The 50,981-nt window shown below is 64.2% G+C and carries 52 protein-coding genes and 2 tRNA genes; 35 read left to right on the forward strand and 19 right to left on the reverse strand.

All coding sequences use genetic code 11. The features are described 5' to 3' along the window. Window positions 1-118: 118 nt before the first annotated feature. Window positions 119-1,033 carry a ketopantoate reductase family protein gene (locus AC1DXS_RS21115; RefSeq protein ID WP_477739423.1) on the reverse strand — a complete coding sequence of 305 codons (915 nt, stop codon included), beginning with the start codon at window positions 1,031-1,033 and terminating at the stop codon, window positions 119-121. An 86-nt stretch (window positions 1,034-1,119) separates the two neighbouring features. Continuing rightward, window positions 1,120-2,049: a LysR substrate-binding domain-containing protein gene (locus AC1DXS_RS21120; RefSeq protein ID WP_477739424.1), complete on the reverse strand. Its 930-nt coding sequence runs from the start codon at window positions 2,047-2,049 to the stop codon at window positions 1,120-1,122. 132 nt (window positions 2,050-2,181) lie between these two features. On the opposite strand from AC1DXS_RS21120, the gene AC1DXS_RS21125 reads away from it, so the two are divergent. Continuing rightward, complete coding sequence (locus tag AC1DXS_RS21125) at window positions 2,182-2,817, forward strand: NADPH-dependent F420 reductase (protein ID WP_477739425.1); 636 nt, start codon at window positions 2,182-2,184, stop codon at window positions 2,815-2,817. Window positions 2,818-3,045: 228 nt separating this feature from the next. Further along, a complete protein-coding gene (locus AC1DXS_RS21130; RefSeq protein WP_477739426.1) occupies window positions 3,046-3,720 on the forward strand; it encodes an outer membrane beta-barrel protein in 675 nt (224 codons plus the stop codon). A gap of 93 nt (window positions 3,721-3,813) precedes the next feature. Here AC1DXS_RS21130 and AC1DXS_RS21135 read toward each other — a convergent pair whose 3' ends face one another. Both AC1DXS_RS21135 and ompR read right to left on the reverse strand, forming a co-directional pair. Then, a complete protein-coding gene (locus AC1DXS_RS21135) occupies window positions 3,814-5,130 on the reverse strand; it encodes an ATP-binding protein (RefSeq protein ID WP_477739427.1) in 1,317 nt (438 codons plus the stop codon). Between the two features lie 10 nt (window positions 5,131-5,140). Then, entirely contained in the window at window positions 5,141-5,890 is a 750-nt protein-coding gene (gene ompR / locus AC1DXS_RS21140) for an osmolarity response regulator transcription factor OmpR (RefSeq protein ID WP_074575082.1), read from the reverse strand. A gap of 291 nt (window positions 5,891-6,181) precedes the next feature. On the opposite strand from ompR, the gene AC1DXS_RS21145 reads away from it, so the two are divergent. The 3 genes from AC1DXS_RS21145 (at window position 6,182) to AC1DXS_RS21155 (ending at window position 8,033) form a co-directional block, all read left to right on the forward strand. After that, a complete protein-coding gene (locus tag AC1DXS_RS21145) occupies window positions 6,182-6,715 on the forward strand; it encodes a hypothetical protein (RefSeq protein WP_477739428.1) in 534 nt (177 codons plus the stop codon). A gap of 65 nt (window positions 6,716-6,780) precedes the next feature. Further along, on the forward strand, window positions 6,781-7,092 hold the full coding sequence (locus AC1DXS_RS21150; protein ID WP_477739429.1) for an EF-hand domain-containing protein: 312 nt from the start codon (window positions 6,781-6,783) through the stop codon (window positions 7,090-7,092). 62 nt (window positions 7,093-7,154) lie between these two features. Continuing rightward, window positions 7,155-8,033 (forward strand): alpha/beta hydrolase, encoded by an 879-nt coding sequence (locus AC1DXS_RS21155; RefSeq protein WP_477739430.1) that lies wholly within the window; start codon window positions 7,155-7,157, stop codon window positions 8,031-8,033. Here the strand turns inward: AC1DXS_RS21155 and AC1DXS_RS21160 are convergent. After that, on the reverse strand, window positions 8,005-9,216 hold the full coding sequence (locus AC1DXS_RS21160; RefSeq protein ID WP_477739431.1) for an extracellular catalytic domain type 1 short-chain-length polyhydroxyalkanoate depolymerase: 1,212 nt from the start codon (window positions 9,214-9,216) through the stop codon (window positions 8,005-8,007). The genes AC1DXS_RS21155 and AC1DXS_RS21160 overlap by 29 nt on opposite strands. Before the next feature lie 275 nt (window positions 9,217-9,491). Here AC1DXS_RS21160 and trhO point away from each other — a divergent pair, with 275 nt between their 5' ends. The 6 genes from trhO (at window position 9,492) to AC1DXS_RS21190 (ending at window position 13,680) form a co-directional block, all read left to right on the forward strand. After that, window positions 9,492-10,439 (forward strand): oxygen-dependent tRNA uridine(34) hydroxylase TrhO, encoded by a 948-nt coding sequence (trhO, locus tag AC1DXS_RS21165; RefSeq protein ID WP_477739432.1) that lies wholly within the window; start codon window positions 9,492-9,494, stop codon window positions 10,437-10,439. Window positions 10,440-10,447: 8 nt separating this feature from the next. Further along, the gene (locus AC1DXS_RS21170) at window positions 10,448-11,113 is read left to right on the forward strand and encodes a glutathione S-transferase (RefSeq protein WP_477739433.1); all 666 of its coding nucleotides are present in this window, start codon (window positions 10,448-10,450) and stop codon (window positions 11,111-11,113) included. A gap of 80 nt (window positions 11,114-11,193) precedes the next feature. Then, window positions 11,194-11,640, forward strand: a complete 447-nt coding sequence (locus AC1DXS_RS21175) for a DUF2628 domain-containing protein (RefSeq protein WP_477739434.1) — start codon at window positions 11,194-11,196, stop codon at window positions 11,638-11,640. Between the two features lie 41 nt (window positions 11,641-11,681). After that, complete coding sequence (locus tag AC1DXS_RS21180) at window positions 11,682-12,350, forward strand: hypothetical protein (protein ID WP_477739435.1); 669 nt, start codon at window positions 11,682-11,684, stop codon at window positions 12,348-12,350. Between the two features lie 46 nt (window positions 12,351-12,396). Further along, entirely contained in the window at window positions 12,397-12,753 is a 357-nt protein-coding gene (locus AC1DXS_RS21185) for a hypothetical protein (RefSeq protein ID WP_477739436.1), read from the forward strand. Between the two features lie 105 nt (window positions 12,754-12,858). Next, the gene (locus AC1DXS_RS21190) at window positions 12,859-13,680 is read left to right on the forward strand and encodes an alpha/beta fold hydrolase (RefSeq protein WP_477739437.1); all 822 of its coding nucleotides are present in this window, start codon (window positions 12,859-12,861) and stop codon (window positions 13,678-13,680) included. 29 nt (window positions 13,681-13,709) lie between these two features. Here the strand turns inward: AC1DXS_RS21190 and AC1DXS_RS21195 are convergent, their stop codons facing one another. Further along, a complete protein-coding gene (locus tag AC1DXS_RS21195; RefSeq protein WP_477664842.1) occupies window positions 13,710-14,141 on the reverse strand; it encodes an Lrp/AsnC family transcriptional regulator in 432 nt (143 codons plus the stop codon). A gap of 150 nt (window positions 14,142-14,291) precedes the next feature. Here AC1DXS_RS21195 and AC1DXS_RS21200 point away from each other — a divergent pair, with 150 nt between their 5' ends. Continuing rightward, a complete protein-coding gene (locus tag AC1DXS_RS21200) occupies window positions 14,292-15,395 on the forward strand; it encodes a saccharopine dehydrogenase family protein (RefSeq protein ID WP_477739438.1) in 1,104 nt (367 codons plus the stop codon). Window positions 15,396-16,104: 709 nt separating this feature from the next. Here AC1DXS_RS21200 and sbcB read toward each other — a convergent pair. The 5 genes from sbcB to icd all read right to left on the reverse strand — a co-directional run bounded on the left by sbcB (window position 16,105) and on the right by icd (window position 23,374). After that, the gene (gene sbcB / locus AC1DXS_RS21205; RefSeq protein ID WP_477739439.1) at window positions 16,105-17,574 is read right to left on the reverse strand and encodes an exodeoxyribonuclease I; all 1,470 of its coding nucleotides are present in this window, start codon (window positions 17,572-17,574) and stop codon (window positions 16,105-16,107) included. A 19-nt stretch (window positions 17,575-17,593) separates the two neighbouring features. Then, window positions 17,594-19,051, reverse strand: a complete 1,458-nt coding sequence (cls, locus tag AC1DXS_RS21210) for a cardiolipin synthase (protein ID WP_477739440.1) — start codon at window positions 19,049-19,051, stop codon at window positions 17,594-17,596. 122 nt (window positions 19,052-19,173) lie between these two features. Next, the gene (gene clpA / locus AC1DXS_RS21215) at window positions 19,174-21,510 is read right to left on the reverse strand and encodes an ATP-dependent Clp protease ATP-binding subunit ClpA (RefSeq protein WP_477739441.1); all 2,337 of its coding nucleotides are present in this window, start codon (window positions 21,508-21,510) and stop codon (window positions 19,174-19,176) included. 69 nt (window positions 21,511-21,579) lie between these two features. Further along, window positions 21,580-21,957, reverse strand: a complete 378-nt coding sequence (clpS, locus tag AC1DXS_RS21220) for an ATP-dependent Clp protease adapter ClpS (RefSeq protein WP_477739442.1) — start codon at window positions 21,955-21,957, stop codon at window positions 21,580-21,582. Window positions 21,958-22,120: 163 nt separating this feature from the next. Next, window positions 22,121-23,374, reverse strand: a complete 1,254-nt coding sequence (gene icd, locus AC1DXS_RS21225; protein ID WP_477739443.1) for an NADP-dependent isocitrate dehydrogenase — start codon at window positions 23,372-23,374, stop codon at window positions 22,121-22,123. 204 nt (window positions 23,375-23,578) lie between these two features. On the opposite strand from icd, the gene AC1DXS_RS21230 reads away from it, so the two are divergent. Together AC1DXS_RS21230 and AC1DXS_RS21235 are read left to right on the forward strand one after the other, a co-directional pair. Beyond that, window positions 23,579-23,896, forward strand: coding sequence for a cell envelope biogenesis protein TolA (locus tag AC1DXS_RS21230; RefSeq protein ID WP_477739444.1), 318 nt, complete (start codon window positions 23,579-23,581; stop codon window positions 23,894-23,896). A gap of 95 nt (window positions 23,897-23,991) precedes the next feature. Continuing rightward, window positions 23,992-24,486 (forward strand): DUF192 domain-containing protein, encoded by a 495-nt coding sequence (locus tag AC1DXS_RS21235; protein WP_477739445.1) that lies wholly within the window; start codon window positions 23,992-23,994, stop codon window positions 24,484-24,486. A gap of 78 nt (window positions 24,487-24,564) precedes the next feature. Here the strand turns inward: AC1DXS_RS21235 and AC1DXS_RS21240 are convergent, their stop codons facing one another. Continuing rightward, on the reverse strand, window positions 24,565-25,146 hold the full coding sequence (locus AC1DXS_RS21240; protein ID WP_074574173.1) for a Fe-Mn family superoxide dismutase: 582 nt from the start codon (window positions 25,144-25,146) through the stop codon (window positions 24,565-24,567). A gap of 81 nt (window positions 25,147-25,227) precedes the next feature. Further along, window positions 25,228-26,547 carry an exodeoxyribonuclease VII large subunit gene (xseA, locus tag AC1DXS_RS21245; protein ID WP_477739446.1) on the reverse strand — a complete coding sequence of 440 codons (1,320 nt, stop codon included), beginning with the start codon at window positions 26,545-26,547 and terminating at the stop codon, window positions 25,228-25,230. Window positions 26,548-26,891: 344 nt separating this feature from the next. Here xseA and AC1DXS_RS21250 point away from each other — a divergent pair, with 344 nt between their 5' ends. From AC1DXS_RS21250 to adk, 6 genes are all read left to right on the forward strand, one after another. Next, the gene (locus AC1DXS_RS21250) at window positions 26,892-27,521 is read left to right on the forward strand and encodes a MotA/TolQ/ExbB proton channel family protein (protein WP_477739447.1); all 630 of its coding nucleotides are present in this window, start codon (window positions 26,892-26,894) and stop codon (window positions 27,519-27,521) included. Beyond that, a complete protein-coding gene (locus AC1DXS_RS21255) occupies window positions 27,518-27,946 on the forward strand; it encodes an ExbD/TolR family protein (RefSeq protein WP_411882331.1) in 429 nt (142 codons plus the stop codon). Before AC1DXS_RS21250 ends, AC1DXS_RS21255 begins: the two co-directional genes overlap by 4 nt. Window positions 27,947-27,994: 48 nt before the next feature. After that, window positions 27,995-29,026 (forward strand): tetraacyldisaccharide 4'-kinase, encoded by a 1,032-nt coding sequence (gene lpxK, locus AC1DXS_RS21260; protein ID WP_477739448.1) that lies wholly within the window; start codon window positions 27,995-27,997, stop codon window positions 29,024-29,026. After that, a complete protein-coding gene (locus AC1DXS_RS21265) occupies window positions 29,007-29,189 on the forward strand; it encodes a Trm112 family protein (RefSeq protein WP_007872480.1) in 183 nt (60 codons plus the stop codon). Before lpxK ends, AC1DXS_RS21265 begins: the two co-directional genes overlap by 20 nt. After that, complete coding sequence (gene kdsB, locus AC1DXS_RS21270; protein WP_477739449.1) at window positions 29,186-29,944, forward strand: 3-deoxy-manno-octulosonate cytidylyltransferase; 759 nt, start codon at window positions 29,186-29,188, stop codon at window positions 29,942-29,944. The genes AC1DXS_RS21265 and kdsB overlap by 4 nt, the downstream gene beginning before the upstream one ends. A gap of 194 nt (window positions 29,945-30,138) precedes the next feature. Further along, a complete protein-coding gene (gene adk, locus AC1DXS_RS21275) occupies window positions 30,139-30,795 on the forward strand; it encodes an adenylate kinase (protein ID WP_477739450.1) in 657 nt (218 codons plus the stop codon). Window positions 30,796-30,850: 55 nt separating this feature from the next. Here the strand turns inward: adk and AC1DXS_RS21280 are convergent, their stop codons facing one another. Further along, window positions 30,851-32,527: a M14 family zinc carboxypeptidase gene (locus AC1DXS_RS21280; RefSeq protein ID WP_477739451.1), complete on the reverse strand. Its 1,677-nt coding sequence runs from the start codon at window positions 32,525-32,527 to the stop codon at window positions 30,851-30,853. A 69-nt stretch (window positions 32,528-32,596) separates the two neighbouring features. After that, window positions 32,597-33,547 (reverse strand): asparaginase, encoded by a 951-nt coding sequence (locus AC1DXS_RS21285; RefSeq protein ID WP_477739452.1) that lies wholly within the window; start codon window positions 33,545-33,547, stop codon window positions 32,597-32,599. Between the two features lie 121 nt (window positions 33,548-33,668). Between AC1DXS_RS21285 and lexA the strand changes: the two genes are divergently transcribed. The 3 genes from lexA (at window position 33,669) to AC1DXS_RS21300 (ending at window position 36,053) form a co-directional block, all read left to right on the forward strand. Further along, window positions 33,669-34,373 carry a transcriptional repressor LexA gene (gene lexA, locus AC1DXS_RS21290; protein WP_477739453.1) on the forward strand — a complete coding sequence of 235 codons (705 nt, stop codon included), beginning with the start codon at window positions 33,669-33,671 and terminating at the stop codon, window positions 34,371-34,373. 138 nt (window positions 34,374-34,511) lie between these two features. Continuing rightward, window positions 34,512-34,877 (forward strand): hypothetical protein, encoded by a 366-nt coding sequence (locus tag AC1DXS_RS21295; RefSeq protein WP_477739454.1) that lies wholly within the window; start codon window positions 34,512-34,514, stop codon window positions 34,875-34,877. 168 nt (window positions 34,878-35,045) lie between these two features. Beyond that, a complete protein-coding gene (locus AC1DXS_RS21300; protein ID WP_477739455.1) occupies window positions 35,046-36,053 on the forward strand; it encodes a D-2-hydroxyacid dehydrogenase family protein in 1,008 nt (335 codons plus the stop codon). A gap of 30 nt (window positions 36,054-36,083) precedes the next feature. On the opposite strand, the gene AC1DXS_RS21305 is transcribed toward AC1DXS_RS21300, so the two are convergent. Beyond that, window positions 36,084-38,171, reverse strand: coding sequence for a hypothetical protein (locus AC1DXS_RS21305; RefSeq protein ID WP_477739456.1), 2,088 nt, complete (start codon window positions 38,169-38,171; stop codon window positions 36,084-36,086). Between the two features lie 37 nt (window positions 38,172-38,208). Between AC1DXS_RS21305 and AC1DXS_RS21310 the strand changes: the two genes are divergently transcribed. The 5 genes from AC1DXS_RS21310 (at window position 38,209) to AC1DXS_RS21330 (ending at window position 44,001) form a co-directional block, all read left to right on the forward strand. Beyond that, complete coding sequence (locus tag AC1DXS_RS21310; RefSeq protein ID WP_477739457.1) at window positions 38,209-39,729, forward strand: 3-hydroxyacyl-CoA dehydrogenase; 1,521 nt, start codon at window positions 38,209-38,211, stop codon at window positions 39,727-39,729. Window positions 39,730-39,876: 147 nt separating this feature from the next. After that, window positions 39,877-40,656 (forward strand): oxepin-CoA hydrolase, alternative type, encoded by a 780-nt coding sequence (locus AC1DXS_RS21315; RefSeq protein WP_477739458.1) that lies wholly within the window; start codon window positions 39,877-39,879, stop codon window positions 40,654-40,656. 168 nt (window positions 40,657-40,824) lie between these two features. Continuing rightward, window positions 40,825-41,550 (forward strand): Crp/Fnr family transcriptional regulator, encoded by a 726-nt coding sequence (locus AC1DXS_RS21320; protein WP_477739459.1) that lies wholly within the window; start codon window positions 40,825-40,827, stop codon window positions 41,548-41,550. A 25-nt stretch (window positions 41,551-41,575) separates the two neighbouring features. Continuing rightward, on the forward strand, window positions 41,576-42,667 hold the full coding sequence (locus AC1DXS_RS21325; RefSeq protein WP_477739460.1) for a phosphotransferase: 1,092 nt from the start codon (window positions 41,576-41,578) through the stop codon (window positions 42,665-42,667). 74 nt (window positions 42,668-42,741) lie between these two features. Further along, a complete protein-coding gene (locus AC1DXS_RS21330) occupies window positions 42,742-44,001 on the forward strand; it encodes an acyl-CoA dehydrogenase family protein (RefSeq protein WP_477739461.1) in 1,260 nt (419 codons plus the stop codon). Window positions 44,002-44,005: 4 nt separating this feature from the next. Here the strand turns inward: AC1DXS_RS21330 and AC1DXS_RS21335 are convergent, their stop codons facing one another. Continuing rightward, entirely contained in the window at window positions 44,006-44,692 is a 687-nt protein-coding gene (locus AC1DXS_RS21335; protein ID WP_477739462.1) for a hypothetical protein, read from the reverse strand. 56 nt (window positions 44,693-44,748) lie between these two features. Between AC1DXS_RS21335 and AC1DXS_RS21340 the strand changes: the two genes are divergently transcribed. The 3 genes from AC1DXS_RS21340 (at window position 44,749) to AC1DXS_RS21350 (ending at window position 46,210) form a co-directional block, all read left to right on the forward strand. Then, window positions 44,749-45,453: a glutathione binding-like protein gene (locus AC1DXS_RS21340; protein ID WP_477739463.1), complete on the forward strand. Its 705-nt coding sequence runs from the start codon at window positions 44,749-44,751 to the stop codon at window positions 45,451-45,453. Between the two features lie 108 nt (window positions 45,454-45,561). Beyond that, window positions 45,562-45,638, forward strand: a tRNA-Arg gene (locus tag AC1DXS_RS21345). Between the two features lie 131 nt (window positions 45,639-45,769). Then, on the forward strand, window positions 45,770-46,210 hold the full coding sequence (locus tag AC1DXS_RS21350; protein WP_477739464.1) for a response regulator: 441 nt from the start codon (window positions 45,770-45,772) through the stop codon (window positions 46,208-46,210). A gap of 81 nt (window positions 46,211-46,291) precedes the next feature. On the opposite strand, the gene AC1DXS_RS21355 is transcribed toward AC1DXS_RS21350, so the two are convergent. Continuing rightward, window positions 46,292-46,368: transfer RNA gene (locus tag AC1DXS_RS21355), tRNA-Pro, on the reverse strand. Window positions 46,369-46,523: 155 nt separating this feature from the next. Between AC1DXS_RS21355 and AC1DXS_RS21360 the strand changes: the two genes are divergently transcribed. The 4 genes from AC1DXS_RS21360 to AC1DXS_RS21375 are packed head-to-tail and all read left to right on the forward strand — an operon-like array spanning window position 46,524 to window position 49,471. After that, window positions 46,524-47,027, forward strand: coding sequence for a C4-dicarboxylate ABC transporter substrate-binding protein (locus AC1DXS_RS21360; protein ID WP_477739465.1), 504 nt, complete (start codon window positions 46,524-46,526; stop codon window positions 47,025-47,027). After that, window positions 47,024-48,505 carry a TRAP transporter large permease subunit gene (locus AC1DXS_RS21365; RefSeq protein ID WP_477739466.1) on the forward strand — a complete coding sequence of 494 codons (1,482 nt, stop codon included), beginning with the start codon at window positions 47,024-47,026 and terminating at the stop codon, window positions 48,503-48,505. Before AC1DXS_RS21360 ends, AC1DXS_RS21365 begins: the two co-directional genes overlap by 4 nt. 53 nt (window positions 48,506-48,558) lie before the next feature. Continuing rightward, entirely contained in the window at window positions 48,559-48,945 is a 387-nt protein-coding gene (locus AC1DXS_RS21370) for a DUF488 domain-containing protein (RefSeq protein WP_477739467.1), read from the forward strand. 46 nt (window positions 48,946-48,991) lie between these two features. Then, window positions 48,992-49,471 (forward strand): DUF4188 domain-containing protein, encoded by a 480-nt coding sequence (locus AC1DXS_RS21375; RefSeq protein WP_477739468.1) that lies wholly within the window; start codon window positions 48,992-48,994, stop codon window positions 49,469-49,471. A gap of 19 nt (window positions 49,472-49,490) precedes the next feature. Here AC1DXS_RS21375 and boxB read toward each other — a convergent pair whose 3' ends face one another. Further along, window positions 49,491-50,915: a benzoyl-CoA 2,3-epoxidase subunit BoxB gene (gene boxB / locus AC1DXS_RS21380; RefSeq protein WP_477739469.1), complete on the reverse strand. Its 1,425-nt coding sequence runs from the start codon at window positions 50,913-50,915 to the stop codon at window positions 49,491-49,493. Window positions 50,916-50,981 lie beyond the last annotated feature (66 nt).

The following is a 50,981-nucleotide window of genomic DNA, read 5'->3' on the forward strand; positions in this document are numbered from 1 at the left end:
AAAGAGTGGAGCAGCGATGGCGCTGGTGGTTTGCTCCTTCCCCCGCTGGGGGAAGGTAGGGATGGGGGCCCCGCGGCGATCGATTGACTGGCTGGCGTAGTCGCGGCAAGCGCAGAACTCAACCCGCTGCAGCTTTTCCTTCGAGCAGCCTGACCATGGCCCAGAGCACCCGGTTCGCGGGCACAGCCACGCCGAGCGCCTCGCCGCGTTTGACGATCAGGCCGTTGAGGTAGTCGATTTCGGTGGGCTTGCCGCGCGCCAGGTCCTGTGCGGTGGAAGCGTACTGATTGGGCATGCTGCCGGCCAACTTGTCGACGGCGGTGTGCACGTCGCCGGCCACCTGCACGCCTTCGGCCTTGGCGACCGCCAGGCATTCGGCGACCACGTCGCGCATCACATCGATCACACCCTCGCCCTGCACCGTCTTGCCGTAAGGCAGCTGGGCAATGGCCGAGACGGCGTTGTAGGCACAGTTGAGGATGAGCTTGGCCCAGAGCGCGCCACGCACATTGGCGGAGATTTCGGTGGGCACGCCGGCGGCGATGAGCGCTTGCGCCACGCTATCGCTGAGGGCCGAAGGCTCAATCACCAGGTCGCCGCGGCCATGGTGCTTGAGGTGGCCGGGGCCGGCCATTTCGGTGGCGACATAGACCACGGCGGCGGCCACGGCAGTTTTGGGCAGCACCGCGCGCAGGCGGTCGGCATTGTCCACGCCGTTTTGCAGGCACAGCACCAGGGTGTCGGGCTTGAGATGCGGCCGCATCAGCGCACCGGCCGATTCGGTGTCAGTGGACTTGACGCAGAACAGCACCAGGTCGGCGCCCTTGACGGCGGCCGGGTCGCTGCTGGCGGCCAGGCGCACGTGCTCGTCGAACATGCGGGTTTCCATGCGCAGGCCGTCGCGCTCAATGGCCGCCACATGCTGGGGCCGCGCGATCAGCACAACCTGATGCCCGGCGCGCGCGAGCATGCCGCCGAAATAACAACCGACGGCGCCTGCGCCCATCACGGCGACTTTGAGGGATTGGGTCATGGAGAGCTGCCTTCCGCTTGGCGGGAGATGTGAAGACAGCGATTGTGTTTCAAGTCCGCCCTGTCTGCTGGCGGTGGGAGGCAAACCTAACCCAGGCTGCCGGCAAAGCGCCGGGCCAGCTGATGGCGTTCGAAGGCTTCGGCCACAAAATCGATGAAGACGCGGGTCTTGGCGGGCATCTGGCTGCGCGTGGCGTAATAAATCGAGATGGCACCCGCATCCACATACCAGCGCGGGAGCAGCCTGACGAGTTCGCCGCGTTCCAACTGCGGCAGCACGTCGGGCACGGCAAGCAAGGTCACGCCCAGGCCCATCAAGGCTGCGGCCCGCATGGCTGTCGGGTCGTTGACCAACACGGACTCGAGTTGAGCAGCCGGCATTGCGGCGCCAGCCGCGTCGCGCATCACCCACTGGCGCAGCCGCCCCGTGGCGCTGGATCGCATAAGGATGCCGCTGAGCGCGGCCAGGCCTGCGGGGTCGGTGGGCGGCTGGCGGCCGGCCATAAAGGCGGGCGAGGCAACAGCGACCAGATGGATGGGCGCCAGGGGGCGCGACACCACACCGGGCGAGAGTTCAAAACCACCGCCTATGGCCGCGTCATAGCCCTCGGCGATCAGGTCGACCGGGCGGTTTTCAAAATACCAGTCGGGGCGCACCAGGGGATAGCGCTCAAGAAAGGCCGGCAGCAGCGGCAGAATGTGTTCGACGCCAAAGGTCGGTGACATGCTGACTTTGAGCGGGCCGGCGGGCGCGCCGCTGTCATCGGCCAGGGCAGCGATGGCGGACTGCAGCGCGTCGAGGTTGCCGCCAATCGATGCCAGGAAGCGCTCGCCGGCTTCGGTCAGAGTCAGCTTGCGGGTAGAGCGCTGGAACAGGCGCACGCCGAGGTTGCGCTCCAGCATGGCGACATTGCGGCTGACCGCGGCGGGCGTCAGCGCCAGGCGCCGCGCAGCCTCGGAGAAGCTGCGGCTCTCGGCGCTGCGCACAAAGGACTCAAGGTTGGCCAGGGTTTCCATGGCCACATCTTAAACAAATGCTTGAAGATGATTCAAGCCATTGCCGCCTTATCAAAACKCAATCGAAATCCCATCATTCATTCCATCAACAACCCGATGAGCAAGCTCATCAACGACCCCAGGAGTGAATTCATGTCTACCCCCGTTAACAACAGCAACGCCAACATCCCCAGCATAGGCATCCTCGGCGCCGGCGCTATAGGCTCGGCCATCGCCACCGTCCTGGCCCGCCACGGCATCCCCGCCACACTGTCCAACAGCCGCGGCCCGGACTCGCTCAAGGACAAGGTGCGCGAACTGGGCCCGACCATCCAGGCCGGCACACGCGAAGAAGCGGCCGCCAAGGACATCGTGTTTGTCGCCGTCAACTGGGGCCGCCTGCCGGCCGCGCTGGCAGGCCTGCCGGATTTCGGCGGCCGCATCGTCATCGACACCAACAACCCGATTGAAGCGCCGCTGTTCAAGCCTGCCGAATTGAACGGCCGTCTTTCGAGCGAGGTGCTGGCCGACCTTGTGCCCGGTGCACGCGTGGTGAAGGCCTTCAACCATCTGGCGGCGAAATTGCTGGCCAGCGACCCGGGCACAGAAGGCGGCAAGCGTGTGCTGTTTTTCTCGGGCGACGATGCGGCAGCCAAAGCCACCGTGGCCGCGCTGATCGCGCGGCTCGGGTTCTCGGGAATCGACCTGGGTGCCCTGGCCGTGGGCGCGCGCCTGGCGCAGTTTCCGGGTGGCCCGCTGCCTCTGCTGAATCTGGTGCACTTCGCCTGAGGCCAAGCGGGCGGCCTGACCCGTCGCTGACGAGTCACGCGGCGCGCTGCGTAAAGTCACAATTTTTTTACCGTTGGTTTACCGGCGCTAGACCGCCGCTATACCGGGCCATCGCTCAATGGCGATGCGCAGGGTCCTGCGCGGCCTGGGCTGAACAAGGGCACTTGTTGCCCGCCCAGGCAGGTCAGAAGCTGCCGGCGCCATGCGCCGGCTTTTTCCGGAGAAAACATGAAGTTCACCTATTCATCCAAATTGTTGTGGCTGTCCACCGCTGCACTGTCCCTGGGCGCCGCGCTGGCGCAACCGGCACAGGCGGCGCCGCTGGCGGCAAACTCACAGGATGTTTACATCGGCGGCAATATCGCCGCCAGCCGTGCGCCCGGCCTGGGCGGCAGCATTGACGGCGCCCTGGCCAACCAGGGGCTGGGCAGCAGCACCTCGACCGGCACGCCGGGCACCTCGGGCGGCCTGCGGCTGGGCTACCGCCTCAACCCCAACCTGGCTTTTGAGGCCAGCTATGACCGCATAGGCTCGACGGACCTGCAGTCGGCCATCGCCTCGCCGGCGGCGGACAGCGCCTCGGGCACCTGGAAGGCGCACGGCTTTGGCCTGCATGTGCTGGGCATCGCGCCGCTGGACAACCAGTGGTCGGTCTACGGACGCGCGGGTGTCGAGCAGTGGCACACCTCGCTCGACACGGCATCCAGCACCGGCGCCACCGCCAATGTGTCGACCACGGGCTCCAACACCTCGCTGGCGTTGGGCGCCGGCGTGGCCTACGCCATCTCGCCGAATGTGGATGCCACGGCGGAGCTGGTGCGCTACAACCGCGTCGGCACGTCCTCTACGGGCAGCAGCGCGGTGAACCAGGTCAACTTCGGCCTGCGCTACCACTTCCTCTGAGCGTATTTTTGAAAACACCCTGAAGGCAGGGTGATCCCAAGGCCGGCGCCTGCGTGCCGGCCTTTTTTGTTTTTATCGTTGGCAAGCGCGGCCTCAGGCCCGCGGCAGGCTGATCCGGGCGCACAGGCCGCCGCTGGCGGCCGGCAGCAATTCAAACCTGCCGCCATGCGCGCGCACGATGCGGTCCACGATGGCCAGGCCCAGCCCGGCACCAGGCGGGCCGCCGCGCGTGCTTTCAGCACGGCGAAAAGGCTGCTTCAAGGCTTCGGCCTGCGCGGCGGCAATGCCGGCGCCGTGGTCCGTCACCTCTATCCAGACCGAATCGCCCGAGCTGCCGGTGGCGATCGCGACCGGCGGCAGGCCGTGGCGCCAGGCGTTTTCGACGAGGTTGGTGAGCACGCGGCGCATCGCGCGCGGGCGCAGGGGCACGGGCGGCGGGTTGCCGGCTTCCAACGCCACCGGCATGCCCTGGCCGGCCGAGGCGGCCGCCACTTCGGCCGCCAGCGCATCCAGCGACACGGGCGCCGGCGCTTCGCTTTCGGTGCTGCGGGCAAAGTCCAGGAACTGGCCGATGATGGCGTCCATTTCTTCCACGCCGCGTGTCATGCGGGCCATGAGTTCTTCGTCGGCCTTGTCCCGCAAGATCTCTATGCCCAGGCGCAGCTTGGTCAGCGGCGTGCGCAGGTCGTGCGACACCCCCGCCAGCATCAGCGTGCGCTCGTCGTCGGCTTGCGCGAGGCTACGTACCATCTGGTTGAAGCTGCGGCTCAGGTCGGCGATTTCCGTGGGGCCGTCTTCGGGCAGCGGCTGGGGGCTGCCGCCGCCGGCCAGCGTGTGCGCCGAAGCCACCACGCGGCGCAGGGGCCGGTTCAGGTGGCGGTGGATCAGCAGAGCGCCCAGCAAGGCCAGCAAGGCGCTGGTGAGCGAGGCCGCGATCCATGCGCCGGTGAATTCGCGCGCCGGCAGCACGCCGGGCAAGGTCACCCAATGGTCGGCGCCGTCCAGGCGCAGCCGCACCGCCAGGCTGCCGCCGGCTTCGCGGCGCCAGATGATTTCGGAGCCCTCGCCTTCCAGCGCAATGCCGCGTGAGGCTTCATTGACGAAGCGCCGCTCAAGCCGGCTCAGGAGCGGGCGCTGGCCGCGACCGCCGCCCTCCTCGTCCTCCGCAATACCCTGCATGGCACGGCGGTTGAATTGCGYCACAAAAGCCTCGCGCTGGGCCGGCGGCATGGCGGCCAGGCCGGCGCGGATGGCGCCGACATTGCGCGCCACCGCCACCGACAGCTGCGCCAGCCGCGGCTTGACGATCAGCTGGCGCACCAGCAGCGCGCTGGCCAGCTGGCCCACCACCACGAGCACCACGATCAGCAGCACGTTGCGCCCGAACAGGCTGCGCGGGAACAGCGTCATACAACGAGCCTCATGGCTTGCCCGCCTTGCCGTGCCTGGCCGCGCCGCCTTCGGGCACAAACACATAACCCACACCCCACACCGTCTGGATGTGCGCCGGCTGCGACGGATCGGCTTCGATCAGCTTGCGCAGGCGCATGACCTGCACGTCAATGCTGCGGTCGGTGGCTTCGTGGTCGCGGCCGTAGGCCAGCTCGATCAGCCTGTCGCGGCCCAGCGGACGATTGGGGTGCAGCGCCAGCGCCTGCAACAGGCTGAACTCGCCGGTGGTGAGCGGCACGTCCTCGCCGTTTTTGTCCAGCCGGCGCGCATCGAGCGCCAGGGTGAAGTCGCCAAAGCGCACCGTGCCCCGGCCGGGCAGCGGACCGCTGTGCGCGCCCAGCATGCGCTGGCGGCGTACCAACGCCTGGATGCGGGCCAGCAGTTCGCGCGGGTTGAAAGGCTTGGGGAGGTAGTCGTCGGCGCCCATTTCCAGCCCGACGATGCGGTCCACCGGGTCGCCTCGGGCGGTGAGCATGACGATGGGAATGGTTTCGCCCTGCGCGCGCAGGCGCCGGCACACCGCCAGGCCGTCTTCGCCCGGCATCATCACGTCGAGCACCAGCACGTCAAAGCGCTCGCGCGCCAGCAACGTGTCCAGGGTTTTGGCGTCTTCCAGCGTGCGCACGGCATAGCCCTGGTCGCCCAGGTAGCGCTGCAGCAGGCTGCGCAGGTCGGCCTCGTCGTCGACCACCAGGACCCGGGCCAGTGGCTCGCTCATGGTGATGGACCTGTCTGCACGAAAAAGGAAACCGCGTTGAAAACAACCATCGGAAAACGCCCGCAGCAAGAAAGATGCCCCCATGGTAGCGGCCCGCGCGAAGCCGGCCGCCCGGCAAATCATGACAAACGATGACAAAGCCGGGGTTTGTTCATGCCTTGTCATCAAGAGGCCGATTGCCGCCATGCGCGGTTCACATCTGGCGGCCACAGTGGCGTCACGGCGCTGCAATACAGGTTTGCGCGGCGCCGAAAGACCTCAAACCTCACTTCAATCTCACAGGAGCCCGCGATGAAAACCACGCTTTCCGCCACCGCCCTCGCCTTTACCCTGCTGGCCGCAGGTTTTGCCGCCACCGATGCCGAAGCGGCCGGCCACCGCACGGTGCGAGCCAATGCCGACGGCGGCGTCACAGCCACCACCGCGGTCAACCGCCAGGGCCCGAACGGCGGCACATGGGTACGTAACCGCAGCACCAGCACCGACGGGCAAGGCAATGCCAGTACTGCGGGCAGCGCCTCCAGCACAGGCCCCAACGGTGCCACCGCCGTGCGTACCGGCCAGGCGAGCCGCAGCGCGGACGGCTCGGCACAGCGCAGTGGCAGCTTTGCCGCCACCGGCGCCAAAGGCAGCGTGGAAAGCAGCGGCAGCAGCAGCAAGACCGCCGACGGCAGCGTGAACGCCAGCCGCAACACCACGGCCACCAGCGCCGCTACCGGCAACAGCGTGCAAAGCACGGCTTCCTACAACCAGGCCACCGGCGTCACGCGCAGCACGACCTGCTATGACGCCACCGGCACGGCCATGAGCTGCCCCTCGCGCTGAGCGAGGCTCGCCTTCCACCGAAGCGGATTCTTCCAAACCTTCCAACCTTTATCTGGAGCACTTTCATGACCCCCACCTTCAACCTCCGCGCTCTTTCAATCATGGGCCTGCTGGCGCTGGGCGCCGCGGCCCATGCCCAGACACAGTCGCCCAACGCCGGCCGCCTGGAAAAAGCCCGCACCGAACTGCAAAAGCGCTTTGACGCGGCCGACACCAACAGGGACGGCAAGCTGACACGTGAAGAAGCGCAGGCCAAAATGCCCAAGGTGTACAAAAACTTTGATGCCATCGACACCCACCATACCGGCGCCATTTCGCTGGCCGACATCGAGACCTTTGTGGTGTCGAAAAAAGGCTCGCGCAAGCCGGCCGGCTGAGCCGCATGCAGGGTTTTGCGTTCTTCCCGTCCTACCGGACGCTGATTGACTGGAGATTTTTCATGACGCTTTTTGCCACCCGGGCGCGGCATGCCGGCCTTGTCGCGGCGCTGCTTTTTTCCGCCACCTTGAGCCTGGCCGCGCCGGCGGTACCCGAGGGCGTGCGCCGCATCGCCGACCTGCCCTACGGCCAGGACGAGCGGCAACGCATGGACGTCTACCTGCCGGCCCCGGCCACGGGCAGCACCGCGAAGGCGCCCGTCATCGTGATGGTGCACGGCGGCGCCTGGATGGTGGGCAACAAGGCCATGCCCAAGGTGGTGGAGAACAAGGTGGACTACTGGGTCAAACAGAAGGGCTATGTCTTTGTCTCGGTCGGCTACCGCCTGATGCCGCAGGCCGACCCCCTGCTGCAGGCGCGCGACGTGGCCACGGCGCTGGCCAAGGCGCAGGGCCTGGCGGCCTCCTGGGGCGGCGACCCGGCGAAGTTCATCCTCATGGGGCACTCGGCCGGCGCGCACCTGGTGGCGCTGCTGGCGGCCTCGCCGGCGCTGGCACGCGAGGCCGGCGCCCACCCCTGGCTGGGCACGGTCGCGCTCGACAGTGCGGCGCTGGACCTGGAGCGCATCATGCGGGCGCGCCACATGCGCTTTTACGACAAGGTGTTCGGTGCCGACCCGGCTTACTGGCGCAGCGTGTCGCCCAGCGCCGTGCTGGCGCCGGACGCCACGCCCATGCTGCTGGTGTGCTCGACGCAGCGCGGCGACGGCCCTTGCCCGCAGGCGCAAGATTTTGCCGCCAAGGCGATGGCCAAAGGCGTGCGTGCAAGCGTGCTGCCGCAGGACCTCACGCATGAGCAGGTCAACGCCACGCTGGGGCTACCAGGCGCGTACACCGAGGCCGTGGACGGCTTTATGGCAAGCCTGCTGCCTCGTCCTTAGGTTGCGGCGATACCGCGGCGCGGCGGTGGTAACTGAAGAAGGTCCACATCATCAGCGCGGCATCGGGCCCATGGGGTTCGTTGAACTCCAGGCTGGCGTCGCCGCCGCTCCAGGCGTGGCCCAGCATGTCGACATCGCACTTGACGAGCTGCGGCTTGCGGCCCGCGTACCAGGTGGCGGTCTGGTAGGCATGGCGCGGCCGCCGGCCGCCGCGGCGCTCGGGATGGCGGCGCACCACGGGCCCTTCGCGTGAGGCACTCTGCGTGATAACCGGGCCGTTGATGATTTCAAACTGCTCGGCCAGTTGGTCGGCATTGACCCGCCGCACCACGCTGTCGTGATTGCCATGGATCAGCAGGGCCGGCATGCCCGGGAACTCCGGCTGCTGGCTGGCAAAGGAACGCGCGGCCGCGCCGTAGGACGAACCCGAGCCGTGCTGCATGGCGCGGTAGGCGCTGAAGGGTGAATGCGTGGTGCCGAACACCGGCGCCGAGTGCATGCCCACGGCCGCAACCAGCTGCGGGTGGCGCAAGGCCACGATGGCGGCCAGCGCGGCGCCGGCCGACAGGCCTGCCACATAGGTGCGAGAGGCATCCAGTCCGTGTTTGTTTTGCACCTGAGCGATCATCGCGGCGATCACTTCGACGTCACCCTCGCCCCGCTGCGTGGCCTGCCTGTACCAGTGCCAGCAACGATGGGCATCGGCCGCGGCCGATTGTTGCGGATAGAGCACCGCAAAGCCCTTGCGTTCGGCCAGCTCGTTCATGCGGGTGCCCGCAGCGAAGTCGGCCGCGGTTTGCCGGCAGCCGTGCAGCATCACGACCAGCGGGCGCGGCGCAGCGGGCGTATCGGACACCCCGGCCGCGGAGGCGGGAAGGTAAAGCCAGTACATCATGCGCCGGGCATCGGTGTAGAGGCCGTCCCCCGGCAAGCTGAACCAGGCCTTGCGCCAGGTGCCGGGAAGGCCTGCGGCGGCGCGCGCCTGCGCCGCCGTAGGCCGGCGCGCTTTCCGGGCGGGCTGGGTCGCGGCAGGCTTGACCAGTTTGAGTTGGGGCTTGCGCGGCCTGCCGGCCGGCACGGCCTTGGGCAACAGGCTTTTGAACAGGCGCAATCCCTCCGCCTGCTGGACCTTGCTGACGCGGCGCATGCTTTTCAGCCAGAGGCTGCTCAGGCTTTTGGACATGAAGGGCGGTGGAGTTGAGGGGTCATGGAGGACGGCGCGGTATGGCCGGGCCGGCGTGCGATTTATAAGTACACGGTTATTTTGCTGCATTGCAGCAAAATGTCTATCGGTCAGGAGCTTAAAGCGATGCCGCCTGGCTTAAATGAAGTGCCTTTCGTCACAAAATCCAGCTGTTAAGGCACAAAAGCCCTCCCCGTTACCATTGGAGGCTTGGCTTAAGCCGCTGAAAATGCCTTTTTGGGGCACTCTTGACCTGTTTACCCGCCTTTTTCTTCATGTCCCGTTTCCTGACCGCCGCCCTGTACCAATTCGTTGAACTGCCCGACTTCGCCGCGCTGCAGGGGCCCCTGCTCGCGCAATGCGAGTCGCACGGCGTCAAAGGCACGCTTTTGCTGGCCGCTGAAGGTATTAACGGCACGATTGCGGGATTGCCTGAGGGTGTTCGTGCGGTGCTGGCCTATTTGCGCGCCGACCCGCGCCTGGCCAGGCTGGAGCACAAGGAGGCCTGGGCCGAACAGATGCCCTTCTACCGAATGAAGGTGCGCCTCAAGCGCGAGATCGTCACCATGGGCGTGCCCGAGGTCCATCCAGCGCTGATGGCGGGCGAATACGTCAAGCCGCAGGACTGGAATGCACTGATCCACGAGCCCGGCGTGGTGGTGGTGGATACGCGCAACGACTACGAGGTGTCCATCGGCAGCTTTGAAGGCGCGATCAATCCGCACACCGGCAGTTTTTCGGAGCTGCCCGGCTGGGTCGAGCGCGAGATGGCCGAGGGCGGCAAGCTCGCCGAGCGTGACGGCAAGAAGCCCAAGGTGGCGATGTTTTGCACCGGAGGCATACGCTGCGAAAAATCCACCGCGCTGCTGCGCTCCAAAGGCTTTGACGAGGTCTACCACCTCGAAGGCGGCATCCTCAAGTACCTGGAGACCGTGCCGCAGGCGCAAAGCAGCTGGCAAGGCGAGTGTTTTGTGTTTGACGAGCGCGTCTCGGTGGGCCACGGGCTCAAGCCCGGCGGCTTCACGCTGTGCCGCTCCTGCCGCGACCCGCTCAGCGAAGAAGATCGAAGGTCGCCCCTGTATGAACTCGGCGTGAGCTGCCCGCACTGCCACAGCAAGACGACCGACGAACAAAAAGCCGGCTACCGCGAACGCCAGCGCCAGGTCGAGCTGGCGGAAAAACGCCAGGCCGCGCACATAGGCGTGCGCCAGCCCGGCGCCTGACTGCGGTCATGACCAGCGCCCTGCCCGTCCTGTATTCCTTTCGCCGCTGCCCCTATGCAATGCGCGCCCGCCTCGCGCTGGCCGTGAGCGGCGAGCCTTACGAACTGCGCGAAGTCGTGCTGCGCGACAAGCCGGCCGAGCTGCTGGCCGCCTCGCCCAAGGGCACGGTGCCTGTGCTGGTGCTGCCTGATGGCACGGTCATAGACCAAAGCCTGGAGGTGATGCTGTGGGCGCTGCGGCGCAATGACCCGCATAGCTGGCTTGCGCCGCCCCAGGCTTCCTTGGACGAGATGCTCGCGCTGGTCGCCGGCAACGACGGCGACTTCAAGCGCCACCTGGACCGCTACAAATACCCCAATCGCTACCCCGATGAATCGGCCGGTGATACGCAGGCGTTTGCCCTGCTGCACAGGACGGAAGGCGCGGCATGGCTGGCGAAGCTGGACGGCATGCTGGAGGGCGGATGGCTGTTCGGCGCGCGCGCCAGCCTGGCCGACATGGCCTTGCTGCCCTTTGTGCGCCAGTTCGCCCACACCGATGCCGCCTGGTTCGCCACGCAAGCCTGGCCCAGGTTGCAGGCCTGGCTGGCGGGCTTTGAGGCCGGCGCGCTGTATGCCGGTGTGATGGGCAAACATGCGCCGTGGCGCGAGGCAAACACGCAAGTTCAATGCTGATATAAAGCAATCAACAGCACGAAGGCCGAGTCATACAGCCGGCAGCGCCGCACAAGTCCAATCACTCCCGGGAGGATTTCTTGAACCAGCCCACGCAACCCAACCCTTTTGCGCCGCCGCAGGCGCCTGTCAGCGATGTGCCCTCACCGTTGGCCACCGCGGCCATAGACGAGTTGCCGGTTTCCGACACCTGGAAAACCAAATTCATGCTGATGGAGAAAGCCGGCGGCGTCAAGATGCCACGGCACAAAGAGCTGAGCACCGGTGAGCGCATGAAGATCAGCTTCAACGTGCTGGCTTTCCTCTTCGGTCCCTTCTACTACCTTGCCAAGGGCATGTGGAAAAAGGCCATCACCCTGTTTGTGGTGAGCGTGGCAATCGTGGTGATCCTCGAAATCGCACTGGAAGTGGCCGGTCTCGGCCGGTTCGGCAAAGCGCTCACCTATGGTGTCGCCGCCGTTTACGCTGTGCGCGCGAACATTGACTACTACAAGAAGATGGTGCTCGGGCAAAACGGCTGGTGGTAGGTGCGGGTGCTGCAGACAACGCATTGATGCCGTTACCGCCCATGCGCGCCCTCCTCCTTCTCCCCCTCGCCTTACTGGCCGGTGCGGCCAAGGCCGAGCCACCGGCCTACCAGAAACTCCTGGTGCAGTGCCAGAACCGGCAGCCTTCTTTTGAATGCGCCAAAACCATAGAACGCTTCCAGGCGAAGTCCGCCCAGTCGTTCCGGTTCTCACGAGTGGGCCCGCTTTTAAGCATTCGCACCACCCAAAAGACGGTGCGGCTGAGAGACAGGAACAATGAGAGCGACCAGGACGTGAGCTATATCTACCTCACATACCTGCCGGATGCCCGGCTCCACGTTCTCTACGCCCACCTCTGGGAAGGCAGCAGCTACCTTGCCATCGACCACACGAGCGGCCGGCAATACCCCATGCTGGGATTTCCCGCCGTGTCACCCGACCGCAAAAGAGCCGTAACTTTCTCGGCGGCCGGTGAGGCACGCTATGACGCCAACGGCGTAGCGGTCTGGGAATTGCGGAAAGGCCGAGCCCGCGTTGAGTACACCTACGGGCCGGACGCCAGCGACTGGAGCCCTGTCGACGTGCGATGGAGCGGGCCTGCGACCGTCAAGGTCGCGGGCCGGTGCAACCCGGACCTGCTTGAAGCAAAGTCGTGTCCCAAGCGCCTTGAGTTGAAGGCAGGAATATGGTCTGTTGCGAACGACGACTAGCCCGGCAGCCAAATAAACGCATCCACCTGAAGCCATAAAACACCCCATGCGCAACATACTCACCGCCCTGGTCGTGCTGACGCTACTCTCAGCCTGCGTCACCCCGGTTGACATCTCACGCTACCAAAAGGCGGGTAGCGCCCAGATGCGCGGAAACCGGGCTTTTGTTTCCGATCCCGCCTTCTCGCAGCCGGCGCACTTCAAGATCTCGCCCCAGGAAGTTGCCTCGTCGTTCGGGCATCTTTGCCAAGCCGATTACAACTGCACTTACTTTGCCGACCAGGACGCGTACTACCTCCTGCAGAATTTCGGCGCCGTACCATCCCTTTTCGTGAGTTCACATGCCGTCGCCATCGTCGACGGTCGTACCGGAACGCTGCTGAAAGCACCGGCCAAACCGTGAAACTTCCTCTCCAACCACCTCGCCCCCTCGGAGAGGGTTGGGGTGAGGGTCACTAACGGCCGCACGGATTAAATACTGATCTGCCGATCGCGTATCGTCACAGATATGAAAACCATGACCTGGCTTGAAGTCCAAGGCGCCTTGCTGGCCATGGCGCATGAGGCAAACCATGGCGCCACCGGCATGCCGGTGCTTTTCCTGCACGCCAACGTCGCGGACAGCCGCATGTGGCAAAGCCAGTGGGACTGGCTGGCAACAACACATCCGGTCGCCAGCTATGACCGCCGGGGCTTCGGGGAATCACGCACTTTGCACCCAATGCCGCATTCCAATGTGACCGACCTTTGGGCGGTGATGGATGCCTTGGGCTATGACCGGGTGGTGTTGGTCGGCTGCTCTTTGGGAGGCCGTGTTGCCATCGACGCGGCATTGGCCCGGCCGGACCGGGTGGGAGGCCTGGTTCTTGTTGCGCCCGGGGTCAGTGGCGCGCCAACGGCACACCATGGTGATCCGGTCAATGCCTTGATGGATGCGATCAGCGCTGCTGCGGCGCGGGGCGACCTCGATGCCAAGAATGAACTGCAGGCTCGCCTGTGGCTGGACGGCCCTTTGAGTCCACCCAATCGGGTCAGCGGCGAAGCTCGCCGGCTCTTTCTTTCGATGAACGGTAGCGCCTTGCGTGCCGCTAGCCCGGGTGCGGCGTCCGAGGAGCCCTCGGCATGGGAGCGCATGGAGGCGATCCAGGCACCTGCGCTGGTGCTGTGGGGTGACCTTGACCTGCCGCATTTGCAGGAGAGGTCTGAATTGCTTGCGCGGCGCATGCCCGCGGCCCAGGGCTTGGTGATCCCAGGCACGGCACACCTGCCGCCGCTTGAGGCACCCCGGCAGTTCAACCCCGTGTTGGCGCGATACCTCCAGCAGCTGTAAGTTGGCATGACCAGGCGGCCGCGCCCTCCTCAGCGCTGGATACGCGTCGACAGCACCACCGAGGTATGCGTGCGCTCCACCCCGTCGAGCAGGCCTATGCCGTCTATCAGCGCATCCAGCCTTTCGATGGAGCCGGCCTGCACGATGGCGATCATGTCGTAGGTGCCGCTGATGGACAGCAGGGACCGCACCTCGGGAATCTTGCGCAGCGCAGCCTCCACCGTGCCCGTGAGCTTGGGGCCGACGGTGAGCATCACATGGGCCGACACCTGCGACTGTTCATAAGCCTCACCGGTGCGCGCACCGTAGCCGGTGATGACCTTGTCGCGTTCCAGCCGCGTGATGCGAGCCTGCACCGCCGTGCGCGACAAGCCAACCTTGCGCGCCAGCAAGGCCATGGGGCAACGCGCGTTGTCGCGCAGCTCGGCAAGCAGGGTCTGGTCTATGGCGTCGAGTTGCATGGCGTGCATCCAAGTTAGTTAAATCGCTCATTTAGATAGGGAATTTGCCTAAAGTATGGCGTTATTTTGTCTAAATTGATACTGGTAACTGCCTGCACAGCCTTCCACAATGGGTCAAGCTTCCGCATCGGGGGCACCAAGGAGACCCTCATGAAAAAGATCATGGTCGCAGGCGCCGGCAAAATCGGCTCAGCCATTGCCGCGCTGCTGGGTGCCACCCAGGACTATTCGGTGACGGTCACCGACGCCTCGCCGGCAGCGCTGGCGGGCATCGCAACCGGCCCGCGCGTGCAGCGGCTGGCGCTGGACATCAGCAACCCGGTGGCCCTGCGCGCCGCGCTGGCCGGGCAGTATGCGGTGCTCAGCGCGGCGCCGTTTCACCTGACCACGGCGATTGCCGAAGCCGCCGTGGCGCAGGGCGTGCACTACCTGGACCTCACCGAAGACGTGGCGAGCACGCGGCGCGTGAAAGAGCTGGCGGCTGCCGGCGCGCGCTCGGCGCTGATCCCGCAGTGCGGCCTGGCGCCGGGTTTTGTCTCCATCGTCGCGGCCGACCTGTGCCGGCGCTTTGACAGCCTGCACAGCGTGCGCATGCGGGTCGGCGCGCTGCCGCAGTTCCCGTCGAACGCGCTCAACTACAACCTGACCTGGAGCACCGACGGCGTCATCAACGAGTATTGCGAGCCCTGCGAGGCGATTGTCGAAGGCGTGCTGCGCCAGGTACCGCCGCTGGCCGAGCATGAGGAGTTCTCGCTGGACGGCGTGACCTACGAGGCCTTCAACACCTCGGGCGGGCTGGGCACGCTGTGCGAAACGCTGCAGGGCAAGGTCACCCACCTCAACTACAAGACCATACGCTACCCGGGCCACGCGGCCATCATGAAGGTGCTGCTCAACGACCTGCGCCTGCGCGAGCGCCGCCACGTGCTCAAAGACCTGCTGGAAAACGCCCTGCCCGTCACGCTGCAGGACGTGGTCATTGTGTTTGTCACGGTGAGCGGCCAGCGCGAAGGCCGGCTGATGCAGGAGACCTATGCCCACAAGGTGTATAGCCAGGTAGTGGACGGCGTGCTGCGCAGCGCGATCCAGGTGACCACGGCTTCTGGTATCTGCGCGGTGCTGGATTTGCTGGCAACTGGGAAGCTGCCGGCACGGGGGTTTGTGCGGCAGGAGGAGATTGCGCTGGGGAACTTTTTGGCCAACCGCTTCGGCAGGGCTTATGCGGAGCATGCGGCGGAACGCGCCGCGGCTTGAGGCCTGTCTTGCTCCAGCGGGCGCTCCCTCTTCTGAGTTCTGCTGGCCGGGGGTTGCCCGGCGGCAACTCACTTTTACCGAAACCCGCAAAGCGGGTTTTCTTTGTTTGCCAAAGGCGCGCTACGCGCGCGGGGTTTGCTCACTTCGCGAAGCGAAGTTACGCAAACACCAAAAGTAAGCAAAAGAAAGGCGACCCGCAGTCTGGGTCCCTTCGCTGCGCTGCGGGCAACCTGCGGTGCTCGAGCCAAGCGGGGTCTGGCTAAACTCGCTCCGTTTCACTCCGCTCAAACAACGCCAGCCCTGATCCGCTTGTCTCTGCGCTCCTCGGTCCAGCCAGGACGGGGCAATCGGGATCGGGAACCGAATACCAAAAGACAAAGAAGACAAATACAAACAAGGACACGCCATGGCGTGTCCTTGTGGTTTTAGGTATTGGTATTTTTCTCCCACCCCTTGTGGATGCGCCGAGGAGCGGAGGTTCAGGCGGATCAGGGATCGCGTTGTTTGAGCGAAGCGAGTTTAGCGAGACCCCGCCTGAACCGAGCACCGCAGGTTGCCCGTAGCGAAGCGGAGGGACGCAGCAACCAGGGTCGCCTTTTCTTTTGCTTACTTTTCTTTTGGCGAAGCAAAAGAAAAGTGAGTAGCTGCCGGGCTACCCCCGGCCAACTGAACTTAGAAGAGCGCGCCCCCGCCGGAGCAAGACCGGCGCCTAGACCTCCGGCGCTATCGCCTCGGCATAGTCATACAGCGCACCCAGGATCGCCTCGCCGCGCTCATCGGCGGTTTCCGAGAGCACATCAATCCGCGCAAACAACGCATCGACATTCCGCGCCCCACCCTCGCCTTCGAGCAGCCACGCAACCCGGTGCGCCTCCCAGCGTTCGGCGTCTTCAGGCGACAGGGTCTCGGGAAAATTGCGGGCGCGGTAGCGGAACAGTATTTCCTCGAGCCGCTCGTCGTCAAAGCCGGTGCGGCTATGGGCGAGTTCTGCGGGCGACAGGGCGCGCAACTGGTTCAGGCGGCGCCGGTCGGCGTTGCCGACAAAACCGCCGTAAAGGTCTTCGTCGACGTCGGGCGTACCCTCCTTGGGGCGCTGGAAGACCTCGGGCCAGATGGCGCTCATGTCGGGCAGGCCTGCGGCTTTTTCGGCATTGCGCAGGGCCGCGGGAATGTCCACGCCCCACTGGGCCGCCATATCCGGCGTCAGGGTGGCAAGCTTGCGCACCACCATGGGCGACTTGTTGAGGTGCACCGACTTGATGGGCAGGCGTTGCACGCCCTCGGGCAGGTCGGCGGAGCGGCTGAACAGGCGCTGGCGCAGCGTGGCGACGTCCAGCATAGGCAGTTCGCTCGGGTCTTGCGACAGGTCCCAGGCGAGCAACTCGTTTTTGTTGGTGGGATGCGTGGCCAGCGGCCACATGACGGCCAGGCAGCCGCGCTCAGGCGGGAACATGCCTGAGATGTGCAAAAAAGGCTGAGCCGTCTGCGGGCTGGTGGGCAGGCCGAGTTCGGTGGCCACACGGTCCTTCTTGTGCAGGCTCAGGGCAAAATCAAAGAGCTTGGGCTGGGCCTGGCGGATCAGCCGCGCCAGCGCGATAGTGGCGCGCACGTCGGACAGCGCGTCATGCGCCGCATCGTGCATCAGGCCGTTGGCGCGCGCCAGGTCTTCGAGCTTGAAGCTGGGGCGTGTCACCTTGGGATCGTCCGGAAAACGTTCATCGGGCTTGCGCGGCCAGGCGATGCCTTCGGGCCGAAGGGCGTAGGCCATGCGCACCACGTCCAGCAGATCCCAGCGGCCGCAGTCGTTCTGCCACTCACGCGCATAGGGGTCTATCAGGTTGCGCCAGAACAGGTGGCGCGTGACTTCGTCGTCAAAACGGATGGTGTTGTAGCCCACGCCTATGGTGCCGGGCTCGGCCAGCACAGCCTCGATGCGGGCCGCGAATTCATGCTCGGCCACGCCGCGCTCCAGGCACAGCTGGGGCGTGATGCCGGTGAGCAGGCAGGACTCCGGGTCGGGAAGGTAGTCGCTGGCGGGCTTGCAATACAGCATCAAGGGTTCGCCGATTTCGTTGAGCTCGGCGTCGGTGCGTATGCCGGCGAACTGCGCGGGCCGGTCTCGCCGCGGGTTGATGCCGAAAGTCTCGTAGTCGTGCCAGAGAAAGGTGTGCGAGGCCATGGAGCGTCTCGGAAAGGATTTAAAGCAAGGGGGAGAATAGCCGCGCCGTGGCGTCGGCCAGCCGCATCAGGAAGCGCTGCGGCCTGTTGGCGCGCACGGCAGCCGCGCTGCGCAGGTCAGTTTCAAATTGGGCGGCCAGCGGCCCGGCCAGGGCTGGGCCGTAGACGACGGCCATGACCTCGAAATTCAGGCGGAAGCTGCGGTTGTCGAAATTGGCGGTGCCGGCCATGGCGCAGTTATCGTCGACCACCAGGGTCTTGGAATGCAGCATGCGGGCCTTGTATTCCCAGACCTGGACGCCGGCGGCGATCAGCTCGTCGTAGTAAGAACGCGCGGCGGCGCTGACGATCAGGCTGTCGCTGCGGCGCGGCAGCAGCAGGCGCACGTCGACGCCGCGCAGCGCGGCGCTGGTGAGCGCCATCAGGGCCGGCTCGCCGGGCACGAAATACGGCGTGGTCAGCCAGGCGCGCTGAGTGGAGGCATTGATGGCCGCGACCTGCATGCGGTGTATGGGCTCCAGCGTGGTGTCGGGCCCGCTGGTGACGATCTGCACCGGGATGTCGCCGGCTTCGGCCGCGGGCTGCAGCTGCGGCAGCAGTTGCGGCGAGGCGCGCTGCCCGTCGTTGGGGGACTTGCCGGTGGTGTAGGCCCAGTCTTCGAGGAAGGTGGTCTGCAGCCAGCGCACGGCGCTGCCTTCAATGCGCAGGTGCACGTCGTGGTAAGCGTCGCGGCGGGTGCGCCGGTCTTCTTCGTCGGTGATATTGACGCCGCCGGTAAAGCCTATGCTGCCGTCGCAGACCACGATCTTGCGGTGGGTGCGGTAGTTGGTCACCGGGCGCAGCCGCCGGCCTATACGGGTGTCGTGGAAAAACGCGACATGGCCCCCGGCGGCCAGCAGCGGCGCCAAAAATTTGCCACCCAGGCGTTTGGAGCCCAGCGCGTCGACCAGCAGGCGCACGGTGACGCCCTGCCCGGCTTTTTGCACCAGCAGGTCGCGCAGCAAGGTGCCGATCTGGTCGGGCTCGAAGATGTAGTACTCGAGGTGGACGTGGTCGCGCGCGTCGCGAATCGCCTTGAAGATGCTGTCAAAGGTGCGCACGCCGCCCGAGAGCAACTTGACCGAGGTCGCGCTGGACACCGGCAGGCCGCAGGCGGCAGTGCCCAGCGCCGCCATTTGCCGCAGGGCTGCGGGCGCCTTCTCGGCGGCCTCGCGCAGCAGGGCCAGGTCCGCGCCCGCGCGCTCGCCGGCACGGCTGCGCAGGCGCTTGAGACGCTGTTTTTTCAGGCGCTGGGGGCCGAGAAAGTAATAGATAACGAAGCCCGCGAAGGGCAGCAAGGCCAGCGACAGTATCCAGCTCATGGTGGACACCGGGGCACGCTTTTGCATCACGATCCAGATGGACAGCACCGCGATATAGGCGCTCCAGGCCACGGAAAGGCCGGTTTTCCATTCGGAGCTGAGTTCGGGAAGCGTCAAGGCTGGCTGAAAGGGTTGGTGGCGGCGCTGGCGGACATGAAAAAAGGCCGATAGCGCGATGCTACCGGCCTTTATGCCTGCTTCAGGCAGGCGCTGAAAAATCAGCGCCTGGGCTGCCTGCCTCAGCTGGTCTCGGCTGCCTCGGCTTCAGGTTTGGCCTTGCCCTCTTTCTTGGGCAAGGGCTGAATGTCGAGCTCGACTTCGCCAGTTTCCACGCCTTTTTCGTCAGTCGTCACTTTCATATCGACCGTGAGGCGCCCGCCGTCGACCAGACGGCCGAACAGCAGCTCGTCGGCCAGGGCGCGGCGAATCGTGTCCTGGATCAGGCGCTGCATCGGACGCGCACCCATCAGCGGATCAAAGCCCTTCTTGCCGAGGTACTTGCGCAGCGTGTCGGTGAAGGTGACTTCGACCTTCTTCTCGGCCAGCTGGGTTTCGAGCTGCAGCAGGAACTTGTCGACCACGCGCAGGATGACGGCCTCGTCGAGCGCCTTGAAGCTCACCGTCGCGTCCAGGCGGTTGCGGAACTCGGGCGTGAACAGGCGCTTGATGTCGGCCATCTCGTCGCCGGACTCGCGCGGGTTGGTAAAGCCGATGGTCGCCTTGTTCATCGTCTCGGCACCGGCGTTGGTGGTCATGACGATGATGACATTGCGGAAATCGGCCTTGCGCCCGTTGTTGTCCGTCAGCGTGCCGTGGTCCATGACCTGCAGCAGCACGTTGAAGATGTCCGGATGCGCCTTTTCGATCTCGTCGAGCAGCAGCACGGCATGCGGCTTCTTGGTGATGGCCTCGGTCAGCAGGCCGCCCTGGTCGAAACCGACGTAACCCGGGGGCGCGCCAATCAGGCGGCTCACGGCATGGCGCTCCATGTACTCGGACATGTCGAAGCGGATCAGCTCAATGCCCATGATGTAGGCCAGTTGCTTGGCCGCTTCCGTCTTGCCGACGCCGGTGGGGCCGGAGAACAGGAAGGAACCGATAGGCTTGTCGTCCTTGCCCAGGCCCGAGCGCGCCATCTTGACGGCGGAGGCGAGCACGTCCAGCGCCTTGTCCTGGCCGAACACCACGCTTTTCAGGTCGCGTTCCAGCGTTTTCAGCTTGCCGCGGTCGTCGTTGGACACGTTGGCGGGCGGGATGCGGGCGATCTTGGCCACGATCTCTTCGACCTCGGCCTTGCTGATGGTTTTCTTGCGCTTGGACGCGGGCAGGATCCGCTGGGCGGCGCCGGCTTCATCGATCACGTCAATCGCCTTGTCGGGCAGGTGGCGGTCGTTGATGTACTTGGCACTGAGCTCGGCCGCTGCCTGCAGGGCCGCCACGGCGTACTTGACGCTGTGGTGCTCTTCGAAGCGCGACTTCAGGCCCTTGAGGATTTCCACGGTTTCCTGCACCGTGGGCTCGACCACGTCGACCTTCTGGAAACGGCGCGACAGGGCCGCGTCTTTTTCGAAGATGCCGCGATACTCGGTGAAAGTGGTCGCGCCAATGCACTTGAGCTGGCCCGAGCTGAGCGCGGGCTTGAGCAGGTTGGACGCGTCCAGCGTGCCGCCCGAGGCCGCACCGGCGCCGATCAGGGTGTGGATTTCATCGATGAAGAGGATGCCGTTGGGCTTGTCCTTCAGCGCCTTGAGCACGCCCTTCAGGCGCTGCTCGAAATCGCCGCGGTATTTGGTGCCCGCGAGCAAGGCGCCCATGTCCAGCGAGTAGACATTGGCTTCGGCCAGGATTTCGGGCACGTCTTTTTGCGTGATGCGCCAGGCCAGGCCCTCGGCGATGGCGGTCTTGCCCACACCGGCTTCACCCACCAGCAGCGGGTTGTTCTTGCGGCGGCGGCAGAGGATCTGGATGACGCGCTCGACTTCGTACTGGCGGCCGATCAGCGGGTCGATCTTGCCGTCCTTGGCGAGCTGGTTCAGGTTGACGGTGAATTGCTCCAGCGGAGAAGCCTTTTCGTTCTTCTCGGCGCCCTCTTCGTTCTCGGCCGCGCTCTCACCGGCCTTGGCGGGCTCGGGGGGGTCGCTCTTCTTGATGCCGTGAGCGATGAAGTTCACCACATCCAGGCGGGTGACGCCCTGCTGGTGGAGGTAATACACGGCATGCGAGTCTTTTTCGCCAAAGATGGCGACCAGCACGTTGGCGCCGGTGACTTCCTTCTTGCCGTTGCCGGTGGACTGCACGTGCATGATGGCGCGCTGGATCACGCGCTGGAAGCCCAGCGTGGGCTGCGTGTCGACGTCGTCGGTGCCCGCGACCTGCGGGGTGTTGTCCTTGATGAAATTGGCAAGCGATTTGCGCAAATCGTCGACATTCGCGGAGCACGCGCGCAGCACTTCGGCGGCACTGGGGTTGTCCAGCAAGGCAAGCAGGAGGTGCTCAACGGTGATGAACTCGTGGCGCTGCTGACGCGCCTCGACAAACGCCATGTGCAAGCTGACTTCTAGTTCCTGGGCAATCATTGATCTTCCTTTCGGCTTGCTTGGGTTAACTTAACTGACTGATAGTTCAAATATTGGCCGGATTCGCGATTATTCAATGGGCTCGCTGACACACTGCAGCGGATGGCCGTTCTTGCGGGCGGCTTCGGTGACCTGGTCGACCTTGGTGGCGGCCACATCCTTGGAGAAAACCCCGCAGACGCCTTTGCCGTCCAGGTGGATCTTCAGCATGATTTGCGTGGCGGTTTCGCGGTCCTTGTTGAAAAACTCCTGGATGACCACCACCACGAATTCCATCGGGGTGTAATCGTCGTTGAGGAGAACCACCTGGTACATCTGCGGTGGCTTGGTTTTTTGCGGGCGGCGCTCCAGCACGACCGAATCCCCTCCGACGCCGTTGTCCGGCCTGACGGCGGGGGCTGGCGGCTGCGCCGGAGAACTGGGGGATTTGGGAGACTTGGTTGCCATGGAATTCATTCTAGCCACCGATATAGCCCAGTGCGCCGGATAGGGAAATTGGTGGCGGGAACGAGACATTCAAGCGTGATTTTTTGCTTATTTCGCGGACATGAAAAAACCGCCTCGGGATTACTCCCGGGCGGCTTCAAAATAGAGGGCTGGGCCCGCTGCTTTACATGTGGTCGATCATGACCTGGCCGAAGCCGGAGCAGCTGACTTGCGTTGCGCCTTCCATGAGGCGCGCGAAGTCATAAGTGACCTTCTTGGACTCGATGGATTTTTCCATCGAGCTGATGATCAGGTCGGCAGCCTCGGTCCAGCCCATGTGGCGCAACATCATCTCGGCCGAGAGAATCTCGGAGCCCGGGTTGACATAGTCCTTGCCGGCGTACTTGGGCGCCGTGCCGTGGGTGGCTTCAAACATGGCGACGGTGTCGCTCAGGTTGGCGCCGGGGGCGATGCCGATGCCGCCGACCTGGGCCGCCAACGCGTCGGAGACATAGTCGCCGTTCAGGTTCAGGGTGGCGATCACGCTGTATTCAGCGGGGCGCAGCAGGATTTGCTGCAGGAAGGCATCGGCGATGCTGTCCTTGACGGTGATTTCCTTGCCGGTCTTCGGATTCTTGAACTTCATCCAAGGGCCGCCGTCGATTTCCACCGCGCCGAATTCCTTCTTGGCCAGGGCGTAGGCCCAGTCACGGAAGCCGCCTTCGGTGAACTTCATGATGTTGCCCTTGTGCACGATGGTCACGCTGGGCTTGTCGTTGTCGATGGCGTACTGGATGGCCTTGCGAACCAGGCGCTCGGTGCCTTCGCTGGAAACGGGCTTGATGCCGATGCCCGAGGTGTTCGGGAAACGGATCTTCTTGACACCCATCTCGTCCTGCAGGAACTTGATGAGCTTTTTAGCCTTGTCGCTGCCGGATTCGAATTCGATGCCGGCGTAGATGTCTTCCGAGTTTTCACGGAAGATGACCATGTTGGTCTTCTGCGGCTCTTTGACGGGGGAAGGAACGCCCGCGAAGTACTGGATGGGGCGCAGGCAGACGTAGAGGTCGAGTTCCTGGCGCAGCGCGACGTTCAGGCTGCGGATGCCGCCGCCCACGGGCGTCGTCAGCGGGCCCTTGATCGAGACGACGTAGTCGCGCACGGCATGCAGGGTTTCTTCGGGCAGCCACACGTCGGGGCCGTAGACCTTGGTGGACTTTTCACCGGCGTAGACTTCCATCCAGTGGATTTTCTTCTTGCCGCCATAGGCCTTGGCAACAGCAGCATCGACCACTTTCAACATGACCGGCGTGATGTCGGCACCGGTGCCGTCGCCCTCGATGAACGGGATGACGGGTTCGTCAGGCACGTTCAGGGAGTTGTCGGCGTTGACAGTGATTTTTTTGCCTTGGGCAGGCACCTTGATGTGCTGGTACATGTAGAAAAGTCTCCGGTGAGGGCTGAAGCGAGGATAGCTACCCCGTGTAGCTGTTAGGTAAAAACCCCTAAATTCTAGCCTTAAAACCAGAGAGCAAAAGAATTTGGGGGCTTGTGTCAACGGCCGGTGAAGGGGCTCCGTTACGGAAGGGCCTCCGAGAAGTTCGGGGTATTTTTTCCAATAACGTTTTCAAGGAAATTCCAAATGAACAAAATCCTCGCTGCTCTGATCGCTGGCCTCTTCGCTGTTGGTGCATACGCACAAGCTCCCGCTGCCAAGCCTGCTTCCGCTCCTGCTGCCGCAGCTGCTCCAGCGCCTGCAGCTGCTCCTGCCGCAGCTGCCAAGCCAGCCAAGATGACCAAGGAAGAAAAAGCTGCCGCCAAGGCCGCCAAGAAAGAAAAAGCCGCTGCTGAAAAGAAAGCAAAGGCAGAAGCCGCAGCTACCAAGAAGGCCGAAGCAGCTGCTGCCAAGAAGGCAAAGGCTGAAGCCGCTGCCGCCAAGAAAGCTGAAGCCAAGAAGTAAATTCCTGGTGACTTCGGTCAGAATGCCCGCCGCGTGCGGGCATTTTTTATGCGCGTCGTTTATGCTGGCAGGTCAACTTCATGCGTGGTGATTCTATGTTTCCAACCCCTGGCGCCTTCTCTTTGGGCAAGGCATTTCGGGCCCTGGCCGGCGCTTTTGCCCTGGCCGCCCTGTTCTCCCCCCTATGCGCCTGGTCCCAGGATGGCCCGCAGATGAACCTGCAGCGCGTCAAGCTGTCGGCCGGCATGCACCTGATTGATGCACAGGTCGCCCTCACGCCCGAGCAGCGGCAAATCGGCCTGATGTTTCGCAAGGAGATGCCGCAGCAGGAAGGCATGATCTTCGTGTTCGAGCAGGCCAGCCAGCAATGTTTCTGGATGAAAAACACCCTGCTGCCCCTGACGGCGGCCTTTGTGGCGGACGACGGCACCATCGTGAATCTGGCCGACATGAAACCACAGACCACGGACGCCCATTGCTCGGCCCAGCCGGTGCGTTATGTGCTGGAAATGAACAAAGGCTGGTTCGCCAAAAAAGGCATCAAGGCCGGCAGCAAGCTGGGCGGCCCCTTTTTTGAAGCCAGGCGCTGATTCTTCCGTTCACCCAAAACAAAAAAGCCGGCTTCAAGCCGGCTTTTTTGCAGGCGCTGGATGCGCCGTAAACGCCAATCAGGCGAAGTTGGCTTCCGCGAAGCTCCAGTTGACCAGGTTGGACAGGAAGGTTTCCACGAACTTGGGACGCAGGTTGCGGTAATCAATGTAGTAGGCGTGTTCCCAGACATCCACCGTCAGCAGGGCCTTGTCAGCAGTGGTCAGCGGGGTGCCGGCCGGGCCGGTGTTGACGATGTCCACGGTGCCGTCAGCTTTCTTGACCAGCCAGGTCCAGCCGGAGCCGAAATTGCCCACGGCGGATTTGACAAAGGCTTCCTTGAAGGCGGCGTAGGAGCCGAATTTGGCGTTGATGGCCGCAGCCAACGCGCCGCCGGGCTCACCGCCGCCGGCGGGCTTCATGCAGTTCCAGAAAAAGGTGTGGTTCCAGATCTGGGCCGCGTTGTTGTAGACGCCGCCGCTGGATTTTTTGACGATCTCTTCGAGCGTCATGGATTCGAACTCGGTGCCTTTTTGCAGGTTGTTGAGGTTCACCACATAGGCGTTGTGGTGCTTGCCATGGTGGTACTCAAAGGCTTCCTGGCTGTAATGCGGCGCCAATGCGTCGATTGGGTAAGGGAGTGGTGGGAGCTTGTGTTCCATGATTTTCCTCGTGGTGATGAATAAACTGTTGTTGGACGATTGTGAACGCGGTTGCAAACACTGTCCGGACCATTGTAAAAACTAAATCAGCCTGCGCGCCGTGACGGTCAAATCGACCTCGCCGCCGGCAAGGGTAGCGCGTACGGGCTGGCCCTGGTGCGTGCTCTCCGGGCTGGTGATCGGTTGCCCTTGCAGGTCGGCCAGCCAGGCATAACCTCGCTTGAGGACCAGCTTGGGATCCAGCAACTCCAGCCGCAGCTGCGCGCGCTCCAGCCGCTGCCGGCCGCGCCGCAAACTGCCCTCGACTTCGCGCGGAAAATCGCTCGCCAGGGACTGCAGCCTGAGCCGTTCGTGCTGCAAGGCCGAGCGCATGGCGTGATTCAGGCCTTGCCCCAGTCCGGCCAGGCGGGCATGTTGGCGAGTGACCAGGTGGGAGGGCCGGCTGACGCGGGACGCCGCCCAGTCCAGCCGCTGGTTGTGCGACTGCAACTGCCGGTTCACGCCGTTTTGCAGGCGCGACCAGGCCAGGTCCAGCGCACTGAGCCAGAGGCTTTGCGGCTGGGCGCACAATTCGGCCGCGGCGGTAGGGGTAGGCGCGCGCACATCGGCGCAGAAATCGGCAATCGTGAAGTCGGTTTCGTGGCCGACACCGCTGATTACCGGCACCGGCGAGCCCACAATGGCTCTCGCAAGCTGTTCATCATTGAAGGCCCAGAGGTCTTCCATCGCGCCGCCGCCGCGCACCAGCAGCAAAACGTCAACCCGGTCCTGGTCGCGCCTCTGAAAAGCCTTGTTCAGGGCCTCGCGCAATTCGCCCGCGGCCTGCGCGCCCTGCACGCTTGCCGGGTAGATCACCACGGGAATATGCGGAACGCGCCGCTGCAGCGCGCTCACAACGTCATGGAGGGCTGCAGCACCCAGGGAAGTGACCAGGCCGATCGCGCGCGGCAACAGGGGTAAGGGGCGTTTCCGGCCGGAATCAAAAAGGCCTTCGGCCTCCAGCTTGGCCTTGAGCTGCAGGAACTGCTCAAACAGGTTGCCCTGCCCGGCCTGTCGCATGGACTCCACCACCAGTTGCAGTTCGCCGCGTGGCTCGTAGACACCCAGGCGACCGCGCAATTCCACCAGTTGGCCGTCGCAGGGGGCGAAGTCAAGCAAGCCAGCCGCTCGCCGAAACATGGCGCAGCGGATTTGCCCTTGCTCGTCCTTAAGCGAAAAGTAGCAGTGCCCGCTGGCGGCCCGCGAGAAGCCGCTGATCTCGCCTCCCACCGCGACAGGGTTGAAGCGCGCCTCGAGACTGTCCGCAATCGCGCGCAACAGGGAGCCCACCGGCCAGATGCGCACACCGCCTTCGCGGCCCGCCGGAAAAGCTCGCTCGGGACGCGCAGCCGGCTCAAACACCGCTAAACCCCTTGATTTGCCAAGGGTAGTACTCCACAGAGCGCCGTCCTGCGTGGTCGGAATACCCGGTTTCCTGCGGACGGCGCGATGAATTCGTGTAACTCATTGATTTTCAATAACTTAATTCTGCTCAAATTTTCATCGTTCTGTCATATGCACGATCTGGCGCGGCTTGGCGGACGCACCGCCCTTACTTGCTCACAAAGTTATCCACAAGTTCTGTGGGCTATGTCCGACAAAAACAGCATCTTGAAAACATTCATGAGCGATGTGCCGCGCATCGGTCGGTGCCGCAGTATCTCTAAGCCATAATCCACCACAAATTATCTGCTTGGAGATGTGCATTGTTTTCGATCATACAAGCCGCAGGCTGGCCGATCTGGCCCTTGGTTGCCTGTTCCGTCTTGGCTCTTGCCCTGGTTATCGAGCGTTTCACCAGCCTCAAAATCCGCAAAGTCGCCCCTCCCAAACTGCTTGACGAAGCCATCACCGTTTCGCGCGCTTCCGTCCCTTCGCCGGACGTCGTGGCACAACTTGAACAGAATTCGGTGCTCGGCGAAGTTCTGGCCAGTGGTTTCCGCGCGCTGAACACCAACCCGCGCATCAGCGAGGACGACCTGCGCTCCATCCTGGAAGGCGCCGGGCGGCAAGCTGCGCACAAGCTGGAGCGCTACCTGGCGGCCCTGGCAACCATCGCCTCCGCCGCCCCGCTGCTGGGCCTGCTGGGCACCGTGATCGGCATGATTGAAATATTCGGCTCCCAGGGTGGCGGCGTCAGCGGCGCGGGCGGTAACCCGGCGCAACTCGCACAGGGTATTTCGATTGCGCTTTACAACACCGCTTTCGGCCTGATGGTTGCCATCCCGGCGCTGATCTTCTGGCGCTATTTCCGGGCCCGCGTGGATGGCTACCTGCTGACCATGGAGCTGGCGGCCGAGCGCTTTGTGCGTCATCTCAACACCCTGCGCAAATGAATTTCCGTCCTCACCCCCACGACGAGCCGGAGATCAACCTGATCCCCTTCATCGACGTGCTGCTCGTGGTGCTCATCTTCCTGATGCTGTCCACCACCTACAGCAAGTTCACCGAGCTGCAGGTCAAGCTGCCGGTGGCGGACGCGGAACAGCAGCGTGACTATCCCAAGGAGGTCATCGTCGCGGTAAGCAGCGACGGCCGATACATGGTCAACAAGACCCTGGTCGAAGGCCGGGGCATAGAGGTGCTGGGCGCCGCGCTGGCCGAGGCGGCCAAGGCCGGCAAGGAAAGCGTCATCATCATCAGCGCCGACGCCAGCGCCACGCACCAGGCGGTCATCACCGTCATGGAAGCGGCGCGCCGCCAGGGCCTCACCCAGATCACCTTTGCCACCCAGAGCGCCGCGATGGCCGGGGCGAAATAAGCGCCCGGCTTTCCTGGCCCAACAGCCGCCCTTGCGCGCACAACGGCCGTGAAACACCTTCTGCAAAACGCCTGGCTCTCCCGCGGGGTGCTGGCGTGCGTGCTCTGGCCGCTGGCGCAGTGCTACGGCCTGCTGGTGCGCCTGCGCCGTACCCTGTACCGCCGCGGCATCCTGCGGTCAGAGCGCTTCAAGGTTCCCGTCGTGGTGATCGGCAATGTGATCGCCGGCGGCGCGGGCAAAACCCCTTTGGTGATCGCCCTCGTCAGGCACCTGCAGGCGCAGCGGGTAGCGGTCGGCGTCGTGTCGCGCGGCTATGGGCGCACAGCGTCCGATTGCATAGAGGTCACGCCCACCGCATCGCCTGCGCAGACCGGTGACGAGCCGGCCCTGATCCATAGGCTTACGGGTGTGCCGGTGTTTGTTGCCAGGCAGCGCACGCAAGCCCTGCGGGCCTTGCTCGCCGCCCACCCCGAAATCGCGGTGGTGCTCTGCGATGACGGCCTGCAGCACTACGCTTTGCAGCGCGACATCGAGATCGCCGCGTTCGACGACCGTGGCACGGGCAACGGTTGGCTGCTGCCGGCGGGCCCGCTGCGCGAACCGTGGCCTTCCCGCAGGCAACAGGGCCTGGACCTTGTGCTGCACACCGGCCGGCACCCCGCCTTCGAGGGCTTCAGATCCAGCCGGCAGTTGGCCGATGACGCCTGGTCGGCTCGCGGCGAACAAGTCGCGCTGGACGGTTTGCGCGGCCGCCCGGTGACAGCGTTGGCGGGCATTGCCAACCCGCAGGCATTTTTCGGCATGCTGGAGGATCGCGGCCTCGTGCTGGAAGCTGCCATCGCCCTGCCCGACCACCATGCATTCAGCGATACCGACCTGGCCGGGCTGCAGGGACGCACCGTGCTCTGCACCGAGAAAGACGCCGTCAAGCTGTTTGCCCTGCCGGCCGCGGCCGGGCTGAAGCTGCTGGCGGTGCCCCTGGTGTTTACGCCGGAACCGGCCTTTTTCGCCGCCTTTGACGCGTTGCTGGCCCCGCGGCTTTCTCCATTACCATCGAAGCATGGACACCAAATTGCTTGAACTGCTGGTCTGCCCAGTGACCAAAGGCCCGCTCGATTACGACCGGGAAAAACAGGAACTCGTCTCCCGCAGCGCCCGACTGGCTTACCCCGTGCGCGACGGCCTGCCCGTCTTGCTTGAGAACGAAGCCCGTACCTTGACAGACGAAGAGCTCGGGCTGTGAGCTTCACCGTCCTGATCCCTGCCCGGCTGGCCTCCACCCGCCTGCCCAACAAACCGCTGGCCGACATCGGCGGCGCGCCCATGGTCGTGCGTGTGGCGCAGCGCGCCATGCGGAGCGCGGCCTTGCGCACCGTCGTCGCGACCGACAGCAACGAGATCATTGAAAAATGCGCGGCCTTCGGCGTCAAAGCCGTGCTGACCCGCGTGGACCATCCCAGCGGCAGCGACCGGCTCGCTGAAGCCTGCGGCGTGCTGGGCCTGGGTGATGAAGACATCGTGGTCAACGTCCAGGGTGACGAACCCCTGATAGACCCGGCCTTGATCAACGCCGTGGCGYGATTGCTCAACGAGCGGCCGGACTGTGCCATGAGCACCGCCGCGCACTCGATAGGGCAGCTCGCGGACCTGCAGAATCCGAACGTGGTCAAGGTCGTGCTCGACGCCCGCCACACCGCGCTGTACTTCAGCCGCTCGCCCATTCCGGCGGGCCGCGACTTTGCCGGCCAGGCCTGGTGGGAAGCCGGCAGCAAACTGCCCAAGCCGCTTCGGCATGTCGGCATCTATGGCTACCGCGTGGGCTTTTTAAGGGAATTTCCCCGTCTTCCCCAGGCACCGTTGGAGCAGTTGGAGCAACTTGAACAGCTGCGCGCCCTTTGGCACGGCCACCGCATTGCGGTACACATCACTGACGATGCACCGGGCCCGGGTGTTGACACGGCCGAAGACCTGGACCGCGCCCGCAAGCTGTTTTCCTGAGTGCGCACTCCGTCCCGAAGCCCCTTCCTGTAAGGTGCTGTCAGGGGTGCATGCTATCCTTGGGAAAAACGCAAGTGGGAGGCCTGCAGGACGTGTTGGCAGCCCTCCACACCTGTCCCAAGCAACCCCAGCGGCTAACTGGCGCGCGCCGGCCCGGGGCTGACTTCACGAATTCATAAAATCCGAGGACATCCATGAGACTAATTTTGTTGGGCGCGCCTGGCGCGGGCAAGGGGACGCAAGCGACCTTCATCTGCCAGAAGTACGGCATTCCCCAGATTTCCACCGGCGACATGTTGCGCGCCGCCGTCAAAGCCGGCACTCCCCTCGGCATTGAAGCCAAAAAAATCATGGATGCCGGCGCGCTGGTCAGCGACGACCTGATCATCAACCTCGTGAAAGAGCGCATCGCCCAGGCCGATTGCAGCAAAGGCTTTCTGTTCGACGGTTTTCCGCGCACCATCCCCCAGGCCGACGCGATGAAATCGGCCGGTGTCAGGCTCGATTACGTGCTGGAGATCGATGTGCCGTTTGAGGCCATCATCGAGCGCATGAGCGGACGCCGCTCGCATCCCGCCTCGGGCCGCACCTACCACGTCAAGTTCAACCCACCCAAGGTTGAAGGCAAGGACGACGTGACCGGCGAGCCGCTGATCCAGCGCGAAGACGACAAGGAAGAAACCGTGCGCAAGCGGCTGGAGGTCTATAGCGCCCAGACCCGTCCGCTGGTGGACTATTACTCAAGTTGGTCCAAGGTCGCACCCGACGCGGCGCCCAAATACCGTGCCATCAGCGGCATGGGCACGGTCGACCAGATCACCGCACGGGCTTTCGAGGCCCTGTCCGCTTAAGCAGCTTGCGGACCCACAAAAAAGCCGTCCTTGCGACGGCTTTTTTCATGGCGCTCTAAAAAATCGACAGCACCGGGTAGCGCCGCCATTGCGGCTCGGCATACTGCGCGCAGTTCTCGAAGATAAAACCCAGCACCTGTTTCGGGTCGGACAGCAGTTGCGGATTGGCGGCCTTCCACTGCTCGAAGCGCGCGCGCAGTTCGGGCTCGTCCTTGAGCAGCTGCAGCGCCATGTCTTCGAACACATAGTCCGAGAAGTGTTCCTTCTTTTCGAGGATGCTGTTGAAAAATCCCCAGCGGAAGAAGCTGTCATGCGCCTGCGGCTCCAGGGTTTCGACGGCGTAACGCGCCTTGTCCTGGTCCAGCGGCACCCACCAGTCACCGGCCTGCAGTTCCACGGTCTGCAGACTTGTTTCCAGCGTGATCTCATCGTGGAACATATGGCCCTCATAAGCACCAGGCCGGCTCTTCACACTCTGGATGCGGCTCACCTGTGCCTGCACCGTACGGGCAGCAACGAGGCGCTCCATGCGTACGCCGTTCCACGCCAGCCGCTCAACCACCGCGCGCCAGGCCTGCGGGACCACGTAGGCCTTCGGCGCGCGCACCACGGCCTCCTCGGCGAAGTGGGTGAAGTAATCGATTTCCTGCTCCCAGGGCTGGTCCCTGTCGTAGGCCAGGCGCTGGTAATTGCCTAGCAGGCTGGGCAAGTGCACCGCGGCATAGCCTTTGAAGCGCAGGCGTGAGCGGCGGTTCTCATCGATCTTCCAGCGCACAGGCCAATGGGTCCTGCCGCGCGCCGCCTGCCGCGCCTGCCCTCGCAGCGCCTGGATCTGCGGCGCATTCGCCACTGTGAACGCCAGCGTGACGTCCAGCAGCGCGCGCATGGACTCATAGCGATCCTTGAAGGGCTTGAGCATGTGGGTTTCGGGCATAAACCCTATGGTGTGGTTCAACGCCGCGTAGCCCGTCGAGAAGCGGGGCACCTCCAGGAAGTCGGCAATCCCCTGGTCCGGACTCTCGTGCACCGGGTTCACGTAGGGACAGGTCGGCCAGCCGCGCGCTTCCATGCCGCGATAGATCACCGGCAACATGCTTTCCCGCAGGAAAGTGCCCAGTTCGCCGCCCAGCTTGTCAGCCTGGGTGTGGATCAGCGTCATGGTGTAGCTGTAGTCCGCACCGTTGGAGGTGTGGGTATCGACCATCACATCCGGGTCCCAGGYGGTGAAGAACCGGTTGAACAGCTGTGCGTTGAGGCTGTCGCACTTGATGAAGTCGCGGTTCAGGTCCAGGTGCAGGCTGTTGCCGCGAAAGCCGAAGGACTCGGGGCCGTCCTGGTTAGCGCGGCTGGTATCGCCGCGGTTGCAGCTGCCATCGACGTTGTAGACCGGGATGAACAGGTAAACCGTGCCGCCCAGCGCGGCCAGTCGCGCGGGGTCCAGGCATAAATCACGCACCAGAGCCATGCAGGCGTCTATGCCTTCGGGCTCGCCGGGGTGTATGCCGTTGTTGTTGAAAAAGACGGCACGTCCGGCTTGCCGGATGCGTTCACGATCAAACACGCCGTCTGCGCTCACGATGCCCGCATGAATGGGTATGCCGGCATCAGAAACACCAATCTGCGAGAACTGCAGGACGGCGGGATGACGCAGCGCCAGCGCTTCATAAAACCGGATGCAGGCTTCCCAGGTGGTGGTCTGGTTCTGGTTGCCGAGTTCGTACGGGGTTTGCATGGGAGGTCCGCGTGGTCAAGGAATGGATTGTTCGAAGCCAGGCCCGCCTGCGCGGCTGGCCCGAGAGGCTCAGGCCAGCAGTTGCAGGATCAGCTGAACCCTGGCCTTGACCGGACTCAAGCCTTCGGAACCCGGTATCGCGTCGGCAGGCGTCGGCAACACCCGCCCTGCGACGCAGCGACTTGCGCGAACCACCTGGATGCCCGCAGCCTGGGCCTTGAGCAAGGCCGCCTCCAGCTCATGGTGCAGGCTGCCGTTGCCGGTTCCTGCCACCACCAGACCCTGCACGCCCTCTGCCTGCAGAGCCCGAACGACAGCGCCGCCGGCTCCGGCGTAATTCATGATGATTTCTACCCGAGGCACGGCGGCGGCTCCCGCCAGGCTGGCGATGCTTTGGGCGGCGGCCTGCGCACGACCGGCTTGGGCTTGCGGCCAGTTTCGCAGCAACCGGAGTTGCCCCTCCTCCACGTACCCTATGGGGCCGGCGTCGCCCGAACTGAAAGGGTCGAGCCGGTAGGTATGCACTTTCTGTACATCCGCAGCGCCATGGATGACGCCCGCGCACACCGCGACCACGCCCCGCGCGCCTGCATGCCGCGCCACTGCCACCGCGTCAAGCAGGTTTTGAGGCCCATCGGGAACCAGGGCCGTGGCTGGCCGCATCGCGCAGGTCAGAACTACCGGCTTGGCTGGCGCGAGCAGCGCCTGCAGAAAAAAAGCGGTCTCTTCAAGCGTATCGGTTCCATGCGTGATGACGATGCCCTGAACATCCGCTTGCGCCAGGAAATGGCTCACGCGCTCTGCCAGCTTGCCCCACACCGCAAAACTCATGTCCTTGCTGTCGACCTGCGTGACCTGCTCCGTAAGCACCGAGCCGGCTTGCGCCACAGCCGGGACAGCGGCGAGCAGTTCCTCGACACCCACCTGGGCGGCGGTGTAGCCGATGTTATCCGACGCACTGGCTGCCCGCCCGGCAATGGTGCCGCCGGTGCCCAGAATCACAATATTTTGAGGGTGCATGGAAAGTGGTCTTGCAATCTTTTAAAAACTGGATGAAAATACAGGTACTGGATATTAAAACAGGTCACGGGCTACGAACCGCTGTTCACCCAGACCTGACTGAGAACCAAGGAGTCCCGCCATGAGCATCCTCGCCGATTTTCCGCATTTTCCCTCCGAAGGCCCCAAGCTCACGGCGCGCCAGCAACAAATCCTTGAACTGATCCAGAGCGCCATCGCACGCACCGGCGCACCACCCACCCGCGCCGAAATCGCCAACGAACTGGGTTTCAAATCCGCCAATGCCGCCGAAGAACACCTGCAGGCCCTCGCCCGCAAAGGCGTCATTGAACTCGTCAGCGGCACTTCCCGCGGCATACGCCTGCGCGGCGACACTCTGCGCTCCATCAACGAATCGCGCACCAAACAGTTTTCCCTGCCGTTGCAAAGCCTGGCCCAACTCGCCCTACCTCTGGTAGGGCGGGTTGCTGCTGGCAGCCCGATTCTCGCGCAGGAACATATCGAACAAACCTATTATTTTGAAAGCGGCCTGTTCCAGCGCCAGCCCGATTACCTGCTCAAGGTTCGCGGCATGAGCATGCGCGACATCGGCATCATGGACGGCGACCTGCTGGCCGTCAAACAGGCCAAGGAAGCCAAGAACGGCCAGATCGTCRTGGCCCGCCTGGGTGATGAAGTCACCGTCAAGCGCTTTCGCCGTAACAAGAATCTTATTGAGCTCTTGCCCGAAAACCCCGACTTCAAAACCATTGTGGTCGAGCCCGGTGAGCCGTTTGAACTCGAAGGCCTGGCTGTCGGCTTGATACGCAACACCATGCTGATGTAACCCGTTGATCCGGCCACGCACCAGGTGGCGGGCGTTTGGCCGTTGCGGCCAACACCCTGGTGCGCGGCCCCGCCGGCCCAGTCTCTTTGCCGGTTCGAAATCCTGCCTGTGTAAACCTCTCTCATACAGGAGTTCATCATGGGAATCGTCAGTTTTTCACACTCACCCCTTCTGTCCATCCTGCTGGCTCCCGCGCAGGCGCTGGCAGCCTGGTTTGTCCCCGCAACCAGGTCCGGCCGATATTCCGCCCCTGCCCGTGCCCAGCGCGCAAACGGCCAGCTGGCATTGCCTTTTTCTTCGGGTGCCGCCGCGGCCCTGCGCGAAACCACCCCAGCCGGCAAGGCCATGCCTAAACGCCCTGCGCCCAGCCGCCTGCGCATCGTGCGCGAATTCGACGCCAATGTCGGCCCGACCTGCGCCGGCCGCATGGTCATCTCGGGCCGCATGGCCGACGTCTGCGCGGAGCTTGATCGCATGGCCCAGCGCGAGGCCGCGCTGCAGTAAACAGTAAGCCCCGCCCACCCTTGCCCCCCTGCGGCAAAGGCCCATGAGCCTGCGCGGCGCGCGGCCGCCAGACTGAAATACCGCAGCAGGTTTCCTGGCGATACAAAATGAGTACGTTCGGGTAGCCCTTCCCGCAAGGAAGAAAAATCTTGCAGGCACAATATCGGCATGAATATTGTGATCCTCGACGACTACCAGGACGCAGTGCGAAAACTGAACTGCGCTGCCAAATTGGAGGCCTATCCCGCCAAGGTCTACACCAACACCGTCAAAGGCATAGGACAGCTGTCCGTCAGGCTTAAGGATGCCGACGTCATCGTCCTTATCCGGGAACGGACCCAGCTCAATCGCCAGGTCATCGAAAAACTGCCCAAACTCAAGCTGATCGTGCAGACCGGCCGCGTCGGAGGGCACATCGACGTTGCGGCCTGCACCGAACGTGGCATCGCGGTGGCCGAGGGCACCGGCTCGCCCACGGCACCCGCAGAATTGACCTGGGCGCTGGTCATGGCCGCCACGCGCCGCATCCCGCATTACGTGGCCCACCTCAAGCACGGCGCCTGGCAGCAGGCCGGCCTCAAATCAGCCTCCATGCCGCCTAATTTCGGCATAGGCACCGTCCTCAAAGGCAAGACGCTGGGCATCTGGAGCTACGGCAAGATCGGGCAAATCGTCGCCGGCTATGGCCGGGCTTTCGGCATGCGGGTCATCATCTGGGGCCGCGACGCCTCACGCGAACGGGCCCAGGCCGACGGCTATGAAGTCGCGGCAAGCAAGGCCGAGTTTTTTGAGCAAAGCGACGTGCTGAGCCTGCACCTGCGCCTGAACGACGAAACCCGGGGCATCGTGACACTGGAAGACCTGTCGCGCATGAAGACCACCGCCCTGCTGGTCAACACTTCGCGCGCCGAACTCATAGAGCCCGAGGCGCTGATTGCGTCACTCAACCGCGGCCGCCCCGGCCTGGCGGCGATCGACGTGTTTGAATCCGAGCCCATCTTGCAGGGCCATGCCCTGCTTCGCCTCGAAAACTGCATTTGCACGCCGCACATCGGCTATGTGGAACAAGACAGCTACGAGCTCTACTTTGGCGCGGCTTTTGACAACGTCGTCAATTTCATCAAGGGCACGCCTACCAACATCGTGAATCCAGGCGCCCTGCAAGTGCGGCGCTGAGGCGGCGCGCCGCACCTAAAGCAGCCCCTCCTAAGCCTTCGGGGGCGGAGCGTCGAGGTCGAATTCGATAAGGTTGCTGAAATCCCCGGCTTCGGGTGGCAGGCCCGCCACCGCAATCGCCGGCAGCGGTGCAAGAGCCTCGTCGACTCCCTGACTCAGGTCAATATCCAATCCCAGCCGCGGCGAAACGGGTGGTCGCGTCAGGTCGGTGCTCGGCGCAATTTCAGTGGAGAAGCCGGGAGCCACCGCAACGGGAAGAGCCACAGGAAGCGGCGGCGGCATTTCCTGGAGCCGGGCGGACAAAGGCAGGATGTTGGTCGGGCCGAAGCTGCTCGCTTGCGGCTGGGTGGGCAGAACAGGCGCCTGCGCAGCGGCATCCTCCCCGGCGGCTACGGGCCGGGCAATGATCTTCTTCGCGATGGAGTGCAGCAACAGCAGTTCGCGGTAAGCCGCAAGGCTGAAAACCTCGCTGCGCGAATCGGGTTTGCGAAAGATCGACTCTTCCAGCACGTCCAGCACCTTGGGCGTGGGCCACAGCGACTCGATGCGCGTAAGGGCTGAGACGTAGAACTCCAGGCCGTGCGTGTCCATCGCATAGTCGTCGAAGGCCGGCACCTGGGCATTGAACATGCGGTGGAACTCCTTGCGCAGTGCATCGTAGTCGTCCTTGCGGCCCAGGCTGTGGTATAGGTCGAACAAGTCCAGGTAGACCAGCGCGCTCGTCTCCACGTTGTCCGTGATGTGCAGCCGCAGCACGTCCACCGCCTTGTCGGGATGGCCCAGCGACACGAAAAAGTCCGCCTGCTGCTGCACATCAAAAAGCTCTTCGGCATTGACGATACGGGGCATGCCGCTGAAACCGCCCAGGCTTGGGAGGAACTCGGGGCGGTCCGCAGCAGCATCAGCCGGCCGGGCCTGCTGCGATGCCGGCCCGGCCGCGGGCAACTTGCGCGTACTGTCGAAATCAAGCGCTTCCAGGTCCAGGTCCACCCCTGCGTTATGCGGCTGGCCTCCTTGAGCCGGCATCACACCTGCGGACCGGGAGGCCGGCCCCGTGACATCCGCAAACTCGCTGGGCTTGTCGTGACCGGCCTCCCCGTCCCACCACGGACTCAGGCGCAGCGCATACCGCCGGTTGCGCGTCCATAACCACCCCACCGCCAGCAGCGCGAGAAGCAAAACACCACCCAGGCCATACACCAGCCAGTTGCTATAACGCTCCTGCCGCGCCTGCTCCAGTTGCCCTCGCAGCTCCATCACGGCCTGTTCCGTCTTGCGGCTTTGCGCCAGCATCGCGGCTACATCGGACTCCAGCGACTTGAGGCGCTGGCTGTCGCGCACCATGTCCTGCGGCTGGGCGTTGAGCGCCTGCCACAACGCGGCCGCGGCGGCCCGTTGCTGGGCATCGGCCGCTGGCAGCGTCAGCAATTCCGGCGACGAACGAAGGACAGGGTCACGTTCGATGGACAAATCAACAGGGGCCAGTTGCAGGCGAGCCCGCGATTTACGCTCCGGCACGGGAGCCGCCACCTTGGCAGGGGTGCGGCCAGGCGGCGCGGCCAGCGAAGAGGCCATCGCTGTGCCAGCTCGGGTTTGCGGCTTCGCTTTTGATGCGGCGGCGCGAGTCGGCGTTGCCGCGCCGGGCTGCGCTGGGGCTGCCGCCGCAACAGCTGCCGCCTGCGGAAGGGTTGAGGGCGCCGGTCCGGTGTTGTCGCCCAGCATCTCGGCCAGCAGGACGTACCTTCGCGAATTCTTTTGCAGGCAGCCCTCGCGCGCGTACAGCGTCACGACTGGCTCGTCGAGCACGACCGTCGTGCGGATGCGGACCAGGACCTCACCGCTACCGTCGCCCGGCGAGACCGAGGTAAGCACCTTGCCGGGGGAAACCTGGCTGTCGCCGAAAAACACCTCAGCGGACAGGCAGACAGCAGAAGGATTTTCAGTGCCGTCCAGTTGGGCGGAGAGCGTGAGGTCCAAGGGCCGGCCCACAATGGCCGGTCCGCGCACGCGGCCCAGGGATGCGGCCGAAGTGCTGGCGGCCAGCCCCAACAGCAAAGCGCCAAGCAGGCATTTCAGAAACTTCTCGGCGGATTTCATGGGCTGGCCGGATTTTGCCATGCGGCTTCGCCGAAAGACGCTCAGCCATAATTCGCCCATGAAAGTAAATTTTGCAAATGTGGGAATAGTTGGCACCGGTGCGATGGGACGCGGCATAGCGCAAATCGCGGCGCAGGCGGGGAGCACCGTCAGGCTGATGGACGCGCAGGCTGGCGCAGCTGAAAAGGCCCGCGAGGCCATCTGCATCCAATGGGACAAGCTGGTCGAGAAAGGTCGCCTCGAAGCCGCCGCGGCCGCCGGGCACAAAGATCGACTGGTGCTCGCCGGCACTTTGGCCGACCTGGCGGGCTGCGACCTCGTCGTTGAGGCCATCGTGGAGCGCCTGGACGTCAAGCGCGCGCTGTTCGCGGAGCTGGAGGCCCTGGTGTCCGAAAGTGCAGTCCTGGCCAGCAACACATCCTCGCTGTCGGTAACGGCCATCGCGGCAGGGCTCAAGCACCCCGGACGCCTGGCCGGTTTTCACTTCTTCAACCCGGTCCCGCTCATGAAAGTGGTCGAAGTGATTGCGGGCCTGAAAACAAGCCCGGCTGTATGCGAAAGCCTCAGCCAATACGCCCGGCAGATGGGCCATACGCCTGTGCAGGCGCAGGACACACCGGGCTTCATCGTGAACCACGCTGGCCGGGGTTACGGCACCGAGGCGCTGCGCATCGTCAGCGAAGGCGTCACCGATTTCGCCACCATAGACCGCATCCTGCGCGACCAGGCCGGCTTCAAGCTGGGCCCCTTCGAGCTCATGGACCTGACCGCCCTCGACGTCTCCCACCCGGTGATGGAGTCGATTTACCACCAATACTACGAAGAAGCCCGCTACCGCCCCAGCGTGATCACCGCGCAGCGCCTGGCCGGCGGCATGCTGGGACGCAAGACGGGTGAAGGCTTTTACCGATATTCCGATGGCGCCATGCAGGTGCCCGCCGAGCCAGCCGCTCCCCAGGTGGACGAACTCCCACCAGTGTGGGTCTCGCCCCGGGCCTCGCGCCGCGCTGAACTGCTGCAGCTGCTCAAGAACCTGGGCGCCAGGATCGAAACCGGCGCCTCCGCCTCGCCGCAGGCCCTCACGCTGGTCGCGCCGCTCGGTTTTGACATCACCACCGTCGCCGTGGTGGAGCGCCTGGACCCGGCGCGCACCGTCGGCATCGACATGCTGATCGACGACGCGGCCACCAAGCGGCGCGTGCTGGCCACCAACCCGGCCACACGCAGCGACATGCGCGACGCAGCGCACGCTCTTTTCGCCCGCGACGGCAAGCCGGTCAGCGTGATCCGCGACAGCGGCGGCTTTGTCACACAGCGCGTGGTGGCCACCATCGTCAACATCGCCAGCGACATCTGCCAGCAAGGCATCTGCAGCCCAAAGGACCTGGAAACCGCCGTGACCCTAGGGCTCGGCTACCCCCTGGGCCCGCTGGCCATGGGCGACCGCTACGGCCCCACCAACGTGCTGGAAGTGCTGTTCAACATGCAGACCGTTTACGGCGACCAGCGCTACCGCCCCTCCCCCTGGTTGCGCCGCCGCGGCGCCATCGGGCTCAGCCTCATGCATAAAGAAGAGTAACCCCCCTTCGGATGCTCACTTCGTGTAGCACCTTCCCCCCCAAGGGGCGGCGCCTGCGGCCTGGCAAAGCCAGTTCCGCGGCCCCCGCTGGTGGGGATCCGCAACTTGCGGCCTCCGTGGCCGGTTCAACCCCTCGAAAGAATTGACATGGCAGGCGCAATCAAGAGTACCAGCGAGGGCCAGACCCTTATCCTGACGATCAGCAACCCGGAGTTCAGGAACGCCCTGGGCCCTGACATTTATGCCGCCGGCATTGAAGCGCTGAATGCCGCCGAGAACAACCCCGACATCCGCAGCGTGGTCATCACCGGGGAAGGTGCGATTTTTTGCGCGGGCGGCAACCTGCAGCGGCTTGAAGCCAACCGGCGTGAGGCGCCTGAGGTGCAGGCCCAGAGCATAGAAGGCCTGCACAACTGGATAGATTCGATACGCACCTACCCCAAGCCGGTGATCGCCGCCGTGGAAGGCGCGGCCGCCGGCGCCGGTTTTTCGCTGGTGCTCGCCTGCGATTTTGTGGTGGCTGCCGAGAACGCCGTTTTTGTGATGTCATATAGCACGGTGGCGCTGTCGCCTGACGGCGGCGGAAGCTGGGCCCTGGCGCGCGCCCTGCCGCGCGCGCTGGCCAGCGAACTGCTGATGGCAGGCGAACGCATAGGCCCGCGCCGGCTGCATGACTTCGGCCTGGTGAACCGCGTCACCGCTCCTGGTGAAGCCTTGGCCCAGGCCTTGCAACTGGCCGAAAGCCTCAATGCGCGCGCGCCCAACGCGCTGGCCAGCATCAAGGAACTCATCAACGAGGCGGCCGGCAACACGCTGAACCAGCAGCTGGCCCGCGAGCAGGACCACTTCGTGCGCAACCTGCACGACGCCAACGCCGGCGAAGGCATTGACGCCTTCCTGAACAAGCGCACGCCGCACTACCGCTAGGCAAGCATTGCACGGGCTGGCCGGTCGCAGCCCGCCCAGTCGGCGACCTCCGCCAAACCGCGCCAATCCCCGGCAGCTGCCGGGCGACACCCATGCGACAGCCCGCTGGCGCCGGACGGGTCCCTCAAGCGACAATGGACGTCTTGTTAGTCACTCAAAAGACAGACCATGGACGATCCCATTCTTACGATAGAGGAACGAGAGGCCATCAACAACGGCCGCTGGTTTTCATCCCTGTCCCCATCCCTGAGGCACGACATATTCCGATGCGCCTACGTCAAACGCTACAAAGACGGCGAACTCATCAGCGCCCGCGGCGATGTGCCGGAAGAATGGATCTCCTGCGCACGGGGCGCCATCCGCGTGAGCTCGACTTCGATTTCGGGCAAGCAGGTCACCCTGACCTACGTGGAGCCCGGCCTTTGGGTCGGCGACGTGGCGATCTTCGACGGCGAGCGGCGCACCCACGACTCCTATGCCCATGGCGAAACCACGCTGCTGTGCGTCTCGCGCGCCGACCTGCGCAAGATACTCACCCAGCACGTGGAGCTCTACGAAGCCCTGCTGCGCCTGCATGCGCGCCGCATACGTCAGCTCTTCGGCCTGGTGGAAGACCTCAACACCCTGCCCCTGCGCGCGCGCCTGGCCAAACAGCTGCTGCACCTGGTGCGCAGCTACGGCGTGCCCAGCCTGGCGGACGGCGGCGAAGTGCGCATAGGCCTGCAACTGGCGCAGGAGGAACTGGCCCAGTTGCTGGGCGCCTCGCGCCAGCGCGTGAACCAGGAACTCAAGGCCATGGAGCGCGAGGAAGCCATACGCATAGAGCCTGGTGGCCTGGTGGTGCGCAACCGGCAAGCCCTGATGCGCATTTCCGAAGCCGAAATCGAAAAATAAACACACGGGGACAAGCCCTTCAAGCATGAGCAACTTCGACCACTTTGTCGGCACCCGGGCCGTGTCCGGCGCTCACGCGTTTGACCTCGACGCGCTCACCGCTTACCTCAGCAGCCACCTGCCCGGCTTCAAGGGCCCGCTGACGGCGGAAATCTTCAAGGGTGGCCAGTCCAACCCGACCTACAAGCTGCTCACGCCCACGGCCTCTTATGTGATGCGCGCCAAGCCCGGTCCCGTGGCCAAACTGCTGCCGTCGGCCCATGCGGTGGAGCGCGAGTTCAAGGTCATGCAAGGCCTGCAGGGCACCGATGTGCCGGTGCCGAAGATGTATTGCCTCTGCGAAGACGAGTCCGTGATAGGCCGCGCCTTCTACGTGATGGAGTTCGTCGAAGGCCGCGTGCTCTGGGACCAGTCCCTGCCCGGCATGGACAAAACCCAGCGCGGCGAGATCTACGACGAGATGAACCGCGTGGTCTCCGCGCTGCACAAGGTGAAGTTCGCCGAGCGGGGCCTGGCCGATTACGGCAAGCCCGGCAACTACTTTGAACGCCAGATAGGCCGCTGGAGCAAACAGTACGCCGCCTCCATCACCCAGCCCATCACCGAGATGGACAGCCTGATGCAATGGCTGCCGGCCAACATCCCGGCCAGCGCGCGCGACGAAAGCCTGGTGTCCATCGTGCACGGCGACTTTCGGCTCGACAACCTGCTGTTCCACGCCACCGAGCCGCGCGTATTGGCCGTGCTCGACTGGGAGCTGTCCACGCTGGGCCATCCGCTGGCCGACTTCAGCTATCACTGCATGGCCTGGCACATCCCGCCCGGGGCGTTTCGCGGCATAGGCGGGCTGGACGTCGAAAGCCTGGGCATACCGACGGAATCCGAGTACATACGCCGCTATTGCGAGCGCACCGGGCTTGCCACACCCGAAGCGCTCAAGGCCGACTGGAACTTCTACATGGCCTACAACCTGTTTCGCATCGCGGCCATCCTGCAGGGCATTGCCAAGCGGGTCGAGGCCGGTACCGCTTCCAGCGCCCAGGCCGTCAGTTCGGCCGCCGGCGCGCCGCTGCTGGCAAAGATGGCCTGGAGCTTTGCCCTCAAAAGCCAGGGCTGACGACGACCATCACGCCGCACGCCGACACGTTTGCACCAACGCGCCTTACATCCCTTAGCTGTTCTGGAGATTTCATGGACTTCAACTACACCCCCAAAGTACAGGAACTGCGGGCGCGCCTGCTCAAGTTCATGGACGAGCACATCTACCCGAACGAGGCGCGCTTCTTCCGCGAGATCGCCGAGAACCGCGCCAAGGGCGATGCATGGGTTCCCACCAAACTGGTCGAGGAACTCAAGCCCAAAGCACGCGCGGCCGGCCTGTGGAACCTGTTCTTGCCGCACTCGCCGCGAGCACCTGAAGGTTTGTCCAATCTTGAGTACGCGCCGCTGTGCGAAATCATGGGCCGCGTGCCTTTCGCGGCCGAGGTCTTCAACTGCTCGGCGCCCGACACCGGCAACATGGAAACCATTGCCCGCTACGGCTCCGAAGCCAACAAGGACCAGTGGCTGGACCCGCTGCTCAAGGGCGAGATCCGCTCGGCCTTCCTGATGACCGAGCCTGAAGTTGCCTCGTCCGACGCGACCAACATCCAGTGCCGCATTGAGCGCGACGGCGACCACTATGTGCTCAACGGCCTCAAGTGGTGGTCCTCGGGCGCGGGCGACCCGCGCTGCGCCGTCTACATCGTCATGGGCAAGACCAATCCCGACGCCGGCCGCCACGAGCAGCAATCCATGATCCTCGTGCCCGCCAACACGCCCGGCATCACCGTGATCCGCCCGCTATCGGTCTTCGGCTACGACGACGCGCCGCACGGCCACATGGAAGTGCGCCTGACGAATGTGCGCGTGCCCGCCGCCAACCTGCTGCTGGGCGAGGGCCGCGGCTTTGAAATCGCCCAGGGCCGCCTCGGCCCCGGACGCATACACCACTGCATGCGCAGCATAGGCATCGCCGAGCGCGCGCTGGAGTTGATGTGCAAGCGCCTGAACAGCCGTGTCGCCTTCGGCAAGCCGATCGCCAGCCAGTCGGTCTGGCACGAGCGCATCGCCGAGGCGCGCTGCATGATCGAGCAGGCCCGCCTGCTGACGCTCAAAGCCGCCTACATGATGGACACCGTGGGCAACAAGGTCGCCAAGGCCGAGATCGCGATGATCAAGGTGGTGGCGCCCAACATGGCCTGCCAGATCATCGACTGGGCCATCCAGGCCCATGGCGGCGGCGGTGTGTCGGACGATTTCCCGCTGGCCTACGCCTACGCCAGCCAGCGTACCCTGCGCCTGGCCGACGGCCCGGACGAGGTGCACCGCGCCTCACTGGCCAAGCTGGAACTGGCCAAGCATCTTTTGATGCCCGGTGAAGTGGAAATGCCGATCACGCGCGGCGGCTGAAGCCTTACAAGGTCAGGTCGTTGGACAGGCCGGCAATTGCCGACTCGCAGGCCGTGGTGAAAATCAGGGCCGCATGCTCCAGCGTGGGCATGTCGGCCGGGGTGTACTGCATGCGCAGATAGGCCTTGCCGCGCAGCACCATCAGGATAAAGGGCACCTGCGGGTCGGGTGCCGGCTCGGGCCAGGACATCATCAACTCGACCAGTTGCGGGTCCAGCCAAGCCATCGCATTCGAGCGGTGGTCGGCCATCACCGCATAGCGTTCCCAGAAAGGCTTGGGCAGGCTTTCCCAGCCGACTTCAGGGTACATGGCCAGCCAGCGCACCTCTTCCGGCATGCTCGGGTCGGCCGTGGTCTGCAGTGTGTCGGTATAGGCCTGGTAGGCCTTTTTTTCCAGTGCGTCCTTCAGGGCCCGGTTCATGACCAGGACGGTGACGTCGTCGTTGACCTTGAGCTCGCCCCGGGCGCGCAGCTCTTCGCCGCGGATGTAGTCGCGCGAGGGGCGGCCGCGCTCCATCTTCCAGGGCTTGCCGCCTACATTGCCCTTGAGCGCAAAACCCTTGCCCTGCCCCATGCCGGTGAAGGAAAAGCCGCGGGTCCCGGCCCATTCGGACACGGCCTCGTCGGACGCGGAGCCATCGCCGGCGTCCCCCTTGCCCGCAACAAAGACCTTTTTCAAGCGCTCGAACATGGTTTTCGCTTTTCTCTTAAAGTGCAGCGACCATCATAGTAGTCAAGGACACCCCGATGATCAATGTTTACTCATGGCCCACACCCAACGGCCATAAAGTCCACATCATGCTGGAAGAATGCGGCCTGCGCCTGGGCCATGACTGGCAGGCCATTCCCGTCAACATCGGCACCGGCGACCAGTTCAAGCCCGAATTCCTGGCCATCAGCCCGAACAACAAGATCCCGGCCCTGGTCGACCCGGTAGGCCCCGACGGCAAGCCCATTTCCGTCTTCGAATCCGGTGCCATCCTGCTCTACCTGGCAGCCAAGACCGGCAAGCTGCTGCCGAAGACCGACCGCCTCAAGTTCCAGGTGCTGCAGTGGCTGATGTTCCAGATGGGCGGCGTCGGCCCCATGATCGGGCAGACCCACCACTTCCGCCAATATGCGCCCGAAAAAATTGACTACGCGATCAGTCGATACACCAATGAAACCAGGCGGCTTTACGGCGTGATGGACAAGCAGCTGTCCACCCACGCTTTTATCGCTTGCGATGAATACAGCATTGCTGATATCGCCATCTTCCCCTGGCTGCGCAACTGGGAAAACCACGGCATAGACTGGGCCGACTACCCGCACCTGAAAAAGTGGTTCGACCTCGTCAGTGAACGCCCCGCCGTGCAGCGCGGCGTCAAGGTGCTGGCCGAATTGCGCAGGCCCATCACCGACGACAAGGCGCGCGAGGTGCTGTTCGGCAAAACGCAGTACGAAAAGCGTTGAGTTGGGCCCCGGCGGTGGGGCCGGCGGCCGTCGATTGAAGGTATGATGCGCGACGAGCTGGAAACGGCGGCCGCCTCTGCGCGTCCTCGCCCCCGGCTGCATCACAGACTGCCCGTAGCTCAGTTGGATAGAGCATCAGCCTTCTAAGCTGAGGGTCGGGGGTTCGATCCCCTCCGGGCAGGCCAGACATGGCGCCAGCCGCACCCTCATCCGACACCAGCGAACTTCGCCGACTCCGCCAGTCAAGGCCGGAGGTATATATTCGGGGTTACGGCCGCGAGCCCGAAGGCCGTCAAAACCAAGGAGGCGAGCAAACATGCCCAGACCAACGATGCTGCTGGTGGAGGATAACCCCGCTCACGTCGAGCTGACTTTGGTGACGCTGCAGGAAAACGGCGCCGACCATGAAGTCATCGTCGCCCGCAACGGCGCGGAAGCCCTGGAATACCTTTTCTGCGAAGGTCCCTACAGCGGCCGGCCGCAGGACCAGCCACCCGAGCTGGTCATGCTGGACCTGAATATGCCCGGCCTCAGTGGGCAGCAAGTCATCCAGCGCATGCGGGGCGACCCTCGCACCTTCTTCGTGCCCATCGTCATCCTGACGTCCGAGCCCAAATACTCCCCGGTGGTAAAAGAGATTCAAGGCGGGCTTAACAGCTATGTACGCAAGCCGCTGCATTTCCGGGATTTTCAGGAAAAGCTGGAACAAGTGCGTGAATATTGGCGCAACTCCAATTTCGGGCCTCTCAAATCCTGAGCGCAATGCCCTGATCCGGCAAAGCGAAAACCAGGCGGACATGAAAAAGCCCACTGAAGTGGGCTTTTTGCTGGGAAATGATGGTCGGAGTACAAGGATTCGAACCTTGGACCCCCTGGTCCCAAACCAGGTGCGCTACCAGACTGCGCCACACTCCGACTAGTCCAACATTATAGCCCGATCCGGCTACACTTTCCCGCACCCCCTTTCATTTTTTCCATCCACTGGATCGCACCATGCAACTTCGCCTTGCTGCCCAGCCCGATTTGCTCCGGTCCCATGGGAAGGCTTGCCTCTGCAACCTTGGGGCCGCATGAAGATGGGGGCCCTTGCCGGGGCCGTGTCCAGGGTGGACAAGGGCCTGACGCGCATGACCGCGGTGTTCGGTCTGCTGGTGCTGCCGCTGGCGGCGCTGCTGCTGGCCCAATGGCCGTTGCGTGAACTCGTGCAGGCCTACTCGCGCCAGGCCAATGATGCGGCGCAGGTCCTGTTCGCGCTGTATGTGGCAGTGGCGGTAACGGCGGCCTCCAGAAGCCACGCCCACCTGGCCTCCCTGCAGCCGCATCCAAGCGGCGCGCCTCGCCCACGTTGGCATGCCTGGGCGCTGCTGGCCTGCGTCACGCCCTGGGCGCTGTTCATGCTCTGGGCTGCCTGGCCGCTGGTGGCGGCCTCCGTAGCTTCTTTCGAGCGGTTTGGCGAAACGCTCACGCCGGGCTATTTTGTGATCAAACTCGCCATGACGCTGATGCTCCTGCTGGTGCTGGCGGAAGGCCTGATCGAACTGCTGCCGCACGGCCGCGCGCCGGGCTCGCCATGAGTTTGACCGGCCCGCTCGCGGGTGTGTGGATGCTGCTGGCGCTGGGCACGCTGATTCTTGCCACCGGCCTGCCGGTCTGGGCCCTGCTGATAGGCGTGTCCAGCCTGTTCGCGGCGCTGGGCCTGGCCGCGGGTGCCTTTGACCTGCAAATCCTGCAAGCCCTGCCGGTACGTACGCTGGGCCTGCTGGAAAACGATTTGCTGCAGGCCATGCCGCTGTACGTCTTTATGGGCATTTTGCTGCAGCGCCTGACGGTGGCCGATGCCCTGTTTTCCTCGCTGTTGCGGCTGTTCCGCCCGCTGGCCGGCGCACATGCGCTCTCGGCCCTGGGCGTGGGCGCCCTCATTGCGCCCATGAACGGCTCGGTGGCCTCCAGTTCCGCCCTGCTCTCGCGCCTGGTGGCCCCGCGCATGAAGCACATGGATGCCGCGCGGGCGGTCTCCATCATCAGCGTGGCTGCCACCATAGGCGTGGTGGTTCCGCCCTCGCTGGTATTGCTGCTGCTGGGCGACGCCATGATGCTGGCGCACCTGGAAGCCAGCCGGTTGCCCGGCTATCTGCAGGCCGGCCAGCGCATCATCAACACCCAGGACGTGATGCATGCCGCGCTGCTGCCCGCCCTGTGCGTGCTGGCGCTCTGGGCCCTGGTGGCCTGGCGCCAGGCGCGCAAGCTCAAGGAAACGCCGCCACAAGTCCCCGCCAGCCGGTCGCAGACGGCCATCGCCCTGGCCGCGGGCGGCACCATCCTTGTACTGCTGGCTGGCGTCTTTACAGGAAAGCTTTACGCGGTGGAGGCGGCGGCCACTGGCGCGATGCTGCTGGTCGCCACGGCCCTCCTGGGCCGTTCGCTGCCGGCCTCCGGTTGGCGGCTGGTGCTGGCCGACACGCTCAAGCTCAGCGGCGCCCTGTTCGCGCTGCTGGTGGGTGCGACCACCTTCAGCCTGGTGTTTCGCATATTCGGCACGGACCGCTGGCTCAACGGCCTGCTGCTCGGTTCCACCCTCCCGCCGGTGGTGACTGCGGCTCTCGTGCTGTTGCTGGTGGCTTTGTGCGCCTGGGTGCTGGATGCCTTCGAGATGATTTTTGTCATCGTGCCCATCGTCGCACCGGCGCTGATTGCGCGGTTGGGCGATGCCCAGCAGGCGGCGGTGCTGCTGTTGTTGGTGCTGCAATTGAGTTTCCTCATCCCACCCATGGGCTACGCAGTACTGATGGCCCGCTCCCGCTCGGGCCTGCCGGCCATTTCAAGCCGGCGCTTGCTGGGTGCGCTGTGGCCCATGCTGCTGGTGCAGGTCGCGCTTACGACGGCGGTGTTTGCGTTTCCGGCCACCGTGCACTGGCTGGATGCACCCGCGCCCGCGGCTTCCACGCAGGCGCCCATGGCCGACGATGAAATTGCGCGCCAGATGCGGGAGATGTCTGGCGCCGAACCCCTGGAGCCAGGCGCGGGCGCGGCCACCGCCCCGGCCACGCCCTGAGCCGCTTCAAAATAGGGTCCTCTGAATAGCCTTCGCAAAAAAAGGAGACCGCCATGGCCGTGAAGATCGTCAGGCTGGGCACAGCCCGCAGCGCCAACGAGGGATTGCGCATAGGCACGGTGCGCAGGCCGCCGCGCGGCGTGCCCAAAACCGAATTCGCCTCGCAGGATTGGTACGACGTCTGGTACCCCAATCTCGCGCCCAGCGTGGAAACCATGAAGCTGGGCCAGAGCGTGGAGTCGGACAAGGACTGGGCCGCCTTCAGCAAAAAATACCGAACCGAGATGAACGAGCCCGATGCCAGCCGCAACCTGGACCTGCTCGCGGCGCTGTCTCACCAGGCCAACTTCGCGGTGGGCTGCTACTGCGAGAACGAGGCGCGCTGTCACCGCTCGCTGCTGCGGGGGCTGCTCCAGGAAAGAGGCGCAAGCATTGCCTGAAGCGGAAAACGGCCTTTGAGGCCTTTGACACTCAATAAAGGAAACCATGATCCGTCGTGAACGACTCACAGCCACCGTCGAAGGCGACTTTGTGGTGTTCCTCATTGGCATGCGCATCAACCAGCCGCTGAAGCTGCACAAGTGGCTCCCTGTCGCAGGGGCCATGCCGCGCATGATCAAGGAGTTGCGCCAACAGCCCGAACTGGGTTTGCTGCATGCGGAGATGTGGTTCTCCAGGACCATCATCCTGATGCAGTATTGGCGCTCGATGGAGCAGCTACTGGCCTACGCAAAGGACCGCCAGGCCCAGCACCTGCCGGCCTGGCAAGCGTTCAACAAAGCAGTGGGCACCGACGGCTCGGTGGGCATCTGGCACGAAACCTATGCGGCCTCGGCGGGCAGCTACGAAAACGTCTATGTCAACATGCCGGCATTCGGGCTGGGAAGAGCCGGCACCCTGCAAGCGGCAGCAGGCGGCAGGCAATCGGCGGCGGGCAGGCTTCGCGCCCATGAAGCTCCACCCTGAACCGGCCTGAGCCAGCCTCTCACAATTTCACGTATTCGTACTCCAGCGGGTTGGCATTGATGCCGCGGTCCGGCGGTGCAATCCACGCAGCCATCTTGCCGGGCTCGGTCACGCGGTTCATCAGGCTTTTGACAAACGCCGTGTCGGCCGCCGTGGGCAGCCACTGGTCCTTCCTGGCCTCAAAATCGGCGGCGCTGATCGGGCTGCCCTGCGGGTCAGTGAAATTACCGGCCCAGGCGCCGACCTCGCGGCGAAAGCGCGTCGAAGGCAAGGTCAGTTCAAAATCCACGCCGGCGCGCTTGATGCCCATGTTCCAGCGCGTCACGCCGACATTGCAATCCTTGACGTATTCAAGGCGCGTGATTTCATTCATGCCGTTGCGGGTCGAAATGGTCTCATTCTTGAGGCCGCCCTGCCCGTCAGGCACCACGATGCTCATCTCGCTTTCCAGCTCCACATGGTCGGCGAACTTGGCTTCGTCCGGCCGGCCCTTGATGCCGTTGCTGAAGTAGTTGGCGGCGTTCGATGAGGCTTCCGAGCCGAACAGGTCCAGCGAAGAGGTGAACCAGAAATTCATGAACTTCTGGATGGTGGGCAGGTCGATCACGCCGGCCTTGCGCAGCGTGGCGACGTCGTCGGTGTCCAGCTCCTTCATCACTTCCAGCGTGCGCTTGATGACGCGGCCCACACCGGTCTCGCCGACAAACATGTGGTGGGCTTCCTCGGTCAGCATGAAACGCGTGGTGCGGGCCAGCGGGTCGAAGGCGCTTTCGGCAAAACTCTTGAGCTGGAACTTGCCGTCGCGGTCGGTGAAGTAGGTGAACATGAAAAAGCTCAGCCAGTTGTCCATGGGCTCGTTGAAGGTGCCCAGGATGCGCGGCTTGTCGGCGTCGCCGCTGTGGCGCATCAACAGCTCTTCGGCTTCCTCGCGGCCGTCGCGGCCGAAATGCGCATGCAGCAAATACACCATGGCCCAGAGATGCCGGCCCTCTTCCACATTGACCTGGAACAGGTTGCGCAGGTCGTACAGCGAAGGCGCGGTGTGGCCCAGCAGGCGCTGCTGCTCGACCGAAGCCGGCTCGGTGTCGCCCTGGGTCACGATGAGGCGGCGGAAGGTGGAGCGGTATTCGCCGGGCACGTCCTGCCAGACGTCCTCACCCATGTGGTCGCCAAAGCCGATCTTGCGGCCCTCTTCCTTGTCGGCCAGGAAAATGCCCCAGCGGTAGTCGGGCATGGGCGTATAGCCGTAGCTGGCCCAGCCTGAGGCATCCACGCCGACGGCGGTGCGCAAATAGACTTCCTTGGCCTTGAAGTCGCTGGGGCCCATCTCGTCCCACCAGTTCAGGAAGGCCGGTTGCCAGTGCTCAAGTGCGCGCTGCAGTTGGCGGTTTTCGCCCAGATGGACGTTGTTGGGGATGAGGGCTTGGAGGTCTATGGTGCTCATGGTCAGGTCCTTGAAAATTCAGTGTTTTATTCCCTCTCCCACTGGGAGAGGGTTAGGGTGAGGGCC

The sequence above is a fragment of the Polaromonas sp. P3_B1 genome, from assembly GCF_056402935.1.

Excerpts from the sequence above, each read along its gene's own strand:
- AC1DXS_RS21115 (WP_477739423.1), bottom strand. The coding sequence starts at position 1,033 with ATGACCCAATCCCTCAAAGTCGCCGTGATGGGCGCAGGCGCCGTCGGT.
- AC1DXS_RS21120 (WP_477739424.1), bottom strand. The coding sequence starts at position 2,049 with ATGGAAACCCTGGCCAACCTTGAGTCCTTTGTGCGCAGCGCCGAGAGC.
- AC1DXS_RS21125 (WP_477739425.1), top strand. The coding sequence starts at position 2,182 with ATGTCTACCCCCGTTAACAACAGCAACGCCAACATCCCCAGCATAGGC.
- AC1DXS_RS21130 (WP_477739426.1), top strand. The coding sequence starts at position 3,046 with ATGAAGTTCACCTATTCATCCAAATTGTTGTGGCTGTCCACCGCTGCA.
- ompR (WP_074575082.1), bottom strand. The coding sequence starts at position 5,890 with ATGAGCGAGCCACTGGCCCGGGTCCTGGTGGTCGACGACGAGGCCGAC.
- AC1DXS_RS21145 (WP_477739428.1), top strand. The coding sequence starts at position 6,182 with ATGAAAACCACGCTTTCCGCCACCGCCCTCGCCTTTACCCTGCTGGCC.
- AC1DXS_RS21150 (WP_477739429.1), top strand. The coding sequence starts at position 6,781 with ATGACCCCCACCTTCAACCTCCGCGCTCTTTCAATCATGGGCCTGCTG.
- AC1DXS_RS21155 (WP_477739430.1), top strand. The coding sequence starts at position 7,155 with ATGACGCTTTTTGCCACCCGGGCGCGGCATGCCGGCCTTGTCGCGGCG.
- AC1DXS_RS21160 (WP_477739431.1), bottom strand. The coding sequence starts at position 9,216 with ATGTCCAAAAGCCTGAGCAGCCTCTGGCTGAAAAGCATGCGCCGCGTC.
- trhO (WP_477739432.1), top strand. The coding sequence starts at position 9,492 with ATGTCCCGTTTCCTGACCGCCGCCCTGTACCAATTCGTTGAACTGCCC.
- AC1DXS_RS21170 (WP_477739433.1), top strand. The coding sequence starts at position 10,448 with ATGACCAGCGCCCTGCCCGTCCTGTATTCCTTTCGCCGCTGCCCCTAT.
- AC1DXS_RS21180 (WP_477739435.1), top strand. The coding sequence starts at position 11,682 with ATGCGCGCCCTCCTCCTTCTCCCCCTCGCCTTACTGGCCGGTGCGGCC.
- AC1DXS_RS21185 (WP_477739436.1), top strand. The coding sequence starts at position 12,397 with ATGCGCAACATACTCACCGCCCTGGTCGTGCTGACGCTACTCTCAGCC.
- AC1DXS_RS21190 (WP_477739437.1), top strand. The coding sequence starts at position 12,859 with ATGAAAACCATGACCTGGCTTGAAGTCCAAGGCGCCTTGCTGGCCATG.
- AC1DXS_RS21195 (WP_477664842.1), bottom strand. The coding sequence starts at position 14,141 with ATGCAACTCGACGCCATAGACCAGACCCTGCTTGCCGAGCTGCGCGAC.
- AC1DXS_RS21200 (WP_477739438.1), top strand. The coding sequence starts at position 14,292 with ATGAAAAAGATCATGGTCGCAGGCGCCGGCAAAATCGGCTCAGCCATT.
- sbcB (WP_477739439.1), bottom strand. The coding sequence starts at position 17,574 with ATGGCCTCGCACACCTTTCTCTGGCACGACTACGAGACTTTCGGCATC.
- clpA (WP_477739441.1), bottom strand. The coding sequence starts at position 21,510 with ATGATTGCCCAGGAACTAGAAGTCAGCTTGCACATGGCGTTTGTCGAG.
- clpS (WP_477739442.1), bottom strand. The coding sequence starts at position 21,957 with ATGGCAACCAAGTCTCCCAAATCCCCCAGTTCTCCGGCGCAGCCGCCA.
- icd (WP_477739443.1), bottom strand. The coding sequence starts at position 23,374 with ATGTACCAGCACATCAAGGTGCCTGCCCAAGGCAAAAAAATCACTGTC.
- AC1DXS_RS21230 (WP_477739444.1), top strand. The coding sequence starts at position 23,579 with ATGAACAAAATCCTCGCTGCTCTGATCGCTGGCCTCTTCGCTGTTGGT.
- AC1DXS_RS21235 (WP_477739445.1), top strand. The coding sequence starts at position 23,992 with ATGTTTCCAACCCCTGGCGCCTTCTCTTTGGGCAAGGCATTTCGGGCC.
- AC1DXS_RS21240 (WP_074574173.1), bottom strand. The coding sequence starts at position 25,146 with ATGGAACACAAGCTCCCACCACTCCCTTACCCAATCGACGCATTGGCG.
- AC1DXS_RS21255 (WP_411882331.1), top strand. The coding sequence starts at position 27,518 with ATGAATTTCCGTCCTCACCCCCACGACGAGCCGGAGATCAACCTGATC.
- AC1DXS_RS21265 (WP_007872480.1), top strand. The coding sequence starts at position 29,007 with ATGGACACCAAATTGCTTGAACTGCTGGTCTGCCCAGTGACCAAAGGC.
- adk (WP_477739450.1), top strand. The coding sequence starts at position 30,139 with ATGAGACTAATTTTGTTGGGCGCGCCTGGCGCGGGCAAGGGGACGCAA.
- AC1DXS_RS21285 (WP_477739452.1), bottom strand. The coding sequence starts at position 33,547 with ATGCACCCTCAAAATATTGTGATTCTGGGCACCGGCGGCACCATTGCC.
- AC1DXS_RS21295 (WP_477739454.1), top strand. The coding sequence starts at position 34,512 with ATGGGAATCGTCAGTTTTTCACACTCACCCCTTCTGTCCATCCTGCTG.
- AC1DXS_RS21300 (WP_477739455.1), top strand. The coding sequence starts at position 35,046 with ATGAATATTGTGATCCTCGACGACTACCAGGACGCAGTGCGAAAACTG.
- AC1DXS_RS21305 (WP_477739456.1), bottom strand. The coding sequence starts at position 38,171 with ATGGCAAAATCCGGCCAGCCCATGAAATCCGCCGAGAAGTTTCTGAAA.
- AC1DXS_RS21310 (WP_477739457.1), top strand. The coding sequence starts at position 38,209 with ATGAAAGTAAATTTTGCAAATGTGGGAATAGTTGGCACCGGTGCGATG.
- AC1DXS_RS21315 (WP_477739458.1), top strand. The coding sequence starts at position 39,877 with ATGGCAGGCGCAATCAAGAGTACCAGCGAGGGCCAGACCCTTATCCTG.
- AC1DXS_RS21320 (WP_477739459.1), top strand. The coding sequence starts at position 40,825 with ATGGACGATCCCATTCTTACGATAGAGGAACGAGAGGCCATCAACAAC.
- AC1DXS_RS21325 (WP_477739460.1), top strand. The coding sequence starts at position 41,576 with ATGAGCAACTTCGACCACTTTGTCGGCACCCGGGCCGTGTCCGGCGCT.
- AC1DXS_RS21330 (WP_477739461.1), top strand. The coding sequence starts at position 42,742 with ATGGACTTCAACTACACCCCCAAAGTACAGGAACTGCGGGCGCGCCTG.
- AC1DXS_RS21335 (WP_477739462.1), bottom strand. The coding sequence starts at position 44,692 with ATGTTCGAGCGCTTGAAAAAGGTCTTTGTTGCGGGCAAGGGGGACGCC.
- AC1DXS_RS21340 (WP_477739463.1), top strand. The coding sequence starts at position 44,749 with ATGATCAATGTTTACTCATGGCCCACACCCAACGGCCATAAAGTCCAC.
- AC1DXS_RS21350 (WP_477739464.1), top strand. The coding sequence starts at position 45,770 with ATGCCCAGACCAACGATGCTGCTGGTGGAGGATAACCCCGCTCACGTC.
- AC1DXS_RS21360 (WP_477739465.1), top strand. The coding sequence starts at position 46,524 with ATGAAGATGGGGGCCCTTGCCGGGGCCGTGTCCAGGGTGGACAAGGGC.
- AC1DXS_RS21365 (WP_477739466.1), top strand. The coding sequence starts at position 47,024 with ATGAGTTTGACCGGCCCGCTCGCGGGTGTGTGGATGCTGCTGGCGCTG.
- AC1DXS_RS21370 (WP_477739467.1), top strand. The coding sequence starts at position 48,559 with ATGGCCGTGAAGATCGTCAGGCTGGGCACAGCCCGCAGCGCCAACGAG.
- AC1DXS_RS21375 (WP_477739468.1), top strand. The coding sequence starts at position 48,992 with ATGATCCGTCGTGAACGACTCACAGCCACCGTCGAAGGCGACTTTGTG.
- boxB (WP_477739469.1), bottom strand. The coding sequence starts at position 50,915 with ATGAGCACCATAGACCTCCAAGCCCTCATCCCCAACAACGTCCATCTG.